Source organism: Marinomonas transparens (genome assembly GCF_016463975.1).
GTDB classification, from domain to species: domain Bacteria; phylum Pseudomonadota; class Gammaproteobacteria; order Pseudomonadales; family Marinomonadaceae; genus Marinomonas; species Marinomonas transparens.
The window spans coordinates 401,196-458,866 of the sequence record NZ_JAEMNX010000001.1 but is presented as its reverse complement, the minus strand read 5'-3'; the positions used below and the strand labels follow the sequence as shown (position 1 = coordinate 458,866).

The window sequence follows — 57,671 nt, the reverse complement described above, 5'->3', positions numbered from 1 at the left end:
CAGGCCTTATACAATAAAAAAAGTAATAACCCCGGCATGATCAATAAATCAAAAATATTAAGGGCAATACTCGTAAAGACGTGCTTGGATACCATAGACACTTTATGAGTGACGTGTTTGCGCGATATTGACTTTAAGTAATGCAAACTGCTTTCAGCATGGTCTTTAAAGCTGCTGCTTTTTTTGGTAGAGGTTAATTCATCGTGTGTCTGTTGTAGCGACGAGGAGATACTGTGTCTTTTTTCTTGCGTTAGTGCTTGGCTAACCAAGGAGGAAAGGTGAATACTGTAGGGTAAAGCAATATGACCCAACAAAAACAACACCACCATTACCTTACCAACATAATGGGCTTTTGATGAAATACTCTTGGGCATCAAAAGCAGATGCGTTAGGTAATATAAAATGCTAGTCAGTATGGTCAGTTTAAACAAAAAAGGGCTGACCCAGTAGGCAAGCGTATCGAGTAAGGCCAATATCTCTATCGCCGCTAACGATACGATCTGAACGCCAACACCTTTTTCCAACAGCATGGCAAAACTGTGCAACATATTGCCAATATCAACATTAAAAGAAGCAAAAAAAGAAACACCAACTGTCGAGCTACGTGCGATTTCTGTGGCCGCAAGTAATTCTGTAAAATTAAGAATATCGGTTGTCGCCAGTACACGGACGTTACTAAGATAGCTTTGGTTATGATGGTACAATGACGCCATATTCAACCACTCAGCGACAAAGGCCAATTGATTAAAATGTAGCAATAAAACAAACGCTACCAATAAAACCAGTTTTATAAGAATGGTTTTATTGCTATCAAGATAGTGCTGTATGTGTTTAAAAAATCCATGTTCAGCCAATGTCTTCGCCTCGTAAATGCTTATTTTTTGTGCAGCGGATAGCTGTTAACCCATCTTCACCGGTCATAATCACATCAAGATCGACTGGCCCCGATATACCATTAACACGGCCTTTTTCACTGTATTGCCATAAGGTTAATTTTTTAACTTTTGCTGGCGCATCCATTTTTTGGGCATAATCAGCCAGCCAAAATACATGTTGATCAAAATTTGGACCAATATCGAGATCCCAAAAACTTCTATAGGAATAAATAATCGGTAAACAGCCAGTAGCGGCCTGCACTTTATCTGAAAATATTTTTAATCTTTTTCTAATTTCTACTGGGTCTTGATCTTTTGTGACTTCAACATCAACCATTGGAGATAAGTGAGGCGAATAAGCAGATACTTGCTGAATAAAGTTTTCTGCTTGTTTTTCTGGGTCATCTTCGGCTTCAAAAAAGTGGTATGCGCCATATAAAAGTGTTGTTTGCTTACTTAGAATTGCCATGTGCTGATGAAATGTTGGATCCGTATAGGTCATGCCATCGGTGGCTTTTAAATAAACAAAACCCACATCCGTCTGCATGATTTTTGCCCAATCAATCTCACCTTGATCATAAGAAACGTCGATACCATGTATTGGTTTCGTGTTTGCGCCAACATGCTGAGCGTATTGCTCGGCTAGAGATTTATGTGTCTCAGGCAATGTAGAACCATTAAATGTCGGGCGAAATAATATAAATACGATTAAAATCGCCAAAGGTAGGTATTTTTTATACTTATTAAATTGCTCTTTCATAACACCTTTTAAGCCTCAAAAGAATGTATCAACTGGTTCCAATCACAACGCGGTATCTGGCTCATTTTATGTTCCAATACCAAACCGTACTACTGGCGTGCCTTCCAACATTCCTGCGGCAAACTTAGAGACACTCGTCGCGTTTATTTTTCCTGCTAACGTATTCAAGTTATTTATGGTTCTATTCGAGGTAATTTCAGCCGTAATGATGGATTGATTTGCTTTACCTGAATTTAAGATTTTTTCATACTTGCCATTTTCATACAAAAAACCGCTGTGTACTTTTGAATGATGAAGATGGAATTTCAGTTCATCAAATTTTTGGTCGTACACTGCCATGGTGATATCAATGGATAAGTTCTTGCGATAGAGCAAAGCAGTCTCCGGCAATTTCAACTCTTCTTTTGTTGTGGTTTTTTTCTTATCCTTCATTTGTGTAATCTCGCCTATTAAATACGCATCTACGTCATAATTAGGCCAACCACTGACTGCAAAGGAGTTGAGTAAAAAACCCTGATAATGCGTTGAGTTAGCTAATAAAACTTCATTTAGATAAACGGTGAGATCCGCTTTTACCGTATACCCTATGGAAAAAGCACCACATAAAAAGGCATTGACCCAGTTAATATCGATATAGAAGTAGCGCAGACTTTCGGTTGGTAATAGGTGTGAGTCAGGCACAAAATATTGATAAGGAATGTCGCTTAACTTAGACCAAGCAACAAACTGATCTTTGACCGACTCTGGCATCGCCTGTGGTTGCGGTTGTGTGTTTTGAACAATATGATTGGTCGATTTCCCAACTCCGATTTTTTGAGTCCTTAACGCCGCTGCAGTTTGCACTTTCCAGTTCACAAAGTCTTTTGCAAAAACAGTATTGTTAATCGCCATTAAACGACCTAATTCAAAGGCGGCGGCATAACTCGTGTCGGTTCCCCCCGCTCCTTTAAACATTAAATCGGTGCCTTGGGTGGGAATCGTCCAAGTAAACGCTGTGGCGGCTGTCACATTCGCCACCTTGCTTGGGAATTTAATATTGCTTCCCATATCAATGGTCGATGCCACTAATGGGCTTCTGTAATAAGCATTGGTCAAATTAGGCGAATAGTCCCCTTCGCTGTTTTTTGTCAATTGCTGAAAAGGTAATTTTACGCTGCCTACCGAAGTAATATCGGTAGCGGTAGGTGCCAAGGTAAGCGCCTGAAAACCGCCGATGAGATTAGACATAAGTCCATGAAAGGTACTGCCCGGTAACATGGCCGCCTGCTGCACAATCGCCAAAGGGCTTTGGCCTCCTGAAGGTGGTTTTTTTGTGCTGATGGTAGCGATGATCGTATTTGCTAAAAAATCACCCGTCGTGGTAAATAACTGACCATAAACACCACTAAGATCTGGTAATACGATAGAAGGATTCGCCTTGGTTATTTTACTGACCAGATCCGCTGTAATGGCGTACAACTGCTCACTAACGGAATGAAAACTCCACTTATCATAATAAGGGAAAAACATATCAGTGCTGTTTCCCTTAGGTGGAGTGATAGAAACACCTACAAACGCACCAGAGCTATCATAATTATTTTCAACAGAAATCAGATAGGCCGTACTGTTGGATCCCGCTTTCGGTAAACGGTTGCAAATCAACACGCCCTGCTCTTCTTCACCCTCTTTTATTCTGGCGTAGCTCAAGTATTTTAGTTCGTCCAAGCTAGCGGGCAACAAGCTTGTTGCTAGCGCTTTATCCACCGCTAAAGCATTAAATTTATGCGGGTGAAACGTCAAATCGCCACCTACATTGACGGTTCCTAGGCTTGTACCGGCTTGCTGTATCTCTGCCGCAGTGGATTCACCACCAAGCGTCACATTGTTTTGCTCTTGTATGGACGCCATTTCTGACTCATCAATCAGCAAAAGAAATAGCCAAGCCGAACTGGTTGAAGTACCGGTTAACGACGGAGAGCGTTCCCACGGTAATGTACTTCTGCTTAGTACCAACTTAGGCAAATCAGCACGGTAATCTCCCTTACCGCCTTTAGGCGGAAAAACCGAATGCACAAGTGAAGACGAAAGATTAAAACGAGGACCAGCCACATGAAATTCGAGCGACTGGGTAAGCGATGCTTCCTGTACAAAGTTTTCACTTTCTAATGTTGTGACTTTATGGCCCACAGTTCCCGTTGTGACATCTTCTTCCTTACCAATACTCACTTGCTGGCTAAATTCAGCCGTATAAGTACCCTCTTCCAAAATAGGTCGATGAGCATCGTAAAAACTTACAGTTATTTTTGACATAACGAATTCTTTCTCATGCGATCATTGAAAAATTGGAGGCTTCATAGGTAAATGCCGATATCACGTCTGCATTCGGCATGCTAATCACTTCTTCTTCAGGTTCGGTAATAGTAAAAGGCGTTTCTGGGGCTTGCGGTTTTGGTGTTATTTCAATGCCACAAGCAAGATCGGGGATAAGATCTTTACCTTGGGTATTAGGCAAACTCCCTTCTTTGTCAGCCGCTTGCCACATGGCCGAAGGTAAATTCTGAGTGAGCACTTTGTAGGTAAAATCGGTTTCAACAGAAGTGCTATTTTTAGTGACTGTAACCGTTAAAGTGGACTTAACATCGTCACTTGTTTTTGCCATAGGGGCGATACCAAAATCCGTCGCCGAGGTGCCGCCAATAGCGACATTAGTACTGGTTGCTACTGATTTTAAAGGGAACGCCGTATGGCAAACTAGACTCACTTCTTTTGGGTTAACAACATCAATCTTGGTCGTCTTACCACTAACCGTTTGCTCCACGGTTGAAAGCAAACCACTGCCTACCGCCGCTGTTAACATTTTATCCGTCTCCGGTAAAAAGCTATTGCTGAATTCAGACCAATCAATGGGGATTGGCGCTGGATTAACATCGCCAAAACTGACATCCACTGAAAACGTCACAACGGCATGTACGGTCAAGTAGCCTTTACCAGCAAAAGGAGGCCCCCACACTTGCAAATCCGCACCTAAATCCATGTTGAAATCAAGATGTATAGAAACCAACCATAGGTCAACATTAATAGCGGCTCTCACATCTATCTCAAGAGAGACACCGGCCTTGTAATGGTAAGGCTTCCAATAAATGATAAAGTCGGCACCCAGTATAAAAGAAGCGCTAATGTCGAAAGGCCCGCCAATGTGATACAGGTTCGCAAAACTACCTCCGGCCATCATAGCCTCTGGTACTATGGCAAAATACCCCTCACCCTTAATAGAATGAACTTGATTAATCTGCCAATTCAACGCGATTCGTTGCGGTTGTGGATAATAAGATTTAATTGGATAACCGCTAGGATAGCCACCAATACTGCAAATAAACGCCCCTTCTTTTGCGCCCTTATAGGTACCAGACGTTTGGTCTGAGAAAATACTCAACATACCAAAACCACCCGATAAATGGGCATTGGGGTTGAAAATATAGGTGCCCGGTTGAAAAGCCCCATCTATAGTTAATATACCTTGCTCGGGCCGCATTCTGGCTTCAATGCCGATGATGATTTTGGCTAACGGATGAGTGGCGTCACCTTCCGCTGGCGTCGGGAAAGTCATATTAGAAATGCCGAGAAGGTCTACTTCTAACGTATCACCAAACTGCACATCAAGCAGGACAAAACTTTCCACCATTTTAAAACTTTCAACCCGTATCCCTATCGCGCCCCAAAAAGCGCCCTCTTTAGGTAAAAAATCTTTATTCATAGCAGCAAAATTATCGGATAAGCTACCTGCTGGCGGCGAACCAATAACCGGTTGAATAAGAGGAAAACTACTTATCTCGGTAGGTGCGGGCATGTTAAAGGTACGATTGTAACCAAACCCTGCCGCCACGCCGGTGACAAAAAAGGCCGGTATCCCACCTAACGGTGCACCTAAAAAGGCATACAAAAACATGGTGGGCGAACCATCAGGCAATTGCGCATAAGACCCTAACGCCGCCAGATTGTATTGTTTGTAGTCGACCGTCAGTGCACCGCTGTAAGCTTTGATTTTCTCAGTAACAACTTTACCAGTGCTGTAGTCCATTGCGGGGATATCAATATCCCCTTCCATCATCAATCCTTGTAGACTTAACGCGCCTTTTTTGATGTCTAAACCAAGGCCTTCAATGGTAATGTCTGGGTCAAAATGGCTAATCGGGGTAGTGATTTCAAAACCAATAAGATCAAATTCTACTGGCCCTATGGTTAACCCTCCGGTGAACTTAAGACCAATACCACCATCTCGCATGCCCAAACCCACACTATCGATCGTCACAGGGCCAAACTTTTTACCAACAGGAGAGGCGGTCGATGGGCTAGTACTCGTGCTGGGCGAAGGCGGCGTATCCGAGCCCGACCCCTTAGAAGGAGCCTTGTCCTTATTAGTCGTTGCAAAAGACGTGTGCAAAGGAATCGTCATGGCGTTATCGCCCAGTATTAACGACCCTTGTAAACTGTAACCAGATGGAAAATTGGTTTTATCTCCATTCTTGTTATTGGCACTGCTTTGCGCCGTAACCAATGGCGCCACATTGATTTCTTGTAGAAAGGTATTGACCGTCTTTAGTTCATCGGCGCTAATGCCTGGCGGCGTGTTTTCGGGGGACTTGGGTTTAAGGTAAGTAAAACGCAAAGCATTAAAAGCAAATTTGGCTTCTGTTAAAAAGCTACCCACCACAGGAAGTGTGCTTAAATTAAAGTCTGCATCGATGGTTAAATCAGAACCAAATATTGAAAAAGTAGCTGCCGTTTTACTAACTTCAGTGACTGACACTTTGGCAATAAATACATCTTTTAAATCTAAGTTGATGGGGAAACTATCTCCCATATCTAAAGTACCACCACTGGGCGAATGAATATTGCCGCCGAATAGTTTCGTCTTGGTTGTACCCTGTGTTAGTTCATTAAACGCCCCTGAAAATTCAAATTGGTGGCCACTATCTGTAAACGTCGTGGAAAAGCTAAAATCAGTGGACGTAGAAGCCTTATCACCATCCTTTGAATTCTCTAACGCGAGACTAAAGTCAATGTCGTCTAAGGTTGGATTCAGCGTTGTAGGAAGGTCACCTTGTAAATCCAATAGCTCTTCTAATTGTAAACCCGCATTTATTTTGATGGTCAATACCGTTTTTGTGTCTTGCTCTGTTTTGGTACGGGTAACGTGAAAAGTCGTAAAGGAATGCGGTGAGCTCTTATCGGTACTAATGTCATTACCCGTAATACCAGAAAAAGCAGCAGGTTTATCAAGAGTAAAACCAAAGTCAAATTCAGCACTCACTGTGTTGTAACTAAAAGAGAGTGCGCTGATGCTTAAATCAAGACCTGTGATACTGGCAGGAATGCTATCGGAAATACCAAAGGTATTAATCACCGAATTCATCACACTAACCAATGAGATGGGGGCGGCAAACTGGCTATTACCGTTCAGTGTCCAAGCTAATTTTTTGTCACTGTCTTCACTGCGTGCAGCAGAAAGCTTAAAAGCCAATGGGGTAGCGCTCAGCGTGGCACTGACAACTAAATCCACCGTTGCTTGCATCTGCAATGCCTTTGTCGGCTGATCGTAGCTAAAACTAATACCTTTCATGCTGAATAGCGGAATGACAGACGTGAGTTGTGCTAACTCTGTAGACGGTATATCACCACCGGGCCAAGATTGTATCCACTGACTAAAACTAAAATCAGATGCCATATAACCGGTGCCTTTCAGCGCCCAACCCTGATCATTATGCGAGGCATTAACAGAGAAATAAATGCCTTCTATCTCACCACTGCCGGATAAGGCAAGGTTTTGCAAAGCACCGCTACTGTAATCCATAGAGAAACCAAGGTTACTGATAGCAAGCGATAAGCCGTCGTAGTGAATGCTCCAGTTAGTGGTAGAAGCCACCTGAACAGACAAGCTTTTATCGGTGAAATTACCCTGTACCGACATGGTCAGTAAGTCGATGCCTTCTATGACTTGAAAGAAGGGACTGGCACCAAAAACAGCCTGAAAACATTGCAAACTAAATGAGCTGCCCACCGCCAAACCAACCGAAAAATCAAGCGCAGGCAGAGTGACCGAGGTATCAAAGTAGGATGTTTTGGCTGGGGTATTGCCTATGGCTGGTACATCAATAGACCATACTCCATCGATGTCCGCCGTAAGGGTGGTCGTAACAGGTGAGGCCGTCGTGTTGTGGCTGGCCTTTACTTTGATATTAGGTAAAATACTTACCTTATTTTCAAGCAATTCGAGTGCCGTAGTGGTGGTTAAGGTAAACCAAGCTTGCAGCCAGTTTTTACCTTGTAAATCAATTAATACCCCTAATTTTTGCAGCTCCAGCTTTTCAACATCACTCACCACGGTTTTAAAGTCAGAAGGCCAGTGTGTACTCAAACTCTCTATTGCGGGTATATCTAACGCCGTCGCCAAGTCTCCAAAGGATGGCAAATGCTTAAAATTAAGATAGAGCTGATGATTGTCCAGATCGAGGCCAGCGCGATAACTGGCGCTCGTTGCCCCCATTTTGATGGTGCCATCTATGCCAATTTGTGGGGTGTATAGTTCTTTCAAGGTTAGGTCCCAACTGAGGGACAATGTACTGAGGGTAAGCGCCAAACCATCGTATGTCGGCGTGGTGAGGTTAAGGTCAAATACCGTTTCAAACGTTGGGCGAAAGCCCATAGTCAAATAGCCAGTCATATCGAGCGCTACGCTGGTATAACCCAGTAAACCCAAAGCCGTGTCCAGCACACCTACTGGCGTCGCTGATATGTCAAAATTGAAGCCGGCTTTTATATCTTTTGCCGCTATCGTGCTGGCGCTCAGAAAATCCTGTAATTCGGTCGTATAAGCCGAGACATCGGTTAAGGTAGAATAGAGCAAGGTTTGGCTTTTGAGACTAACATCAATAGGTGACGCAATGGCCGTGCTACCCGTTGGCAAAGCGATTGTATAAGCATCCAGAACAGTCGCTGGGCTTAAGTTAGCAAAGGTTAAACTAATGAAAACATCTTGTTTTTGCGTGGCATTACTTGTGTCCAACACATACACCTTGGCCTGAGCGCTTTCGCCAAAAGCAAAAAAAGTCGCCTCAAAAGCAAGCAAGTTGTCGCTGAACGTTGCATTTTGAACACCACTAAATTGTAAAGAATTGCCCTTTAATAAAGACTGAATGTTGCTTAATTGACTGGCACTCATCAACTCACTCAACGTCAGTTCAGTGGCTTGGGGGAATCCTTGGTATATAGTTTGGAGTGAGGTCATGGTTTTGTTTTACACTCTTATTTTAGTTTATTTGCTTTAAGATCATGCATTAGTAAATACGGGCTATTAATGATCAGAACCTGAAGTTGTAGTAGAGCCAGTAGTAGTTGCGACACTAGAAAAGAAGAAGGTTTTTTCAAACAATTTTATTTCATCTTGGTTAAATTGTAGGAGCTGATAGAAAAGCGAAGGTTTTGTTGCCAACATTACTTCTGCATATTTTATTCGGCTCATAATTTGATCACAGAATGACATTTGACAACTAAAACTATCTTTAAATAATAATCCTTTCTTTGCATCAAATATCTGGACATCGGTTTTTTCGATATACATTGATTTCTTTTTTTCACGATTGATTTTAAACGTGCAGATATATCCTGTATTATTAACATTAACGTTTAACTTAGTATCCTTCATTTTATTTAGTTTCTGCAAAGGAAGTTCATACGCATGATAATATATATTCGACCATTTCGACCCTGAACCACCTTTGTCCGCTCCACCTAAATCAAGAGACACAAAGTGAAAAAATTGCTGATTGGATATTGTGTTTATACCCAGCACTTCTTTGAAATCTTTTTTTAGTTGTTTTGTAATTTTTTTTGAATAATCACCATCTTCATTGGAACCCCTTACAATAATAGTTTCCGTTGGCAACATCACTGTAGTTGTATCCTCCTCTAAAGAATAGTTTCTTGCTCGCTCTACTCCGTGCCCCAATACACTCAAGTCATAGTTTTGGGGTGAAATTTTTCCACTTTTTATCGAATACATTCGAGCTTTACTTTCTCCTATCTGTGGTATAGTGAAGACGCCCTCTCCTGCTTCATAAGCCAATTCAGTTCTATTCAGAGTTACTAAGTCTTCTTCTAATTGAATACTATAATCACAAAATTTATTTGCCAGAACTGTATAATCCTTTTTTGTTTTTTCGTATTCAAACTCAATTTTAACATTATCTGAACCACCGGTTAAAAAAGATTTGAATTTCTTGCATTCTTTAAATTCATTTTTTAGATAAATTGTTTGTTCACCTATGTAAGCATCACATAAGTTTGCAGGATCCTGTTCCGGAAAATTCCATATAGATTGGTCGTAAAGAAAAAAGTCAGGAGGGCTAAACATGTAATTAGGGTTAACCGCTAACAATAAAATCACTCCTTTCTGAAAGAAATCGCCCGTTTGAGCCTCCACAAATTTTAATGCTAACTTGAAAGCGGTGGCGTAATGACTTGAGGCAACCTCTTTTGCTGTTGCAAGAAAAGCAGTTTGACTTTCCTCATCTTTATACATGTCAGATAAGCCTCTAACTTCAATAACCTGCCGATAATATTCAGTCAGTAATCCATTAAGAGTGTCGTCATTGGTGAATTTGATTGGGTCTGGCATGATCTATTTCCTTTTTACTCTACTCGTCTTTTCAATAGGCGCTTTTTAGCAAAATTGTCGCTACTGTTTACTATTCATTTTGCTGTTTCAACCAACGTCATATCACGATAACGAACGCAAAGCATTCCGTATTTATTTCCCTTTCAAAGCTTCTAATTCTCCCCTCAAACTTTTCATTTCTGTTTGCAATTGTTCTTTTAAGCTTTGGTTTTCATTCTTGAGAGCTTGCACTTCTTGGTGTAAGGCTTGGATTGCACTGATGCCCAGCATAGACACTTGCTGGTAATCGACCGTGTGGAAATCGTCCACTTGCTGACCAAATACAAAGATTTTTTCAGCTTTTTCGTTCCAGTTTTTGACGATAAACGTCTTTTCGTCAATGATCTCTATAACGTCTTTTTGTAGTTCAGTATTAGTTTCTGTGATCAGCTTAACTAAATCACCGATAATTAGCCCATGCGCTTTATCAAGTGTGCAGGTGAGTTGTTTTTTGGCTTCATTGACTTCTATGCTATTGGCGGCGGCATAGATGTTGGGGATAAAGTCTGTTTTATGGGAAATAGCTTGAGGAAATAGTCTTTCAACTTCTTGAGCAATGAGACCTTTGCTCATTTTGTTGCCATACTTTACTTTATCTAGGTATTGGTAATCGGTAATACGGAGTTGTAAGAGTGTTTTCAGATCGTTGGTAGAATGACTTGCTAGCGGATTACTTTTAATTCTCTGGTCGGAAGCAGCAACAAAACGTAAAGCTTGTATAGAATGTTCAGCAATAATAGAATTTTCACATGTCGCGCCATAACCATGCAAATTAGCCTGAGTGCTATCAAAATATACCCCCCCAGTGGTAACTGTTGGGGCTACACCTCCCATAACATGTAAAGGAGCTAGAGGGCTACTGGTTCCAATACCGACATAGCCACCTTTAGGATTTAAAGATAAAGACACGGGGACTTGGGCATTATTTACATAGGCACTTTCTATCCATCCAGCTCCAATATTTATAGCTGCTCCACCAATTCCATTAGACACCACCAATCCCTCTGTCATATTACCAGTTGGAGTCGGAGCTGTTGCACCATTACTAATATGTAGTTGAGAAAATGGAGTTGTTATGCCGATTCCCAACCTTCCAGTTGCATTTAAGTCTCCATTTACTGTAACAATTCCATTTACTGTAGCGCCTTGAGTTAATGTAGTTATTCCGCTTACTGTGGTATTTCCAATCAGGGAAGTTGTTCCCTTAACCGTTACGTTTCCACTAAAGTCTGCTGCATCAGTTACATTTAATGCTCCATTTACCGTAGTGTTCTTCAATGACGTGGCACCGCCAGTAACCGTTACGCCGTTATTTAATGTGGTTGTGCCACCAACGGTAGCGTTTCCACCGGCGTTAACGTCTTGGCCATGTAGGCTACCTATATCATCAATTCCTCCTATAATTTTTTTATCTTTTGCGATAACCAGAGGCCAAGAACCAGCACTCGTAGGCACATCAACAACAACCCCTCCCCATATAATGTTAGAAAAATCAGTCTCATTTCCAACATATAGACCTGTAGCGTTGGAACTTCCATTAAAAGGGATTTGTAATGCAGTCCCTTTTGTACTACTTGTTATCGCAACTTGTCCTCCAATACCAACATGTCCAGAAATCCCCAAGTGCCCATCGAGAAAGGTATCTCCGGTTACATTGAGTTTTTCATTGGGGTTGATCTTATGTTTGGGATTTTTAGGTTCGGGATAATAGCTGCCGCTATTGATGGCCAATCGACCTTCTGGAATCAGAAGGTCGGCTTCCCTGATCCGTACGGGTAAACCAGGCGTTGGTTTATCAGAAGCATGAACCCCCTGCGCAACGGGAGTAGCCACCGTGGGTGGAATACCATATAAGTTAAGCCCCTTACTGGCTTCTATGGTCAGGTTGTACTGCTGTTTTTTGTCCAGCCCTTCTGACATGAAGTCTATGCGAGAGCCATTAGTCGCTGATCGTCCAATATTATTCGAAGTAGGTAACTCTAATTGTTGCCCAATACTGTTTTCTGTTTTCTTGATCGGTATTTGAAAAATGCTGTCCCAATAACCAGGCAGGTTTTGCACAGCTACTTCGATAACCGCCAGGCCATTCTTCCCTGATAATTGGATTTCGCTGAATTTAAAAATATCTAAATTTAGTTCTAGTGGTGCTGATGGAGTACCACCCTTGTATTGTATTTGAATCACACCCGTAGCTTGATTGGGAAGTACTGAAAAATGAGCACTCGCGTCGGGCGTTAAGGTATAAGCCTTTACCGATGATGAATCAGAAAAAGCCACTAGCTCTGCATTACTTTCTGTGTAGGGAAAGGTAAAGGTAATAAGAGTATTGGCATTGAACACCAGCTTTTGATTCTGAAAGGTTTGAAAATACAGGGTTAAATTTTGTGTGCTTCCATTATTTAACAACTCCCCATCACCCACTACACCAAATTGAAGTGGCGCATAACTCTGCCCCTGATGGTTGAGAATATCCAATGAAACCGAGCGCTTAAAAGAAAACTTTTCTGCATTTGTTCCAATACTTATTGCGCCAAATAAAAATTCTATTTGTGTGTTTCTGGCACCTGATTCAGGTGCTGCTGAAACGCCATCTAATTCAAAACTTAAAACGGGCGTTGTATTTTCAACACTTAAACAAACTAGGCTATTGTTCGCACAATTGACGCCATATTGTTTCGTGCCTACGGTTTGTTGATAGGCAATTGCTTCGGGCAAAGCCGCTATTTTATGCCATGTACCCAGAACACCACTACGCTCATATATTGAAGCATCTTTACCAACGCCAAAGATTGAATTATTGGCACCCATAAAAAGGCTTTTTAATGGTGTGGTTTTATCAATAATTTGCCAAGTAGTAGCACCAATGGGCATATGCAGTAAATAGCCCGATGTATTAATAGCAAGTAGGGAGTTGTCTGCCATTCCTGCAAGGAAAGTGGTATCGCCACAACCTGGCATTAACGTATATTGAGAGTTAATGGCGGCACCACCATCGTAAAGGTTATGATCGGTTCCAATTAGCCATATATTCCCATTGGATGTCGCAATACCACTCAAAGCTTGCCAATTTGATGATGTAGTTACTTTTGTCCAAACCGCTCCTATATTGAGATCACAGGTATAAAAGTTATGATCCGTACCAATACCAAATAGTTTTCCATCCTTTATTTTGCTGATGTTTACCATAGGTATATTACTGGGCACCGTCTTCCATGTGGATACTTTGGCAGCAACAATATTTTGTGAAAATGCACAGTACCAGGTGAGTGTATTGTTGCTACTGGAAATAAACGGGCCTTGTACCGCAGCGTCAGTTCCATCTGGTAAGCTTTTTTGTAATGCGCTGTATAAAATATTGCTGAATGACAAGAGTACCTGCTCTTCAAGCACCCCTTTTTTGATCACTAGGCCTAGGTTGTATTGGCTTGAATCGGGCTTAAAAGTACTATTGGCAGGCGCCAACGTTGGTGTATTAATACTGTTTGCCGGTACATAGCTACCTATTGTGGCGGGAGCCTTGAAATCAAAACCGTTAAAGGTGTATTCCCCGAGTGCTTGCTGTAGAACGGAGATGTTTAATTTCTGAAAAGCAGACATTTCGTTTATTTTATTGGTGATGTAAAGCAACGAGACATCATCATTACCAAAAGAATGATTTTTGAGCGTTACATCATAAGGATAAACAGAGCTGAATGTAGGCATAGTATTATTCGCTATTTTTAATGGTTTAAATTATTTTCAAGCAGGATCCAACCTTCTTTTATTTCTGAAGGCGCTTGTGTATTTGTGACGTATTTTTCGATGCGGCTGGTGCCATTGTAGGGATCCCACCATTGCCACTGCATGTCAGGTATATTGGGCAAATTTAGTTGTATTGTTTTATCTTGTCCCTGCGCTTGAATAAGAGGCTTTGATGCAAACCAGACTTTTAATTTTTGCAACGCGGGCAGGTAGTGTTTTTCCGGAATGCTCAGTGCTTTTGTCGGTAATATTCCTGTGGTGGCATGAATTAACCCATGCGGGTCCATCAGCATGGTCATCATTAACGGCTCGGCATTAAGTACTAGGGGCTGATCCTGAAAGCCACCTTTTGTGTATGCCTCAATATGAGCTCCATCGGTGTTTGTTGTTTGTGGCGCGATGAATGTATTTGACAACAAGCCCTCTGGACTTTCTGTCCAATAACCAATCAGTCCATCATTTAGTTGCCTATGTTCACCTAATCGACAAGGAAACTGCACCGATGTCCAGTTGTCTTTATACCTTTGTCCGTAGCCCCAACCACTTTTTTGATTACAATTGTCCAGATCTTGCATTAAGGCTGGCCAGCTTTGGTCGATGGCAGGCAGGCCTTTAAGCTGCAAGCCGACAGCCGCCCTGACAACCGCAATCGGTTTGCCTACTAATCGGCTTTTTAAGCTGTGTTGTTGGGCATTCTGCGGAGCAATATTGTGTTGGGCATTTTGGGTAGCCTGCATAAAGTTCCCCATAAACTCAGCAGAGGCCATGATTTTTTGGGCTACGTTATACAAGTGAGTATTTTGAATGTCAGCATTGATATTTGAGGCACCTGTATTCCACGGTACGGCATTCCAACTGGCTTTATCATCTATGTAGCCTAATGCATGGCCAGCCGCATCGTAGATAGCGATATTGTTATCCAAGTAATTGTTCATCAACCAGCCACAGATAGGCGAAGTTGCCGTATCATCATTGGTCGGTGTTTCGACGCTATCCCACGATGTACTGGCCTTCATCCAGTTAAAATTGAGTTGTGCTGGTTGTGCCAATCTTGGTTTTAAGTAGGGTGTGGCGTTGTCTTCGTTGACGGTGAGTGTGTCTGAAAAAGGAATGTGCCCAGCGACATTAACCGCGACACTTTGCCCAAAATTATCAATTAAATTGAGCCGCTCTAAATCCACAAGTCCGCAGGGGATAGGGTTAAACTCAAAGGCGATTTCAGGGGCGACGCCTCGCTGACGGCCTACTGTTTCTTTGACCTGCTCCGTAAAGTTTTGATCAGATGTGAATCCAATTGGCTCTCGAATAGGCAATTGCGCTACCTTATCCAGCTGCCGACAAGCTTCATAAAATCCATCTAAGGTTTGTGATAAAAATTGTTGGCCTTGTAGGGTTTGATACGCCTGCCATAAAACATAATAGACATTGGGGGGCGTGTCGGTATTTGCGCCTTCTACAATAAAGTCATTTTTTTCAAAACAAACGGATGCGTCTGACCACTTTGAGGCGTTGAAGAAGTCTTCTAAAGTATTATTTTCAGGTGGCGTTGCCTTGTTTTTTGCAAAACTGAGCTTTTCTTTACTGATTAAATTCTTGAAGAACCCCTTAATGGCTGTCTCTTGTGTATTTTTGGTGTGGGTGCTTAATACAACGGTACCTGAAAAAACAGCGGGAGTATCAGTGTAAGCTATCTGGTTACTGGTCTTAAAATCTGGGCCACTCTCTTCCAAATTAAAACTATTTAGCAAGGACTCACTGTCCATTCCTTTGCCTTGTTTAAGCTGTGCAGGGTTAAGACTGAACTGCCAATCAAGTAAAAAAGGGGTCCAAATTTGCGTGGATAATTTCTGTGTATTCATCCCTTTTAACGCCTGCAATATATTGGGCAGGCTAACGCTTATACTGCCGTTTAATACAGCGTCTGATAGCGAAATAAGATTGTTAGGTGCCGCTTGCTCTTCTGGTAAACCGGACAACAATACCGTTGGGGACTTAGCCTCCCAGAAACGAGGCCCTTCTATTCGATTGAGAATTAATAAGGGTTCTTTTGCTGTCGTCCTTGCGGTATTTTCATTTTGTATGAAGGTGTCTAACGCTTGCCACTTGGCTATGACTTGATGCGCCAAATCTATTGGGTTTTTACTGTTAGTTGTCGGTTTCCATGAATGACTCTGGTCATAACTTAGGTCACCTGTTGCCTGCATTTTTTGTTGAATGGGGCCGATGCTGTAGTTGGTAATAAAATATTGTATGTGATCGGCATCGGGGAAATCATCAAGACCAATATTGGCAGGGTAGCGTGCCTGCATATATTTGTTCCAATCTGCATACAATTGCTTTTGCAGTGTCGCTATTTCTTGCGTGGCGTTATGAAATTTTAGCTGCACGTCATTTAGGTCGTGAAGGTAACGGCCTATACCTTGGGGAAGTGAAGGTAATACTCTTGAATCACTATCAGTAGGCAAACTATCCGTTGCTTTAGTTTGTATTGTCCACTTATGCACACCGTTAGAGGGTCGAAAGCCTTTGCTGTGTCTTGCTTCGTTAAATTTTGCACCCACGTCAATGTTATTGTCATCAAGCTGTGAAAACATGAGTACGGATTCCAATTGGTCTTCGATGATGCTTTTTGCTTGCTCTTGGTCTTTATTTATCTTTTGCGAGAGCTGATAGCCAATTAGACTCGATAACGCCTCGGTACCCGTTTGGCCTACCGCCACCTTAACTTTAGAAACCTCTGGCGAGTTTTGTTTGGCATCCGCTATAAATTCCCCATAAAAAACGCTAGGGATTGCTTGTGAAATAGCCGCAGAATCACTGCCTTCAAGCTCTAAGCCGAATGTATTTTTAAGTTTTTGTGCAAGTGCTTCTTCAGAAAGTGTTGCGTCTTTTTGCTCCGCTGTTGATGTGAGCCATGCTGTTATCGTTTGGTACAGCAAGTCATCTTCATTGTTGCCATGCCATCCGATTACAGAATAGGTAGTAGAAGCATCAAGGTTGCCATCAGGATCATGAAAACCAAAGACGCTATTGCAGTTAGGGTAATATGATGAAAAATTTACGTCTCCATATCCCAAAATCGTTAAGGGTTTACCGTTATTTTGACCTTTGAAATAAAGGTTTTTATCACTCTCTGTTGGAAGTGTTCCATTGGTGACCAATGGGGAACATTTGCCCATGTATCGGTAAGGCTTGCCATTCGGATACGGAATGGTTGTGGCGTCGCTCTCTGGTGAGTATTCTTCTGGATAAATATAGTCACTTTCCAGATACCACTGCTTTGATGTTGATGCATTCTCACTTGTTTTTCTAGATATAATCCATCGATTAGGCGCTGCGGGCATGTGCCCTGAATTGGCTAATGCTAGTGATTTCGGAACTTTTCTTCCTAGATAGTGGGGCACAATAAAATGCAGATGCACGCCTTTTTCGAGCATTGTATTAGGTGTTTGAAATGCTCGACGAAGGCAGGTCTTGCTGGAAAAAGGATGATTGAAATTCACATCTTGATTTTTGTCATTACTGTACCAAGGCAATTGCGAAAAGTCGGCCATTGGCGACTCAGCTTGCTCTGAAGATTGCAGGTATTTACCTTCAATTCGAATGGGTACTGAGACAAAGGATTTAGACATCGCTAAACAACACTTTAAACATTGATGACTCCATTATTTTCAACTTAGGCCTCACCCCTTAGGGTGGCACACCTAAACACATCGAATTAAATGCGATTTTAATTGCATTTAAGAATGGGTCAGTATTGTGGGTGGGTCTATAGGCCAAAAGTCTGCATACTACCTAGACTTTAGTCTGTATGGGGTGCTCTACTTGAGCGTATCGATGTTGCATAACAAGAGTGAAAAATAAGTAATGAACAGTGATTCAGCCGATACACACGACAAAACAGCTAAACGGGAGGAAAAAATTCGTGCCGAGCAAGCTAGGTTGTTTTTTCGCCAGCTGCCTCTTTCCACCATAGTTGGCTATATTGCCGCTATTATTTATACGATTAGTTTCAGGCAAGAAACTGATAACCTTGTCCTTTTATCTCTCCTCGTATTTCTTTCCATCACCACGGCCGTGTCTTTATGGCTATATCGATGTTTCAAACAACATGAGCTCGACAATAAAAAAACAGTGCAATTGTGCCAATATAATGTGGTTGTTTTATTTTTTTCTGCATTAGTATGGTCTATTTTATTGTGTTGGGTTTATGACCCTAACGTCCCTCAGAATGCCTACTTTATTATGTTTTCTTGCATCGGTTTTCTGGTGGGTGCTGCGCCATTATTATCCAATTTCTCTCCTTCCTATCTGGTTTATGCGCCGACCTTTTCAACCCCCCTTATTCTCACTTGGGTAACAGGTGATAATACTCAGTACCAAATGATAGGAGTCTTGGTATTTGCGGTGCTAATCCTCATGCTTTTCTTCTCCTATTGGCTCAACCGCACTTGGAGAAATTCCATCAATTTGCAATTTGACAACCTCGATCTCGTTGAATCGTTACAAATTCAAAAAAATGCAGCCGACCAAGCAAATATGGCGAAGTCTAAATTTCTCGCGGCGGCCAGCCACGACCTACGCCAACCCTTGCATGCGCTATCATTATTCACTGCCGTTTTAGATGAAGCGGTTGAACAACCGAAGATACGCCACGTTGTTGGGCAAATTACTATGTCGGTAAAGGCATTAGAAAGCCTTTTTAATGCCTTACTTGATATTTCGAAACTGGATGCTGGCGTCTTAAAACCTGAAAAAAAGCCCTTTGAACTACAAGCTATGTTTACAAAATTAGCGAATGATTATGGGGCGCAAGCCCGTGAAAAAGGCATCGATTTAGTCTGGCCCCGTTGCTCACATACGTTATTTACAGATGCAAACTTATTAGAACAAATACTACGTAACTATATTTCAAATGCGATTCGTTATACGAATTCTGGGCGTGTAGAAATTAGCTGCGACTCAGACGACTCAACATCGATCAAAATTAATGTCACAGATACTGGTATGGGAATTTCTAAGCAGGAACAGCAGGCCATTTTTGATGAGTTTTATCAGCTAGGTAACCCTGAACGCGAACGGAGTAAAGGGTTAGGGCTTGGCCTTGCAATAGTGCAACGCACTGCCAATTTACTAGGACACCCCATTAGCGTGCAGTCAACATTCGGGAAAGGTTCAACATTTTCCATTCGTGTTAGTCGGTCAACAGCCAAGGCAACAGCAGATATACCTCCGCTCGACTCCCATATAAATATTAACCCCGTCGGCACAATTAAGCCTGTTATCTTGGTGATTGACGATGAAATGTCTGTACGTCAGGGCACACAAGCATTACTGGAATTATGGGGATGCGAAGTATTAACGGCCTCTGACAAGGCCGAAGCTTTAACTAAGCTTAAGCAGGAAAATCAAATACCAGACGGTATTATTGCCGACTACCGTTTACGCGAGCAACAAACCGGTGTCGATGCTATTTATGCGATCCATAAAGAATGCAATCAAGAGATGCCAGCACTTATCATAACGGGCGATATCGACAGTAATCGTTTATTGGAGATTAATAAAAGCGGCTTTCAAGTGCTACATAAACCCGTTGCCACACTTAAGCTGCGCACTTTCATTGACCACATACGCATACAGCAAAACGCTTTTCAGGCATAACCTTGGCTTTTTGCCACCATGGCGGCTTGCGTTCGGTTACTCACTCCTAGGCTTTTAAAAATAGAGGTAATGTGCATTTTTACTGTGCCTTCTGCTAGTTCCATACGTGATGCAATCACCTTATTTGAGAGCCCTTCGATTAACAGTTTCAGCACCTCGACTTGTCGCGGCGTAAGTGGTGTCTTATCGTTGATGAGGTTTGGGGGGGTGTAAATGCCTCCTGACAAGATCAAACGCAACGCATTTAGCATCACCACACTCTCAGTATATTTAGGAATATACCCCCTAGCACCAGAGTCCAGCGCTCGCTTAATATCATTATAATGATCAGACGATGAAATAACGACGATTGGCATAGCCGGGTAGTTTTGTTTAATGGTATCCAAAGCCGCAAAACCATCCTTGCCGGGAAGGCATAAGTCTAGCGAAATAAAGTCTATGTCAGAATTTTCAGCGATATGTTGTAACGCCATCCCATAATCAGACGCTTCTAATATACAAACCTTTTCCTCAAGCTTAAGAAGGATATAAGACAATGCCTCACGAAACAGAGGGTGATCATCAAGAATTAGGATTTTCATCAATCTTTCCTACTTATACTGAGAGTTAGCTAGGTGTGCTACCACAATGTGGCGTCATTAGTGCTCTTGATTCCCGACAGAGTGTATAGGCAAAAATCAGCTACATTTTATTACATAATGCACTGTAGAGGGTCGCAACCGTTTTGGTCAAGTAGCCTCTAATCTTTCTCCCTCTCAAGACAACCCTCTTAGAAACGTTTCTAGATTGAAGCTACCCATTAAAATCATCCAAGGAATTAAACCGACTTATTTAGAGCAAGTAGAGCAAGACGAAAAAAAACCGACCTAATTAAAAAGATCGGTTTTTATGATATTAAAGCGAATACTCAGAACCTAAATAGGGCTTACAAGAAGGGGCTTAGTCTCTAAAATCACTCAGACTTAGATAAAAATCATTCCAAGGAATACGCACTGTGTCGCCATGTTGATTATAAGTAATCACCTCCTGATTACTTTCATCAACGGTAACCGCCCATATGTAACGTCCACCATCATATCTTTTCTGACTAACCATGTTATTACTGGCATCATAACCAACCACATTTACAGCAAAGTCATTGTTATTAAAGCTAAAAAACCAGAAAGTTAATTCTCCATATTGGATGACTGGGCAAGATGTAGCTCTGTCATCTGGAGTTGGCGAGTTAGGGCCAATCATACAAGCCAGCTTACTACCAGATGGTGGAGTAGGCGCTGAAGCAATATCAACAATCTTGATAATAGGAACAGGCTTTTCGTCACAAAGACAATCAAATGGCTCGACCGCGACTTCCATTTGATTAAAACCTACCGTACAAGCAGAACTCAAATCGGGTCTCAAATTATAACCAGCCCTTCCTCCTCCCTCAGTCTCGTTAACATCCCCCCTACAAACATAAAACGGGTTTCCGTTTGGCGCAAAAATTCCACTAATAACAGGGGTACTATTTTGTGCGCCACATGTCATATCACATGACTGGGCATCCTCGGATGCGATCCACTCTGATGCATTCGATAGGTTAGATAGAAAAAGACACATTACCGCGGTAAGAAAGGTTGGTAGCACATAGCTTTTGTTCATGAGAATCTCCTTATAAATACATTTTTGTATCGATAAACGACCAAATATCGTATTCATCAGTTAATACTTCATCCGACAAGCGTTCATACGCTGACGTCATTCACAAACGTTCGCACTTTAACTTACTGCAACAAATACAATAGGCACTCTGTGTATAGAAAATTATATTTCTGTACATAACAGCTATAGGTGATGAAAGCGATATTCGTCAAGTAAACCCTTGTAAGTATTAAGAAATTCACTAATCTCATTTAATAAATGCGTTGAAAAGGATATGACTAAAGGGGTAAGGCAAGCCCACATTAAAGAGGTTAGCTATGCATTAGCTTTTTCTAATAACTGATCTGTATCTGGCGAAGAAATGAAAAAACATTGGCTCTGTGTCAAAGTTAAACGCATCAATTTTCTATATAATGTCGCGGCAAGCATGTTCTTACCGCCCTCTATACAATCGGCAACCCAGTTATGGAAAGACTAAAACGTTTAACTCAACACGACGCTGTCTATTTGCTTTTATTTATCTTTTTAATTGCGTTAAACATGCGTGGTCCGGTAACTGGGTTTCCACCCTTGTTAGATCGCATCGGCCAAGATTTACAATTAAGTAGCGTACAATCCGGCTTGCTCACCAGCCTGCCCTTGTTGGCGTTTGCCTTCTTCGCGCCAGTCGCTTCTTGGCTCACTAAGCATTTTCAAATGGAGAAGATTCTCACCTTAGGTGTTGGTTTAATCGCTCTGGGCATGATCACACGTTCGTTGGGATTCGTTAGTACTTTATATCTTGGTGCGATTCTCATCGGGGCCGGAATCGCCATTGGTAATGTGCTGTTACCGAGTTTATTAAAGCGAGAATTTCCGAATCATATTGTTCAACTGACATCGATCTATGTGTTGATGATGAGTCTCGGTGGGTTTGTGATGGCCAGTTCTGCAGTGCCATTAAGCCTTGTGCCGGAGCAAGCATGGTTTCCATTCTCCATCAGCGGTTGGTCGTTCGCCCTAGCCACCCAAACCTTGATGATTCTTTTGCCATTAATGATCTGGCTTACCTGCAAAATCACCCAGCATGATGCTCAAGCGGCCAATAGCAAGGAAGCTTCCTACAAGCTTTGGCGCTCTACAACGGCCTGGCAAGTAACGGGGTTTCTGTGCGTAAACTCCTTGTTAAACTACACAATCGTCGCATGGATGCCGGCTATCTTGATCAACTATGGTTACACGGATTCTATGGCAGGACTCTATCAAGGTTATTTGCAGATCGCAGGGGCATTACCCGCTTTAATTTTAGCGCCTTTTCTGAATCGCTTAGGCAGCTATCGACGCATCAGTTTAATCTCAACAGGGTTAGCTTGGCTTAGTCTATTAGGCTTGCTTTTCATTCCAAGCTGGTCCGCACTTTGGGCTTTCCTGTTCGGTTTTGGTGTTTGTATGGCGTTCATTCTCGGTTTGTCGTTCATCAGTTTACGAACCCAGAGTCCAAAGCAAGCTGCTGCGCTTTCCGGCATGGCGCAATTCGTTAGCTATACATTGGCAGCATTAGGCCCTGTTCTCTTTGGTGCCCTGTACGATTGGCAAGAATCATGGCAGATACCACTGTATGTGTTGCTGGTGATTTGCTCATTTTGGGTCGTTATTGGTTGGTTCGCTAGCCCAAAATCAGACGCTTAAATAACGCTTTCGCACTCCAGCTGTCTCGTTCTATTGCTATGCCTTCTTTGCTTAAGCAATGGGCAAATACACGTCTGTTATCAGTTCATATTCGGCCACGTCCGGAAAATGGTTTATATACTGGAAGAAGCAGGGCGCGTCTCTCAACTCTTCCCCACTGTCAGGTAGCCATTCACCATAAAGAAAATAGATACAGCGGCTGATGTTGTCATAGGCACCAAGGTGGCGAACGACGGCGTAGCGTCCACCAGCCAGCGTGTCATTAACAACACCATAGCCGTTGTCGCCTATCTCATTCATGACTTCTACAGAGAGGTCACAACGGAAGTCTTCTGGTGCAACAACGGCAGGGTCTTCATAGATAATGTTGAATGTCCGAGTTTTATTTCTTGGTGATAGGCCATAATCCTTACGCCATTCTCTAAGCTGCATCACGGTTTTTATAATATGGTCTGGCGAACCTCTATGCTTTAACAGCGCTATTTTTGTCTCTTCAAAGTTAACAATGTCTACTTTCATATCTAACGCCAGTTGATTATCAAATGCTTGATACTTGTGACCCAGTTGCAGCCAGTCTGGGTGGCTACGAAAGTCGCTTGGCGATTGTGAAAATGTTTTTTTAAAAGCACGAGAAAAAGACTCTGGAAACTCAAAGTGCGCATCCATGGCGATGTCGGTAATGCGTTTATCTGGGTTAAAAACCAGCTCGTAGGCCGCACGCTTCAAGCGTAGCTGTTGAATGAATTTAAAGACATTTAAGCCCATATAGAGAGAAAATTGCCGATGAAAGTGGTATTTAGAAAAGTTCGCAACTCGGCTGAGGTCCTCGACCGTTAGGTCTTCATCCAGATGCGCATAAATATAATCGCATACCGTCTGCATTCTATTTTTATACTGTCTTTTAGAGCCCACTTGCTTCGCCTTTTCTACTTCATATTCAACGCTTAAAGACCTTTTTCACGAAGTCCCAGTATTACATTGCTATGAATAAAGACCTGACCAAGATTGCTGGAATCCAGCCACCTCCTTTACAAAACAGACAGATATCACAGAATCATGGCCAGCACCCAATGCCTAGATAATGGGGTGGAAATAGGAAGCGACTAGGGAAATGAATAGACACTATTTAAGGGCGCTCTTTCACCCAGTTTATCACCTCTTCTAAGGACATAGGCCGAGCAAATAAAAAGCCTTGTCCATTTTTACAGCCCATTTCGGCAAGCTGCTCTTTTTGCTTTTGGGTTTCAATGCCCTCTGCAACGACGTTTAACCCCATGACTTCCCCTAGTTCAATGATCATTTTGAGGATTTGTCTATCTTTATCGGATTCGTCCATTCGCCATACAAAACTGTGGTCAATTTTTAATGTGGAAACAGGCAAGGAGGCTAGGTAGGCCAATGAAGAATACCCCGTCCCAAAGTCATCAATATGCACCAATACACCTATTTCTCTTAATGCCGCAAGCCGCTGATTTAAATGTGCTTTTTCTTCAATAAGTTGAGATTCAGTGATTTCCAGTTCAATCATGTAACTGGGTATACTGGCCTCTTCTAATTGACTTTTTAAACTTTGAAAATAGTCTGGGCGGGTAATTTCATTCCCCGTTACATTGATGGAAATGGGCACTTCAACGCCAATGTCCCTTAGTACTTTTATGGCCTTACAGGACTGTTTTAAGATTTGTTGATCAAGTTTATCAATCAAACCACAACTCTCCGCTAAAGCGATAAATTGATCTGGTGGAATAAATTCACCACCTTTATGCTGCCATCTAGCCAGAGCCTCAAACCCCACAAGAGAGTCATCTTGCAAGCTAATTTTAGGCTGTAGATACGCTGTGATTTCGTTCAGTGAAATCGCCTCACGAAGGTCTTTCAGTAATTCATAACGGCCAAACATGGCAGCAGCCAGATCTTTAGAAAAAGCCAAATAAGACTGGCCATCATGCTTAGCCCGCTCTAGTGTGCTTTTGCCAACGCTAATCAACTGCTCTGCTTCGTAACTTGGGAAGTCAGCGATATTCACTTCACTAATCGTAATATCAAGAGAGTGGATCGAGTTTTCAAGTTCTAAATTAGGGTGGGTAATGCGCTCCAGCGACCTCTCATCGAAGTGATAACCTTCGTGAATCAATATAACTAGGGTGTCACGTTCAATCAGCGCGATATCAACTGTTTTAACAAAGAAGTCTCTTAAGTACCCATACAAGGATAAGGTCAATTGATCGCAATATTTTGCCCCAAGCATAGACTCTGTATAGGCAAGGTCTTCCACATACAGTGTTAATAGTGTCGCTCTGGATCGCTCCCATGGGGAAATATTGCGGATTTCTTTTACCAGCCAATTTTTGTTATGCATACCAGAAATTGGGTCGAAATAAGCCAGTGCTGTTAGTTTGCTATGCAACACCACGTTACGAAATCCAGCGCGAATATTTTCACAAAATACTTGCAGAAGGTTAATTTCATTCACTTCTAACTTTCGATCCAATTGAACAAGTACAATGTATTCTCGGCTATCTAGCTCGGTATTCGAAAAGAACAAAACAACAAAGTCGTCTAAAAACACATGTTGCTTCTGTCGACTCGCTAAAGTAATTGCATCGATGATTTCTTGGTTCTCTATGACAGCATAAACATAGTTATGCGTGTATGAGGCGTATTCGCCACTGGCTGTAATAATTAAGGCTTTACCAACGCTTTCTTCGTCCGTATTTAAAAAGCACACTATGCCGCCTTTGTGCAGACATAATATTCGCCCTATTTCTTCTAAAATAACGCGGGTATAGTCTAATATTTCCCGTTTTTCTCCCAAACGCTGGCTAGACTCGAGCAGCAATTGCAGACCATGTCGAGACTCCCCTATATTGGTCAAGTACTCCCAAGTCCGTAAATGACTCAACATAATGGTTTGCAAATGTTCCTGCGTGAGGTCAGCTTTGTTCCAATACTCATCAATTTCGTATTTGCTCACCAGGTTGTCTACCGGTGCCGTTTCGGCCTGCCCCGTTAACAACACAATACGAATAGCGTTATTCGCCATTTCTTGACGAATATAGCCAATTAACTCTAAATCGGAAGTCTCTACCTCCATGGCTACATTGAGAAGAATAATCGCTATATCAGGGTTATCTTGCAGGACATTCATTGCCTCAACAGAAGATGAGACAGTAAGAATTTCAATGTCTTTATCTTCATAGCGCAAGGCACTTAAACCATTCATAAGCGCTCTTTGATAATCCAGGTCACCTTCAATCAATAACACCTTACAATGCCGCTTTGGCGTTGTAATTAACCGCTCCTCTTTTTGGTAGTCATTGGACAATTCCATCGATTCCTTTCCCTACCATAAAAACAATTAAAATTTAAATATTGAGACTTAAAGTTTAGTCTCTGCCTGTGAGCTTTGCGCCATGAGAAATGTAAAAAGTTATTACCCTGTCTGGATTACAACAAAAAAACCATAAATCCTGTAAAAATGGTGCTATCAATAATGCCTTCTTCAGGTGATCGTCTCTCGTTTGTGGTATAGTGGAGGATGTTTTGAACGAATTACCTAAACCATTCTAAACAGACTCTTATTTGGCGGATTAAAAAGAACCTCATGGATCAGCATAAAGGCAATTTATTTATTCTATCGGCGCCCTCTGGTGCAGGTAAATCGTCCTTATATAAAGCGCTACTTAAGCAAGATGAACGAGTACGTATTTCGATTTCACACACCACAAGAAGCGCTCGATCTGGTGAAGAACATGGACGGGAATATTACTTCTCTGACGTGGAAACCTTCTTGGATATGATTGCGGAAGATGCTTTTTTCGAACACGCACAAGTATTTGACAACTATTATGGCACCTCAAAAGAATCCATTTTCGGCATGCTCGAAGAGGGTTTGGATGTCATTTTAGAAATTGATTGGCAAGGGGCTCGACAAGTCCGACAACTCTACTCAGAAGCCATTGGTATTTTCATTCTACCTCCTTCTTTGCAATCACTAGAAGAGCGTTTGAAGGGTAGAGGAACCGATACAGAAGAGGTCATTCAGCGTCGTATGGCAAAGGCTATTGACGAGATGTCTCATTACAACGAATACGATTTTTTAATCATTAATGATGATTTTGATACCGCCCTACAGCAAATGGCGTCTATTTTTGTTGCAATGCGTACGAAAACACCCGTAATGCAACAAAAACATGACATTCTGCTCAATGATCTCTTGTCATTGTAAGAAGCCGTTAAGTAGAATTACCCTTGGATAAAATAGATAACTGAACACAGAGGTCAAAATGGCTCGAGTTACCGTAGAAGATTGCTTAGAAAATGTTGATAACCGCTTTGAATTAGTCATGGTGGCATCAAAACGTGCACGTCAACTTGCCACTGGTGGCGAGGAAGCAAAGCTTCCTGTAGAAGACGATAAAGTGACGGTTGTTGCACTACGTGAAATTGCAGACGACTTAATTAACGCACAAAATGTTGATCAGCAAAAACAGCCAATTCACGAGTTTTAATCCTTATGGTATCGCTCATTACACTGCCGTCGTACTCTTTATTTCCTGTTGTGAGATGAGCGATGTATACCATTGAAGATCTTTCCCTGACACTGAGTCAGTATTTACCTTTCGAGCAAGTCTGTCAGGTAAAACGCGCCTACTATTACGCCGAGCAAGCCCATGATGGGCAACGACGTAAAAGTGGCGAACCCTATGTCACCCATCCTCTCGCTGTCGCCGAAATTCTTGCAGAACTTCGGATGGATTGTGATGGTCTGACAGCGGCCCTTCTGCACGATGTTATTGAAGATACTGGCATTGGCCGCGAAGCCTTAACAGCCCAATTTAGCGAAAGTGTTGCTGGTCTGGTTGATGGCGTCAGTAAGCTGACTCATTTAGAGTTCAATAGCCAAATCGAGAAGCAAGCTCATAACTTCCAGAAAATGGCCATGGCCATGGCGGATGACATACGCGTCATCTTGGTGAAATTAGCAGATCGCTTGCATAACATGCGCACGCTTGATGCCATGCCGGCTCATAAAAAACGCCGTATTGCCCGTGAAACGCTGGACATTTATGCGCCTATTGCCAATCGTCTAGGTATGTACAAGGTTCGAGTCGATCTTGAGTCTCTCGCCTTTCAAGCTTACTACCCGATGCGAGCCCGCATGTTGCAAAAGGCGATTCACAAAAAGTATGGCCAGCAACGCATAAAAGACACGGAAAAACTTGAAGATATTATTCGCGAAGAATTAGCAGCTGATTACATTGAAGCCAGTATCAGTGTCCGTGAAAAACACATCTATAGCATTTATCAGAAAATGGATAAAAAACGCCGCTCTTTAGATGAGATCATGGATGTGATGGGGGTGCGAATCGTAACCGACCGTCACGATAGTTGCTACCGCATTTTAGGGGTTATTCACTCCCTGTTTAAGCCTATTGAAGGCCGCTTTAAAGATTATATTGCTGTACCAAAATCCAATGGTTACCAATCTCTGCATACTACGGTATTAGGGACGAACGGGATTCCCATGGAGGTCCAGATTCGTACGGAAGAAATGGATCTTGTCGCGAATAATGGCATCGCAGCGCACTGGGCTTACAAGCTCAGTGGCAATTCCAATATGCCGAACAATCACGACCGTGCAACGAAATGGGTAAACAGCCTATTAGAAATACAGCAGAAAGCAGGCAACGCCATCGAATTTGTCGATAATGTTAAAAGCGACCTGTTTCCCGACGAAGTCTATGTATTTACACCCAACGGCCAGATCATTGAATTACCTTCAGGTGCAACACCCGTAGACTTTGCTTATGGCGTGCATACAGAAATCGGTAATACATGTATTTCTTGTCGCATTAACCGTCGCTTGGCACCATTGAGTTCTCAGCTAGAAAGTGGGCAAACCGTTGAAATCATTACGGCTAAAAATGCCCAGCCTAATGTGGCTTGGCTAAGCTTCGCAATTACTGGCAAAGCACGTACCAATATTCGTCATTACTTAAAAGACAAGCAACGAGAAAACGCCATATCCATTGGCCAACGCCTGCTTACTCGTTCATTGAATGCCTTCAAGAGCAATATTGATGATCTCACTAGCGAGCAGGTCAATCTCGTGCTGCAGCATCACCAACTTGCCACTTTGGATGATCTATTAGAATCCATCGGTAAAGGTCGTCATGTGGGTTACCTTGTGGCCCGTGAGCTATTCCCAAATTTTGATGAAGAAACCTTAGTTACACCAAAATCCTTCAAGGTCAATGGCTCTGAAGGCATGTTAATTTCCTATGCTAAATGTTGTGCGCCTATTCCTGGCGATCCAATTGTTGGCTATGTGCAAGTCGATAAGGGCATTGTCATTCATCATTTGAACTGCCCCAATATTCAAGACCACCTAACCAGCCCAGAGCGCTTTATTCGCATGTCATGGGGCAAGGAAATTGAGGAAGAGCTCGATATTAGTCTCATTGTGAGCTTTATCAACGAACGCGGTGCTGTGGCAAAGATTGCCAGCTCCATTAGCGATACCGATTTCCAAGTCTCAAATCTGGATATCATTGAGCGCGGACGAGTCAGTCGTCTGCGATTGAGCATTACCGTCCCTAGCCGTATTGGCCTAGCCGATGTGATGCGCCGTATTAAAGCCGTTCGCTGTGTTGAAAAAGTATCGCGAGAAACCATTGTAGGTCGCTAATAAATAGCGGCCTTTATTTACCACTTTATCCCCTTCTAGAAAAAAGGATGCTCATCATGTCAAAACATGTGATTCACACAGAAAACGCACCAGCTGCTATTGGTCCATATTCTCAAGCTGTTCGTGCAGGCAACACCGTTTACCTTTCTGGACAAATTCCTTTAGTGCCAGAAACCATGGAAGTCATCAGCGAAGACATCGTTGAACAAACGACTCAGGTATTTAAAAACCTACAGGCAGTCTGCGAAGCGGCTGGTGGTTCTTTGGAAAACGTAGTGAAATTTAATATCTTCATGACAGACTTAGGTAACTTCGCCACGGTTAATGAAGTAATGACTCAATTTGTTAAACAACCTTACCCTGCCCGTGCAGCCATGGGCGTTCGTGCTTTACCAAAAGGCGTGCAAGTTGAAATCGAAGGCATCATGGTGCTAGAAGACTAATAAAGCATCGGCTATCAAAAAAGAAGCTTCGGCTTCTTTTTTTATGTCTAGTATTTGTGTTGTTACGTCGCTAAATACGCTTTTATTAGAGTTTGATAGCCTGTCGTATAGCTTGAGTAATTAGGCTTCCAACCCTTTAGAAATAGGTATTTAGCTTCTAGTCTTTTGCCTGTTTTCGGGAAAAAATCCGTTATATTATTTACTGTAGGTGACACACCAAGAGCTGTCGCGAGCCAAAGCTTTACTTCCCACATAGAAACGGGCGTTTGATCCGTCACTATTACCTGATCTGGCATGGTATTTTCTTCGAGCGCACATTGCGCTAAGGCCATTAATGCCGATACCACATCATCACGGTGTACACGATTCGTCCAGCTGTTTGGCCCCCAATCCTCCCCGCTCACTATCTTATCCAATAGTCGATAACGACCCGGCCCATAAATTCCTGAACAACGAACCGATACACTAGGCAAAGCCGCCGCTAACGCCTGCTCTGTTTCCACTAGAACCTTGGCCGTTGCAGATGAAGGTTCCGCAATTGTGCTTTCATCAACCCATTCGCCCTGATTTTGTCCATAGACACTGGTGCTGGAAACAAAAAGGACTCTAGGAGGTTTGGCCATAGACTGGTATCGACGAATAATGACCTGTGCGGTATCAAAATACGCGGTACGATAAGATTCTTCGGTTCGCCCTTGGGGCGTCATAATTAAGACGACTAAATCGGCATCAGGCAACACCTCGTCTTTCATCGTCACAAGGTCCCCCGTTATTCCCTGCACGCCATCAGGAAAACGGCACCCTGTACGACGCACACCTGTTACCTTATGACCCTTTTTGATTAGCTCTATTGCTAACCCCGACCCTAGATCGCCGCAACCAGCAATCAGTATATCCGACATGTCATATCTCCAAGACGGTTAAAGCCAACCCAATGCGCTATAAAGCGGCAAATAGAGAAATACCGAGTAATAACACCAAACGAGTATACTTTATCAAATTCTGTATTATCATAGTTATTAACAATGGACCTCCCTATTAAAAAGATGAAGGTGCGCTATGACATTAACGGAATTAAAATACATTGTAATGTTGGCTGAAGAAAAGCATTTTGGGCGTGCTGCAGACCGCTGCTATGTTTCCCAACCAACATTGAGTGTGGCTGTCAAAAAACTTGAAGAAGAGCTTGGCACAGCCATTTTTGAGCGCAGTAAAAGTTCTGTTTATGTTACCCCTTTAGGTGAGCAAATCATTACCCAAGCTAAGCGTGTTCTTGATCAAGCAGGCATCATTAAAGAGCTCGCTTCATCGGGAAAGAACCAACTTAAAGGCCCATTAAAAGTAGGCGCTATTTTTACCATAGCCCCTTACCTCTTTCCTTTCATGATTCCGTCCTTAAGTAACATTACTTCAGGCATGCCATTGGTCATAGAAGAAGACTTAACAGAAAACCTACGCCCAAAATTACGCAATGGGGAACTAGACGCCATTATCGTGGCCTTGCCATTTCGTGAGCCCGATGTCGTTACGCAGCCTATTTATGAAGAAGATTTTGTGGTTTTAATGCCTAAAAATCACTCTTGGGCCAAGTTAGACACCATAGAAACGGATCAACTCTCGACGGATAACTTATTATTGCTCGGTAAGGGCCATTGCTTTAGCGAGCAAGTTCTAGAAGCCTGCCCCTTGATCAAAGAAGGTGATCTTGATGATGGCCGTACTATTGTCAACGGCAGTTCATTAGAAACCATTCGTTATATGGTGGCTTCCGGCCTTGGCGTCACAGTACTCCCCAAATCCGCCGTTACCAATATCAACCATGATATGTTGGAAGTCCGTCCCTTTTCAGATCCGGTGCCAAAGCGCACGGTTGCATTAGCTTGGCGAGCTAGCTTCCCTCGGCCTAAAGCAATTGAAGCTGTCAGTCAGTCCATCCGTGATGCCTGTAAGCAACTCAAGCTGCAGAGCTAAATTATGATCGACGGATTAGACACTCAAGATGTAAGAGAGTTGAAAGGCGTCGGCAACGCTATGGCCGAAAAGCTCGCCAAGCTTCATCTACATACGGTTCAAGACTTACTCTTTCATCTACCTATCCGCTACCAAGATAGAACTCGAGTGGTGCCTATTAATCTGCTTCGTTTTGGCGATGAAGCGGTGATGGAAGGACAAGTGATAGGGTGTGAAATAAAAATGGGCAAGCGACGCAGCTTGTTGTGTCGCATCAAGGATCATACTGGCACCCTATGCTTGCGCTTTTTCCATTTCTCAGCGGCACAAAAAAATCAATTAGAGCAAGGCAAACGCATTCGATGTTTTGGGGAAATTCGCCGCGGCAGTTCAGGGTTCGAAATTTACCACCCTGAATATAAAATCATTGACGAGAATGGCATACACACTGAATCTGCCCAATTGACACCGATTTACCCGCTAACGGAAGGGCTCACACAAGCCAAGATACGCCAACTCTGTGAACAAGCATTAGAACGCCTGACACCTTATAATTTGCGTGAGTGGCTACCTGGCGATATACGTACGCAGTTTAGCCTTCCGCCACTCAGTGACGCCATTCAATTCTTACACCACCCCTCTAGGGAAGTAGACCTTGAGCAATTAAGATTAGGCAGCCACCCAGCCCAGTACCGCTTATCGTTCGAAGAACTGATGGCTCACCAACTATCGTTAATAGGCAAACGGGTTCAGGCAAAGCAAGATGTCGCTATTAAGGTCGCAGAAGCCGGAGAACTTAGCCGTCGTTTACTTGAGCAATTGCCCTTTTCACCCACCGGAGCACAGCAAAGAGTCTTCCAAGACGTTCTCACTGACCTTGCCACAGGCCACCCAATGCTACGACTGGTGCAAGGGGATGTAGGATCAGGAAAAACCCTTGTTGCCGCTCTAGCAGCGGCCTCTGTAGTTCAGGCTGGCTATCAGGTTGCTATCATGGCCCCTACTGAAATTCTCGCCGAGCAACATTACATCAACTTCAGTCAATGGTTTGAACCATTAGGACTCAAAGTGGCATGGATGACAGGTAAGCTGAAAGGCAAGACCCGTGAAAAAGAACTCAATAATATTGCTTCTGGCGCAGCACAGGTTATTGTCGGCACCCATGCCCTATTTCAGGATACAGTAGACTTTGATCGTCTAGCATTGGCGATCATAGATGAGCAGCATCGTTTTGGCGTTCATCAGCGTATGGCATTGCGAGAAAAAGGCATGAAACATGGTTTCCAGCCCCATCAACTAATTATGACAGCGACCCCTATTCCTCGAACTTTAGCCATGTCTGCCTATGCCAATCTAGATTGCTCCATCATTGACGAGCTTCCCCCCGGAAGAACACCAGTCAATACCATTGTGGTCTCCGATCAACGCAGACAAGAAGTTATCGATCGAGTAAAAAACGCCTGTGAAGAGGGCAAGCAAGCCTACTGGGTCTGTACACTTATTGAAGACTCCGAAGCACTACAATGCCAAGCCGCTGAAGACACGGCAATTCTATTACAAGAACAACTTAGCGACTTATCCATTGGCCTAGTACACGGCCGATTAAAGTCCCAAGAAAAAGCCGCCATCATGGCAAGATTCAAGGCGGGTGACATTCAACTTTTAGTAGCCACAACCGTCATCGAAGTCGGTGTCGATGTGCCTAACTCTAGCCTAATGGTCATAGAAAACCCTGAGCGCCTTGGCCTCGCGCAATTACACCAATTAAGAGGTCGCGTGGGACGAGGCAAAGCGGCTAGCCATTGTGTACTTTTATACAAATCGCCCTTAGGGCAGCAAGGCAAAGAGCGCCTTTCCACCATGCGCGAAACCAGTGATGGATTTAAAATTGCTGAGAAAGATTTAGAATTGCGCGGACCGGGAGAACTATTAGGCACAAGACAAACAGGACTGTGGGAATTTAAAGTCGCAGACCTACAACGTGACAAGGCGTTATTGGATGATGTTCAAAGGGCTGCGGCACAGCTATATAGGCATTTTCCTGAATGTATTTCTCCCTTGTTGAGCAGATGGCTGCCTAATCATGACCAATATCTAAATGTCTAACTCACGCTTCGCCCATGTGTTCATTCGTCACTCAACTAAGATTGTCTTTTATTTACTTGCACATGAGTAAAATATGATCAAAAATCCCCCTTACTAAAAAGCGCCTTGCACCCTCTTATTAATAAAGTGCAAAAACACAATTCGCAAAAGGAAAGAACATGGACACCCCGTTAAATCATACGCCCCAAGATACTAGCCTTACTATGCAAGGCTGCGGCTATCGAATAGAAAATGATCGCGTCATCATTTCCATTGGGCGTATTGCTAACGATCGGGTAAATGACAATATCAGTGGCACCTTACGTATACAGCTATGCGCGTTTTCACAAGATATTAATCGCTCAGAAAATGCGGTATTAGCCACAACGACAATTGGTGAAATAAAAGGTCAGCATTTTATCTCCGACGGTCACTATGATTTAGTTTTCCAACAGCCTCCTGTTGGTACATGGCAGTTTGTTTTGCAGCTTAGCGAGTGGGATGGAAGTCACTATGCCTTATGCGACACAGCCTATTTTGAAGTGCCTTACCAAGAGTTCTACACCTATAGCGAAGAAAATAATCTTCAGGCTGACAATACTTACCTTGAACCTACTTCACCAGAACCTTTGGTGGCTGAGCCGCCTCAGGTGGAAGAAAGCTTAACACCAAGTCTAAAAACACCAGCAACAAAAGATAAAGAAGTAAAAAAAAACTCAGCTGGCTCCGCAGATGGTTATCTCGCCATCAATAAATCAAAAGTGGAGAAGCTTCTAAAAGTAAAAGGTGTACCCAAAAAAGTACTTAATAAGGTAGTAACAGAACGCCCTTTTAGCTCAGATAAAGCGGTGCTCAATATTAAGGGAATGGGGCCAACCATGCTGAAAAGGATAGTAGAAAGCTTGCTTAGCTAGTCAGCGTTGTTCTTGAGAAAGGTATATTCCCTAAGTAAGACTAGGGAATATTAACAACCGTCGTATTCTTCACTTCTTCCATCGCCACATAGGTTCTAGACTCTCTCACATGGGGCAAGGTTAACAGTGTTTCTCCCAGCAATACGCGATAAGTATCCATATTCGAAACACGAGCCTTCAGGAGATATTCAAAATCACCTGCAATTAAGTGGCACTCTAATATTTCAGGAATCTCTGATACGGCACTTTTAAATTCGTTAAAGCCTTCTGGCGATGTAGTTTTTAAGCGTATTTCTACAAACACTAATAAACCCGCATCCACTTTTTTGGGATCAACCAAAGCACAGTAGCCGGTAATGTAACCATTGCGCTCTAAACGACGCACACGTTCTAAACAAGGAGTTGCACTTAAACCAACGCGGCTCGCCAGCTCAACATTAGACAAACGACCATTTATTTGTAGTTCACGCAGAATTTTTTTGTCTAGACGGTCAAGCGGTTTTGTAGAGTTATCCATTTGCTATGGATCTCCTTATAGGCTGCAAGGGATTTATAAGTCTACCATGCAGATTAGAGTTTATGACAAGGCTTGCCCTTAATTATTAAAATTTCAAAGCAACGCTTAACTCACAACATGCCATGCAAAAATCTAATTGCACCATAAGGAGGCAAAAACTCTTAGACTTCTCTAAACTTGGCCTAACGCAACTGAAGAAGTCCCAAATTGGGGCAAGAAAAACGTTCCGCCTTTTCTAAAGCCGTGATATTTAAGGCTTTAGCTTAAAATTCAATTGTTTATTTAATAATCAGACAAGCTATCCCAAAGTGTTAAGAGTGCAAAAAATAAGTATAGGTCTGCACCTTATAAGCATTTTTCCCTTGACTACATGCCTAAAGAGTATTTCTATTAGGTGATGTGATGATCTCTTAGCAGAATCCTCTACATAAGCACTTAATAAAAAGAATAACTAAATGTTGGCAACAATTTTGCAAAGATTTATAAGTCCGGATCATCAGATCTGAAATTAAAGTTCAGCAATATGACAACATACTATAAAAACGCCTGGGAGGCTCAATATAATGAAATCGAACGTTGTTAAATTACTTTCGACTGCAGCAATCGCTGCGACTATCAGCGCTGGCGCTGCAGCAACCACTCTTGAAGATGTGAAAAAGAAAGGCTTTATTCAATGTGGCGTTAGCCAAGGTGTACCTGGTTTCTCAAACGCCGATTCAAACGGTAATTGGACTGGTATCGATGTTGATGCTTGTCGCGCAACGGCTGCCGCTATCTTTGGTGATGCTCAAAAAGTAAAATTCACGCCTCTTTCTGCAAAAGAGCGCTTCACTGCATTGCAATCAGGCGAGATTGACATGCTTTCTCGTAACACCACTTGGACCTATACCCGTGATACTTCTTTGGGTCTAGACTTCACTGCGGTTAACTTCTACGACGGTCAAGGCTTCATGGCTCGTAAAGACCTAGGTGTTACTTCTGCATTGGATCTTGATGGTGCAACCGTTTGTACTGAACAGGGTACAACAACAGAATTGAACATGGCTGACTTCTTCCGTAAGCACAACCTATCTTACGTACCTGTTGTCGTACAAAAAGCAGATGAAGCTTTAGCTGCATACGCTTCTGGTCGTTGTGATGTATTCACAACAGATAAATCAGGTCTAGCGGCTCACCGTTCTAAACTGGCGAATCCAGGCCAGCACATCATTCTCGACGAAACGATTTCTAAAGAGCCTCTAGGTCCTGTGGTTCGCCATGGCGATAACCAGTGGAAAGATATCGTGACTTGGGCAATGTTCGTACAGGTTAATGCTGAAGAAATGGGTATTTCCTCTAAAAACGTCGCTAAAATCAAAAAAGAAAGTAATGATCCAGGCATCAAACGTCTACTAGGTGCTGAAGGTGATATGGGCGCTCAACTTGGCCTATCTTCTGATTGGGCTTATGACATCATCGCAGAAGTAGGTAACTACGGCGAAGTGTTTGAGCGTAATGTTGGACCATCTACTCCAGTAGGTCTTCCTCGTGGCATTAACAATCTATGGACTGAAGGCGGTGTAATGTACGCGCCACCAGTTCGTTAATACCTAAAGCAACCTGCTTGGGTATTTACCCAGCGGCTAGTTTAGTCGCTGGGTTTCTCCCCCCTTTCTTACACATCTGACGAGCATTTCAATTGCCTGAACCAAGATGAGCGATAAAACAACTTCAAGTAATAAAAGCCTTTTGAATGACGCCGGCACTCGCGCCTTAATCTTTCAAATTGTGCTTCTAGCAGTGGTTGTCTTCGTAAGTTATTACTTATTTAGTAATTTACAAGCCAATCTAGCTAACCAAGGTATTTCTACTGGTTTTGCATTTTTAAACCAGCCAGCAGGATTTCCCATTCTTATTCACCTAATTGAGTACACAGAGGCTGATACCTACGGACGAGCGTTTGTTGTTGCCCTAATTAATACCACTGTTATCTCCCTGATGGGGATAGTTTTAGCCACTATTATTGGCGTTATAATGGGCTTAGCCCGCCTTTCTAATAATTGGTTGGTAGCACGCTTAGCGACGGTATACGTTGAAACATTGCGTAATATTCCTCTATTACTGCAAATGTTTTTCTGGTATTTCGCCGTGCTGTCTGCATTACCCTCCCCTAAAAACAGCATAATATTTGCGGACTTTTTCTTAAATAAGCGCGGCATCTATTCGCCCAACCCTCTTTTTCAAGAAGGTTTTGGTATCGTAATAGCTGGATTTATTCTATCTATTATTGCGTCTATTGCTGTCATTGTTTGGGCGAAAAAACGTCAAACCAGAACAGGCCTTTGGTTTCCTGCCTATTGGGCTTCTCTAGGATTAATCATAGTCATTACCTTTTTAGCCTTGGCTGTATCAGGTTTTCCTATCGAGTTTGATCTTCCACAGAAGAGTCGCTTTAACGTTACCGGCGGAATGGTTCTTCCTCCAGAGTTTGTTGCCGTACTTGTCGCCCTTTCTACTTATACAGGGGCCTTTATTGCTGAGATCGTTCGTGCAGGCATCTTATCAGTGAATTGGGGACAAACAGAAGCGGCACGCTCTTTGGGATTAAAAGACAGCCTGACTCAGCGTTTGATCGTTTTGCCTCAAGCACTACGAGTTATTATTCCACCATTGACAAGTCAATTCCTAAACTTAGCGAAAAATTCATCATTAGGTGCGGCGATTGCCTACCCAGAATTAGTCGCGGTTGTCATGGGAACCACGCTGAACCAAACAGGTCAAGCCATTGAAACTATTGGTCTTTGTATGCTGGTTTACGGAACATTGAGTTTAACGATTTCGATGTTTATGAATTGGTACAATAAAAAAATGTCTCTAACAGAGCGCTAGGAGGAAGAACATGGCTATTGAATTTAAACCATCACCAAGCCTTCCACCACCAGTGAACTCTGTTGGTGCAGTGGCATGGGTACGTCATAATCTATTTTCGTCCCCTCTCAATATATTTTTAACCTTGTTCAGCTTCTATGTTTTGTATTTGCTTATTCCCCCGGTAGTAGAATGGGGAATTATCAATGCAACATTTGAAGGGGCATCTAAAGCGGCCTGTACAGGTGGCGGCGCATGTTGGGCTTTCATCGGTGTTTACTTCGACCAGTTTATGTATGGACTGTACCCATCTGAAGAAACCTGGCGTATTAATTTAGCCTTAATTCTATTAGTAATACTGATTGGTACTTTTGCAATAAAAGCGGTTAATAAGCTCTATTTATCCATTGGGATTATCGTTATTTACCCAATTATTGCCTATTTTCTATTCTCTGGTGGTGTCTTTGGGCTTGAAGTCGTTGAAACCTCTTTGTGGGGTGGTTTGTTCTTAACCACTCTTTTAGGCGTTATCGGTATTGTGGCTTCATTTCCTCTAGGAGTTTTGTTAGCACTAGGCCGTCAATCCAATATGCCAATAGCAAAGTCTGTGTGCATTGTTTTCATTGAGACGGTTCGTGCGGTTCCCTTGATCACCATCTTGTTTATGGCATCTGTAATGATCCCATTGTTCCTGCCCGAAGGCATGAACTTCAACAAGCTAATGCGTGTGCTTATTGGTATCACCTTGTTCTCTGCGGCTTACATGGCAGAGGTTATTCGTGGTGGTTTACAAGCCATACCGAAAGGCCAATATGAAGCCTCGGATGCAATGGGATTAACTTACTGGCAATCCATGATTTTGGTCATTCTGCCCCAAGCATTGAAGCTGGTCATTCCAGGAATCGTAAACACCTTTATTGGCTTGTTTAAAGACACGACCCTAGTTTATATCGTGGGTATGTTCGATTTACTCGGTAGGATCCAAGCCGCTACTCATGACTCAAGCTGGTTAGGAACAACCATTGAAGGCTATGCCTTCGCCGGATTTGTTTATTGGGCAGCCTGCTTCGGTATGTCACGCTACAGCATGAGAATCGAACGTAAGTTAGAAACTGGGCACAAGCGAAATTAGTTAAGAATTTGAGGTCTTTATAATGACAAATACAAATATGGCTCGTGCCCAACTTGCACCGGGCGAACAAACCATCATCGAGTTCAACGATGTAAACAAATGGTACGGTGATTTTCACGTATTGAAGAACATCAACTTCAGTATCAAGAAAGGTGAACGTATCGTGGTATGTGGTCCTTCTGGCTCTGGTAAGTCAACTATGACGCGTTGTATCAACCGTCTGGAAGAGCACCAAAAAGGCACCATTCTCGTTGACGGTGTTGAGATGAATAACAACCTGAAAAACATTGAAGCCATCCGTAAGGACGTAGGCATGGTGTTTCAGCACTTTAATTTGTTTCCGCACCTAACGATTCTAGAAAATCTAACTTTGGCTCCTATTTGGGTTCGTAAAACCCCAAAGAAAGAAGCCGAAGAAATGGCGATGCATTACTTAGAACGCGTTAAGATCGCAAACCAAGCGTTGAAGTTCCCAGGGCAATTGTCTGGTGGTCAACAGCAGCGTGTCGCGATTGCTCGTGGCCTGTGTATGCAACCTCGCATCATGCTATTTGATGAGCCAACCTCCGCACTTGATCCAGAAATGATCAAGGAAGTATTGGACGTAATGGTTCAACTGGCTGAAGAAGGCATGACCATGGTGTGTGTAACACATGAGATGGGCTTTGCTAAAACCGTTGCTGACCGCGTTGTGTTTATGGATGCCGGAGAAATTGTTGAAGCAAATGAACCCCATGAGTTCTTTGATAATCCACAACATGACCGTACACAGATGTTCTTAAGTCAGATTCTGAATCACTAATCAGCAACAGAACTTAAAAATCGGTTAGAATGAAAGGCCCCTTTTATAGGGGCTTTTTTCTGCCTGTAGATTCGTCACACTTCCGAAAATCTTTTAACAGAGTGCTGTTTTATGACTGCGAACATAGTGGATGACCCATTAATTAAAAAAATACGTGTAGTCCATTTGGCAGATCATACCGGGCGTTTACAAACTATTTTTCCAGAAAACCATATGCTGGATATTGCCACCGTATCACGACTGACTAAACGAAGATTTGAGCCCGTCGCGAATTTTAATTCGACCGGAGCCCCCCTTTTAAAAGTGAATAGCTGCACAACAATCATAGACACTGCCCTCATTAAAGAAGAGGCTATTTCTATTCGCACTAATACGCACAGTGAGTATCGAGAAGTTACTGGAGACGAACTAAAAGCATTCTTTTCTGGCCCTCTTAACCGTTTTGAAGCCATTTCTATCAATACCAGCCTTATTCCAAACCCAACCGAAAATCACTTGGATGACGAAGCTCAGATACTACAAGCGTTGGGACAATTCCAATCCATACGTATAAAACAGCGCTTAGAGGAGACATTAGAGATTCCTCCATTACCTGCTTCATCTCACCGAATTATTCGCCTTTGCTCAAATAACAAAGTAGGCACAGACGAACTCAGTCAAGTCATCAGTTTAGACCCGAGCCTCGCAGCACAGGTAATGAGCTGGGCCTCATCACCATATTATGGCGCTGGAGATATTGAATCCGTTGAAGATGCCATCATTAGAGTTCTAGGTTTTGACATGGTAATGAATTTGTCTCTTGGCCTCTCTGTGAGTAATGCCTTTCTTCCACCAGAAAATGGCCCTCGTCACTATGAGGATTTTTGGTTAAATTCCGTGTTTCATGCGGTTTTAATGGAAGCCCTAGTAAAAGCAATGCCTGCCCGTCTGCGCCCCAAAATAGGCCACGCTTACCTAGCGGGTCTACTGCATAATTTTGGTCATTTGGCCATCAGTACTATCTTCCCACCACATTTTTCAATCTTATCTCGCTATAAAGAAGCCAATACTCATCTCGCCTCTGAAATCGTTGAGATGAAGGTGTTAAGCTTTACCGAGGAGCAGCTAGGTTCTTGGCTATTACGACATTGGGGCCTACCCGACGACATTGCCACGGCTATTCGTTATAGCAAAAAACCTCATTATGATAACGAACACGCCATTCTTGCTAAATTAGTTTATGTAACCCATCAACTAAGCAAAGATTCTCCTATTGAACCAAGCGTATTAGAGGAAATAGGTCTATCTGAGGAAACTGCAAAAGCATGTGCAAGCCAAGTGAACCAGTCCTCAAACGAGCTTCACAAAATGGTCGCTTTAATAAATGGTAAAAAACCTAGCCTATTATGACGGTATTAAACCCATCGGCCATGCAAAAATTCGACTATAAATGGCAACCGATTCATCAAGTCAATAAAGTAAAAATTCCGAGTATTCTGTGGCCTTGGTTGGCGACTCAAGCCTCATTAACAAAAAAATTAAAAAACATCGGTCAACTTTCTGTTGACGTCATTGAAGACAGTTGGGGATCACCAACCCAAAGAGAAAAGCGTCGTTTAAAATTACGACCACGTGAAGCGGCACGGATTCGAGCTGTACTACTAAAAGTCGATGGAGTCAGCGTGATTTATGCCCGCTCAATCATTCCAGCAAGATCCTTTCGGGGTCATTGGCGACAAGTTAAACACTTGAAAAATAAACCTTTAGGTGGGTTTTTATTTCAGCACCGGAGACTAAAACGCAGTAAAATTGAAGTGACTCGATTGCCAAAATCATTATTTCCAAATCAAACAAACAGTCTCTGGGCAAGGCGTTCAGTGTTCCAACAATTTGGCCCGGGGATACTTGTAAACGAAGCGTTTTTCGAGAATATTTATGAACTAAAACAACCGTTTGGATTAACATGACAAAGCTTAAAGATTACGCAGAATTAACTCGCTTTAATCGTCCTATTGGTTCTTTTTTGCTTATGTGGCCGACATTATGGGCTTTGTGGCTGTCTGCTAGTGGCCAACCGGAATGGTACCTCGTCATCATTTTTGTCTTAGGCGTATTCAGCATGCGCTCTGCCGGTTGTGTGATTAACGACTATGCAGACCGTAAAGTCGATGGTGGTGTGGATCGTACAAAAAATAGGCCTTTACCTTCTGGTCGAGTATCCGAAAAAGAAGCTCTGTTACTGTTTTCAGCGCTCACCTTACTCAGTTTTGTTCTCGTTCTTTTTACTGACTTAAAAACTATTTTACTGTCCTTTATCGGCCTAGGGCTTGCCGCACTGTACCCTTTTATGAAGAGATACACCCACCTGCCTCAACTTTTCCTTGGCTTGGCTTTTTCTTGGGCGATTCCTATGGCCTACAGCGCCCAAGGCGGAGACCTGTCCGACCCACAACTCTGGATGTTATTTGTGGCTAACTGTTTTTGGACCATCGCCTACGATACTTATTACGCAATGACAGATCGCCCAGATGACATAAAATTAGGTATAAAATCTACCGCTATCTTATTTGGCCGCTATGATTTACTCGTCATACTCTGCCTACAAGGGCTAACACTGTCATTACTAGGCTGGATAGGTGTATTAGCAGGTTTGCATTGGCCCTATTTTGTTTCATTAATTCTCTGTATTGGTCTCTTTGCACTACAATTTAAGCAGGCCAAAAAGCGTGATAGACAAGCTTGCTTTCGCTCTTTCTTGGATAACAACCGAGTGGGTTATTGCGTTTTCATCGGATTGGTTATGAGCTATTTGATTTAATATATGGCAAAGTTGTGACAATGTAATCTAATTGTCACAATTGATCGATTTAATTAAACCGTTCCTGAGATGAGGATAAATCCTGTGACCGGTAAAAAAGTATTAATTATTGATGATGAGTCTTCTATTCGCGAAATGATCGCTGTCGCCCTTGAAATGGCGGGCTACGAATATTTGGAAGCGGAAAATAGCCAACAAGCCCATGAAATTATTGTTGATCATAGACCCGATCTTATTTTGGTCGATTGGATGATGCCTGGTGGTAGTGGTATTGAGCTCACTCGTCGCCTTAAAAAAGACAGCTCTACTGCCGAAATCCCAGTCATTATTTTGACCGCGAAAAGTGAAGAAGATAATAAGATTCAAGGCTTAGAGGTGGGTGCAGATGACTACATCACCAAACCTTTTTCCCCTCGTGAATTGGTTGCTCGTTTAAAAGCGGTATTGCGCAGAGCAACACCGCAAGGCGTCGATGAACCCATTGAAATAGAAGGCCTTATGCTAGACCCAATAAGCCAACGGGTAACCATTGGTAATCGTCCCTTGGACATGGGCCCAACAGAGTTTCGCTTGCTTAAGTTTTTAATGACTCACCAAGAACGCGCTTACTCAAGGGCACAACTTTTGGATCAGGTTTGGGGAGGCAATGTCTACGTCGAAGAGCGTACCGTTGATGTTCATATTCGTCGTTTACGCAAAGCCATTGGTAGTACTCACGATAGTCTGATACAAACTGTTCGAGGTACCGGCTACCGATTTTCAGCAAAAAGGTCAGCATGAAAGCTATTTGGCGTAAAACTCTTATAACTTGGTTCTTAGGCTTAGCTGCCTGTATTGTAATTGGATTTACCTTAGGACAATTGCAGGGCGTGTTGTTGCTTTACGTTCTCGGGTCTTTATATTGGCAACTCTACCAGCTGTATCAATTCCACAATTGGTTACGCCATTCTGGTCGGGCAGCGCCCCCAGAAACCAGCGGCATTTGGGGCGAAGTCTTCGACGCAGTATATCGATTACAAAAGAAACAACGTAAATCTAAGCGCCGTATGCGACAAGCTCTAACCCGGGTAGAAAGCTCCACCGCCGCCTTGAAAGAAGGCGTGATCATGGCAGACAACCAAGGAAACTTGGAGTGGTGGAATAACTCAGCGGCCCACTTTTTAGGCTTAATGCGCCCAATAGACAGGGGTCAAGCTATTACCAACATAGTCCGTAGCCCTGAATTTTTTCGCTACTTTAGTCAAAAGCGCTTTGGCGAACCCCTAATTATCAAGTCTCCTGCCAAAGACGGTGTCTATTTAGAAATCCAAACCACACTCTATGATAAAAACGACCACCTTATTTTTGTCCGCGATGTCACGCGCTTGCACCTGCTAGAACAGATGCGAAAAGATTTTGTTGCCAATGCTTCCCATGAGCTAAAAACCCCTCTAACGGTAATTAAAGGCTATTTAGAAACCCTAGATATGTTCAGCGACAACTTGCCCACAAGTATGCAGAAAGGCATTGTGAACATGTCTGAGCAATCTGAACGTATGGAGCAATTAATAGAAGACCTATTGTTGCTATCCCGGTTAGAAAGCAATGATAAGCGTGAAGAAGATCAATGGCACAAGGTTGCGGATCTAGTGCAAACGATCAACAAATCCACTGGTGCCATGCTGAAAGAAGAGCACAAGCTAACCTTTGATATTCCACAAGAGGCACGTCTATATGGCTCCTATAATGAACTCTACAGTGCTTTCTCCAATCTTGTCGTCAATGCTATCAAATACTCTCCTGATGGTGGTGATATTGAAGTAAAGTGGGAATCAGGTGAATTTAATGGTGTATTTTCAGTAAAAGATACCGGTCTAGGTATCGACCCAAGGTACATACCTCGATTAACGGAACGTTTCTTTAGAGTGGATAAAGGACGAGGTTCAAAAACAGGTGGCACAGGACTTGGTTTGGCCATAGTGAAACATGTACTGTTACATCATGATGCTAAACTACAGATTCGCAGCCAGCCCGGTTATGGCAGTACTTTCTCTTGTCATTTCCCTGCCAACCGTCTGCGTAATGACAACATTCCAGCGATTGCGTCCAATACCAGCATTAGCAATGGAAACAACGAATAAAAAGGGAGTCTTGTTTTATAAGATTCCCTTTTTATGTTTTATAAACTGTTGAACAACTGACTAATAAAGGCTTCCTTCTCACTGTCCTGATCGATAAGGCCTAGCCCTACGGTCAAAAAAGTGGAATCGTGTTTTTTCTCTGTCGTGGCAACTGATTGAACATAATAGTTCAAACGGTTTACCGTTCCCTTATGCTCTAAATCTAATACGGCTTGCCCTAATACTTGCGGGATCACATCGTCACTCTTAATCAACATGGTCGCTTCTTGCTTACCAAACTGAATCACCATGCAACGAAATTGCTTCCCTTCAAAGCGCACGACTGTTGGAACTTTTACATCCTTCACTGTCACTGCAGGTGCTTGAGGATGAGTAAATTTAGTCGCCTGCGTAGCTTTAGCTGGTTTTCCGCCAAGCAGTACATCCATGGCACCGCCTGATGCTGGAGAGCTAGCCGGCTTAGAAGACTTTCCAGCTCCCATCAACACATCTAAAGAAGCCGTCGCCACGCCACCCGGTCCAGCTGAGTCGCCACCGCCACGAGGCTTTTCAGCAGCAAGCTTGCCCTCCATTTTATGCCTCTTAGCAGCCGAAAGAACCTTACTCACCAACTGCTCACTGGAAAACGGTTTACCTAAGTAATCTGTTACGCCAGCCTGTACCGCTTCGACAACATGGCTTTTATCTCCACGACTGGTAATCATCAAAAAGGGTATGTCTTCTTTTTTGTACTTTGGCTGCTCACGACACCACTTAAGCAGTTCAACCCCTGTCATTTCAGGCATTTCCCAATCACACAGCACCATATCAAACTGATTTTTCGTCATCAGTTGCTGTGCTTTTCGACCATTAACCGCATCCTCAATCACACAAGCAGGAAACTGCTTACGTAATGCTCGTCGAATAAGGTCACGCGTAAAAGACGCGTCGTCTACCACTAAAATTTTCATCGACATCAAAAAGACCCATTAGTACGATCCAACAGGGAAGAAAAATCCCCATGTTGCGATCTAAAAACCGAGATCCACAATAAAGTGGCCGCCACAACAGCAATCGGCATGACAAATAAATTAAACAAAGGAATAGTCAAACAAACCATGACTATCCCTCCAAACGTCCAACATAACAAAGGCTTAGAGCGTAATGTCATTCTCATATCATGAAATTTGACCTTGTTGTTATCAAAGGCGTAATCCATATATTGCAGAGATAACATCCAAGCTGAAAATAACAATAACAAAACAGGTGCAATCACATTAACCAAGGGTATAAAAGACAATAGCAGCAACAATATGAAACGTGGTAAAAAATACAGTATTTTCTGACATTCTCGTTGTAAACTGCGGCCGATGATCGCGATAAGCACACTGGCCGTTAAGCCTTCATCAAAGGTTTTTCCAGTTTCTTTTTCTTCTACTTTTTCTGCGAGGAACGCCATAAAGGGCGCAGCAAGAATATTGACCCCCACAGAAAAACTATAGAACAAAACAGCACTAATAATAGCGCCAAAAATCAGATACAACAGCCAATTCAAAAAGGAAACCCAATCAGGTAAATACCCCATCACAAAGTCCATCAGACTCTGAAAATAACTAAATGCCACCAAATACAGCAGCCCAACCAGCAAAAAATTCGCTAATAAAGGCGCCAAAATAAACAATCTGAGCTCTGACGAAAAGACCAAAGGAAATGCTCTTAAAAAAGCCCCAGCGGCTTTAAAGGGTTGTGTTATCACGCTATCTCTTACCTTTTAAAATCTATTTCATACCAAGACCGACAGAATATCACGCACGCTATTTAGGCTCCACCAAGACAGCTCGATATTGCTAACACCTTGCGATAAATACGAGAAACTCCCCCGCTTTGAATCTTTCTACCTTTATTAGACGCATAACCTGATGCGGAATTTCGATTGTGACCTGTGTTCAATTGAGGAACTATGAAAGCTAAGGCGAATACAGACAGTGCAGACATGACGCCAAAACTAACAATATTGCACACCTCAGCTAATCAACAAGGGAACATTATGAAAATGACAAAAACACTTATTGCCAGTGCGATTCTGGCAACTTCTATTAGCACACTACAAGTACAAGCCGCTGATGTACCGGCCGGAGTAGAACTGGCAGCCAAACAAGAACTTGTGCGTGGTGGCGGTTCTGAGCCAGCCACCCTAGACCCACAAAAAATTGAAGGTACACCAGGCTCGATTCGTTCTCGTGATCTTTTTGAAGGCTTATATAACCAAGACGGCGACGGTAACCAGATTCCTGGAGTCGCCACCAGTTACGATGTCAATGCAGACAACACGGTTTATACATTTCATTTACGTCATGACGCTAAATGGTCTAACGGTGACCCAGTAACAGCAGGCGACTTTGTTTACAGCTTCACCCGCGCAGTAGACCCTGTTACGGCATCTCCTTATGCTTGGTTTATCGAAATCCCATCCATTGTTAATGCGACTAAAATTATTGCTGGTGAAGCAAAACCCTCATCACTAGGCGTAAAAGCCATCGACGACTACACCTTCCAAGTGACTCTTGAACGTCCGGTACCCTATTTTGTAAAAATGACCTCACACCAAACCATGTTCCCTGTGCCGAAAAAAGTAGTAGAGAAGTGGGGAGATGACTGGACTAAACCAGAACATATGGTCTCTAACGGCGCTTATAAAATGGATGAATGGGTCGTCAATGAAAAAATGGAGTTCTCGCGTAATAAATACTACTGGAACGATGCGGAAACCGTTATTAATAAAGTCACTTACTTACCGATAGAGTCTCCTAATGCTGAGCTCAAACGCTTTCAAGCAGGCCAAATGGACCTTAGCTATGAGCTACCAAATGACCACTTCAAACAACTAAAACGTGATATGCCAGACCAAGTGGTTATTACGCCTTACCTAGGCACCTATTATTATCAATTCAACACTACCAAAGCGCCCTACAATGACGTACGTGTTCGTAAGGCCTTGTCCTATGCTATTGATCGTGATGTCATCACGAAATACGTGACTGGCGTAGGCGAAATTCCTGCTTATTCTTTCACGCCAGAAGTGGTCAATGGCTTCAACCCTGCCACTCCAGCTTACGCGACTTGGACACAGAAAGAGCGTAACGAAAAAGCGCAAACCTTACTGAAAGAAGCGGGGTTCGATAAGAGCAACCCACTTAACTTCACTCTGCTTTACAACACCAATGAAAACCATAAGAAACTAGCCATTGCGATTTCTGCGATGTGGAAAAAAACCCTTGGTGTAAAAGTCACGCTAGAAAACCAAGAATGGAAAACCTACCTAGAAACGAAAAAGCATCAACAGTTTGATGTGGCTCGTGCAGGTTGGATTGGTGATTACAATGAAGCCTCTACCATGTTGGATTTGCTCACCACCACTCACGGCAACAACGACGGCAAATACAGCAACGCAGCGTACGACACACTATTGCACGATGCTCGTACCATGAAAGATCCTGCTGCGAACTACAACAAGGCTGAAGAAATTGCCATTGAGCAAGACATGGCTGTTGCGCCTATTTACCAGTACGTAAACAAACGTCTAGTAAAACCTTACGTAGGTGGTTACCAACCTAACCCTGAAGACAATGTTTATGCGCGTGATATGTACATCATCAAGCACTAAGCATTATCCAGTGTTACCCGCCCAGTACAGATTACTGTACTGGGCCTCTTTCCATTTTCAACCCTAGCATTAGCCTCTGTTTATTGTTTTCAGACCTAATCTGGTAATTTTTCTATGCTGACATTTATCTCAAAGCGTGTACTGGAAGCCATTCCAACGCTTCTTATATTAATCACGGTTTCCTTCTTCTTGATGCACTATGCACCGGGAAGTCCATTTTCCAGCGAACGTACCTTACCACCCGAAGTACTGGCAAATATTAACGCCAAGTACCATTTAGATGAGCCCGTCATTAACCAGTACTTCTATTACTTAGGAGGCTTATTGCAAGGGGACTTAGGCCCTTCTTTTCGCTATAAAGACTTCTCTATTAATGAGCTAATTGCACAAAGCTTTCCCGTTTCCGCTGAAATAGGGATTTGGTCTTTTCTCGTGGCGCTACTGATTGGCGTCAGCTGTGGCATTCTCGCCGCACTACGCCAAAATTCATGGCTTGATTACGGCATTATGTCATTTGCCAATCTTGGCATTGTGTTACCTAATTTTGTTCTGGCTCCATTGTGTATCTTATTTTTTTCTATTTATAACCAGTGGCTACCGCCAGGTGGCTGGAACGGTGGCGCTTGGCCCTACTTGATCATGCCTGTCATTGCCATGTCCACCAGCTACATCGCCCAAATCGCCCGTATCACCCGTGGCAGCATGATAGAAACCATGCACTCCAACTTTATCCGTACCGCTCGCGCAAAGGGCTTGCCTAAATATCGCATTGTCTTGCAACACGCACTACGCCCAGCCATGTTGCCAGTGGTCTCTTATCTTGGACCTGCGTTCGTTGGCATCGTCACAGGCTCGGTGATTGTCGATGTGTATTTTGGTACTGGAGGCATTGGTCAACACTTTATCAATGGTGCCCTAAACCGTGATTATTCTTTAGTGATGGGCGTGACCATTTTAATTGGGACATTGACGATTGTATTTAATGCCATCGTCGATATTTTATATGCCGTTATTGATCCAAAAATTCGTTACTAAGGCCTAGACATTATGATTACTACGAAAGACAAAGTTCAGGCCATTGAACAGTTCGCCCAACAGGTGGTGGACGTTGAAGGTCGCAGTTTATGGCAAGACGCTCGGCGTCGATTTTTCTCTAACCACGCTGCCGTTATCAGCTTGGTCATATTAGCTCTAGTAGGTGCTTTCGCACTTTTAGGTCCGTTTTTTAGTCAATGGCATTATGAAGATATAGACTGGGAAGCCCTATCGGATATTTCCGTTTTAGGTCGTCCCAATATTGAAAATGGCCACTACTTTGGCACTGATACCTTGGGGCGCGATATCTTTGTACGAACCATGCAAGGGGGACAAATCTCCTTACTGGTTGGTATTCTAGGCAGCTTCGTCGCCATTATAATAGGTACACTGTACGGTGCGACTTCCGGCTACCTTGGCGGCCGAGTAGACAGTGTCATGATGCGCTTCCTGGAGATTCTTAATTCTTTTCCTTTTATGTTTTTTGTCATCATCTTGATGACCATATTTGGCCGCCACATCTTCTTGATTTTCGTCGCTATTGGCGCCATTTCTTGGCTCGACATGGCAAGGATAGTGCGAGGGCAAACCCTCAGTTTAAAAAACAAGGAATACATAGAAGCCGCCTATGCCTGTGGTGTCTCCACACCAAAAATTATTTTGCGTCACATCATTCCCAATGTGCTGGGCATTGTTGTGGTCTACGCCACGCTTCTTGTTCCAAACATGATCCTCTTAGAGTCTTTTATCAGCTTTCTAGGGCTGGGCGTACAAGAGCCCATGACTAGCTGGGGCGCCTTGCTTTCAGAAGGCGCACAGAATATGGAAATTGCGGTCTGGCAATTGGCTTGGCCACTCGCTTTCTTAGTGGTGACGCTATTTTGTTTTAACTTCCTCGGCGATGGCTTACGCGATGCGCTTGACCCTAAAGACCGCTAAGGAGGCATGATGAGTTTATTAAGTACTGAGAACCTATTAGAAGTCGAAAATTTACGCGTTAGTTTCGGCACACCTGATGGCTTTGTCACGGCAGTCAATGACCTGAATTTTACCCTAGGGCAAGGTGAAACACTGGGCATAGTGGGCGAATCGGGCTCCGGCAAAAGCCAGACCGCTTTTGCTCTAATGGGTTTGCTGGCGAACAATGGCGTGATCAAAGGGGAGGCCCGTTTTGAAGGGCGAAATATCTTATCTTTGCACGAAAAAGAAATGAACCGCATTCGCTCTAAAGAAATCGCGATGATCTTCCAAGACCCTATGACTTCCTTAAACCCTTATATGAAAGTCGGCAAGCAGCTGATGGAAGTGTTAATGCTGCACAAGGGCATGAATAAAGCGGAAGCCTTTGAAGCATCGGTAAAAATGCTCGATGCGGTGAAAATGCCTGAAGCTCGAAAACGCATGAATATGTACCCGCACGAGTTTTCTGGCGGTATGAGGCAGCGCGTAATGATTGCCATGGCCCTATTGTGCCAACCCAAACTACTGATTGCCGATGAACCCACCACCGCCTTAGACGTTACCGTACAAGCTCAAATCCTGACATTGTTGAACGAACTAAAAGACGACTTTAATACCTCTATCATCATGATCACTCATGACCTAGGCGTGGTCGCAGGTCTGTGTGATAAGGTTCTTGTCATGTACGCCGGACAAACCATGGAATACGGCAGCGCAGAGGACGTCTTTTATCGCCCGACTCATCCCTATACCCAAGGGTTATTACAGGCCATTCCTCGTCTGGATACCGATGCTGGTATTCTTTCAACCATTCCCGGCAACCCACCAAACTTATTGAATTTACCACCAGGTTGCCCCTTCCAAACGCGCTGTGAATACGCCAAAGATCGCTGCGTAGAAAACATTCCGCCATTAGAGGAATTCGCCTCAGGTCAGCTTCGTGCTTGTCATAAATCAGTTGATGGATGGGTTGCTTAATGACTATTTCCGACAAAATATTAATGGAAGTAAACAATTTAAAGGTTCACTTCAATATCAAATCTGATAATGCTTGGCCATGGCAAAAAGGCCATGCTCTAAAGGCTGTAGATGGCGTTAATCTCACCATTTATGAAGGCGAGACTCTAGGAGTCGTAGGCGAATCAGGTTGTGGGAAATCCACTCTGGCGCGTGCGCTACTACGCCTTGTTCCCATTACCGAGGGTAACGTGGTATGGCTTGGACAAGACTTAACAGACCTAGACAAAAAGCAAATGCGGGATAAGCGCCAAGAATTGCAAATGATCTTCCAAGACCCATTAGCTTCTCTAAACCCACGCATGACAGTGGGTGACATTATTGCCGAACCTTTACAAACCTTTCAGCCACACTTATCTAAGGCGGAGATAAAACAAGAAGTTCGCGCCATGATGGACAAGGTAGGCCTCTTGCCCAATGTGATTAACCGTTACCCTCACGAATTCTCTGGCGGTCAATGTCAACGTATCGGGATTGCTCGCGCTTTGATTCTAAAACCTAAATTAGTGGTTTGTGACGAGCCGGTTTCTGCATTAGATGTTTCGATCCAAGCGCAAGTCGTTAACTTATTGAAGGCATTGCAGGCCGAGATGAATCTGTCTCTGGTCTTTATCGCCCATGACTTAAGCGTGGTAAAACACATATCAGATCGTGTATTGGTCATGTATCTAGGCAATGCGGTAGAACTTGCGAGCAGACAAGCTCTGTATGAAACTCCTCAGCACCCCTATACCAAAGCACTATTATCTGCTGTCCCAGTGCCCGACCCAAAAATAGAGCGAGACAAAAAAATCCAGCTCTTAACAGGGGATCTTCCATCCCCAATAAGCCCTCCTTCAGGTTGTGTTTTCCGCACCCGTTGCCCCCATGCAAATGAAACCTGTGCACTACAAAAGCCGGTATTACAACCCCTATCTGATGAGCAACAAGCGGCCTGTATACGCTTAGCAGACATTGCTTAATATTTATAATATGAGTCGCTTCGAACTCGGTTTAAAGCGACTTTTTCATCATCAAGTAAGCCGCTAGATAAAGAACAAAAACCACTGTTATCCAATATTTTTGGTCTATGATAAGATCTCTGAGTCTCTTTGCCGGAAATAGATTGATGCGTTTATTCTTCTCTCTTATCTGCGTGTTGCTTATTAACACGCCCTCCTATGCTCTTGACCAGCCATCAGGACGAGTCATATTAACCATCTCCAACGCCTTGGACGATGCAAATGCAGAGCATGGTATCGAGTTCGATTTAGACATGCTAAACGCTTTACCTCAGCGCTCTGTAACCACACATAATCCTTGGACAAAAGGCTCCCATACATACCGCGGTTTCTCAGCTAAAGATCTTTTAGCAACCATAGAGAGTAAAGCTACCCTATTAAAGGTTATCGCCCTTAATCAATATATGACAGAAATCCCTATATCAGACTTCACAGAACGGGGAGCCATTTTTGCTACCCACCTAGATGGGCATCCAATGAGTGTGCGCAAACTCGGCCCAATTATGGTGATTTATCCATTTGATGATCAACCAGAACTAAAAAGCGAAACCTATTATGGCCGCTCTATCTGGCAAATCCATCGTATTGAAACCTACTTTATCGCGGAGTAAGTTGTTTTGCGTTCATTACAGCTAAGGACTTGGGCTACTCGGTTTCAACAATGGATAATCTATGGGCTCATTGCTCTAATTATTACCATCGCCATTGCCGTATTCGGCATCATTAGTTATACCAATGATGGTTCTAAGGCGAACTCAAAACGTATTTTTGAAAGTATTTTATGGAACTCTCTGCAATTACAATTGCAAACCTATCGATTTCTAAACTATCTCATTGAGCTGGATGACAGCGACTTTCCACTAAAAGGCAACGCCTTCTTTGAATATGATCTGCTAATGAGCCGCGTTGACCTTCTTAGAGCTGGCACTATAGGCTCTCTAATACGAAGCTTTTCCGGTGGTCGAACAATACGCGCTCTCAATATTATTAACGGTGAACTCGAACTCATTAGCCTCAACCTTGCTAAAATAGAAAGTGGTGACGTCTCTTACCTACCTGATCTGATTGATCGTATCGAAAAATTGAATAAGCAAATTAACGAATTCGTTATTCTGGTCAATCAGGGCAGTAATAACTACATCGCTCAGCAACATGATGACCTACAGACAAATTTAGATCGTATTCAACTATTAACCATGTTGTTCTTAACCAGCCTGCTATTTTTGTTCTTTTTCATTATCAAAGGATTAGCAAAAACACAGGCTATTGCCGGACGAAATCGTCTTCTTGATGCCAAGATACTGACCATAAATGAAGAAAAGTCTGATATGATTTCTTTTATAAACCAAGAAGTTAAAGCGCCTATTAATGCGATTCTAAGTGTTGCAAAAGCCTTAACAAAAGAAAGCCAGTCGCACCTAAGTAACGAGCTATCTAACAATATTGAAGAATCCGCTCAGCAACTGCTGAGTACAGTCGATATGTTTGCTGATTTAGCGTTAATCGATGCTAAAAAACTGACATTGATAACTACTACAGGCAATTTAAAAGACATGATAGAAGACTGCTTGCATACCTTAGAACCACAACTCACTCGCAAAGGTTTACAAGCTATTTCTTACATAGATCCGTCATTGCCCAAAGAAATAAATATTGACTTCCCTCGCCTCAGAGAAATTATTTCGGCCTTATTACAAAATGCCGTTGCCCATACTCTCAGCGGTAGTATCAGCCTTCAGGTTAGACCCTCATCGTTAACACCATCACAGAAAATGAACCCGACGGGAAATAAGCAGACAAGAGTGCTACAAATTGCCATCAGAGATACTGGCATAGGGATGGATAGTCACCTGCAACAAAGCTTAAGAACCCCTTCTAAAAAACAAGACATAACTGTATTGAATGAAATGGGCCTGCCTTTGACCTTGTGTCATCAATTAGTAAACGAAATGGAAGGCGAAATACACTTTTCTTGCGTGCCACAAAAAGGCTGCGAATTCTGGGTAAACCTGCCTTTTCACATGTCTGTACTAAATCAGTCCCACCCTCCTGCTGCCGTTAAAAACATGGCAACAAGACAGGCTTTAATCGTCGAAAGTGATACCCACCTTGCAAAAATATTAAGCTTGCAACTCGACGCTCTCAATATCGATGCGACCCTCTCAGAGGATGGTAACCCGAATGAAGAAAAGCATTACGATCTTATTATTTTAGGAACAAGCAATTTAGTGGATAATGAAACTGAACAAAGTTTCCTAAGGTACTATGAAAAAAGTATGCCTTTTATTTGTTATAACAAATCGACTCATATAACGAATAAAACTTTCCTATCTGGCGCGACGTTTTTATCAACACCATTGACTCAAAGCCAGCTAGAAAAAAGCATTTCACACCTATTTCCCCCTGCTAATAAAATTAGTAGCACACGGCCTAATGATGGGGCTAAAAATCATGATTGATAAAGCACATTTGGATAATCTAATCGAGCTGTTAGGTAAAGACACCATTAACAATATACGTCTAGATTACGTCACCGACAGCGCAGAAAAAATGACACTCTTGCTAACCGCTTGGCAAGCAAAAAACTATGACGACCTTGCACATATTAGCCACTCACTTAAATCCGCTAGTGCCAATATGTCCTTACCCTTATTAGCAGAACAATGCCGGATCATAGAAACCTCCGCTTCTCACGAAAAAGAAGAGGGTATACAAGCAGCCGTAGATCAACTGCCAGAGCTATATCAACAATCATTACAAGCTCTAGCAGATTACTTTGCAGACTAAGGCTTTATGCGTCTTAACAATAAGCCTAAATTGCCCACTTAAAATCCGTTGCAGCAACAAAGGTGGCGACTAAGCTTTCGATACCCGCTTGGTCCACCGCAGAAAAACGCCCTACTGACGGGCTATCTATATCAAACACGCCAATCAACTCATCACCATTAATAACAGGAACCACTAATTCCGATGCTGAAGCAGCATCACAGGCGATATGCCCTTCAAAAGCATGCACATCATCAATACGTTGTATTGCCTCAGTAACAGCCGCAGCGCCGCATACACCTCGACCAAATGGAATGCGAGTACAGGCAACCTTGCCAACATAAGGACCAAGTACTAACTCCTCGCCACGGGCGAAATAAAATCCAGCCCAATTTAGCCCTTCAATAGTTTGCATAATAAAGGCAGAAAATTGTGCCGCGTTACAAATAAGATCTCGCTCTCCGCTTAATAGTGACGAAAGTTGTAAATTCAGTTCTTGAAAATAGTGTTCAGGAGAAGAGTTTGAGTCTGTTTCAATAGAGAACATTGGAATGAACCGCTGCTAAAATGGAAACCCGATCATAAGCAAAGTCAGCATAAGAACCAATAGACCAATGACAGAAAGAATAGAGGCCTTTAAAACACAAAATCGACCTATTGCTACCTCCTATTTGGAGGACAACAGGCCGATTTGATAAACCTACTTAATGTAGATTATTTATCTTCTACTTCACTCGCAATATCATGTGCAGCCACATGACGAACATCCACACCCTTGACCATAAAGATCAAATGCTGACAAACATGGCGAGCATGATCACCAATACGTTCTAAAGAACGCAGTACCCAAATAACATTAATGACTCGGGAAATACTACGAGGGTCTTCCATCATGTAGGTGACTAAGGAGCGCAATGCCGTGTTGTACTCTTGATCTACCTTACGGTCTTGTTTCGCGACCTTAATTGCGGCTTCAATATCCAAACGAGCATAAGCATCTAATGAATCATGGATCATCCGAGACACCATTTGACCAATTCGGCTGATCTCAACATAACCACGTGGAGACTCGCCTTCATCAATCAAACTTAATGTCAAATTCGCAATCTTTTTCGCTTCATCCCCCATGCGTTCTAATTCACTAACGGCTTTGCTGATAGACAAAATCATTCGTAAATCAGAGGCCGCTGGCTGACGTTTCGCTAAAATACGCGTGCACTCTTCATCGATAATGCCATCCAGTTGATTCACAGTGGCATCTTTTTCTTTCACGTCTTCCGCTAAAGAGCCATTGCTATCTAACAAGGCCTGTACTGCGTCTTGAACCTGAGTTTCAACTACGCCACCCATTGTCAAAAAGTGTTGGCGAAGCGCTTCCAGCTCATTATTAAATTGCTGAGAGATATGGTCCGTAGTTAATTCTTGCATAATCCTTCCTCCGCCTAGCCGTAACGGCCTGTGATGTAGTCTTCTGTTTGTTGTTTGCTTGGATTAGTGAATAACGTATTAGTATCGCCAAATTCAACCAAGTCACCTATGTACATGAACGCCGTGTAATCAGACACACGTGCTGCTTGTTGCATATTGTGTGTCACTATCGCGATAGTGAAATCCTTTTTCAGCTCATGAATCAATTCTTCAATTTTTAATGTCGAAATAGGGTCCAAAGCAGAAGCGGGCTCATCCAACAACAAAACTTCAGGTTTTACAGCAACCGTACGAGCAATAACCAAACGTTGCTGCTGACCACCAGACATGCCAAGCGCACTTTCGTGTAGTCGGTCTTTCACTTCGTCCCACAATGCCGCAGAACGCAACGCCCACTCAACGGTTTCATCCAATACACGTTTCTTGTTAATACCCTGAATTCGCAGGCCATAAGCCACGTTCTCGTAAATGCTTTTAGGAAACGG

44 protein-coding genes (2 of these 44 cut by a window edge) are annotated in these 57,671 nt (G+C 42.9%); 26 read left to right on the top strand and 18 right to left on the bottom strand.

The genetic code is table 11. The annotated features are described in order from the left end of the window. From I8J31_RS02070 to I8J31_RS02040, 7 genes are all read right to left on the bottom strand, one after another. Positions 1-854: the 5' portion of a hypothetical protein gene (locus tag I8J31_RS02070; protein WP_199466523.1), read on the bottom strand. The gene continues 721 nt to the left of window position 1, outside the view; only the first 854 of its 1,575 coding nucleotides appear in the window; it begins with the start codon at positions 852-854; the stop codon falls past the left edge of the window. Further along, positions 847-1,635, bottom strand: coding sequence for a glycoside hydrolase family 25 protein (locus I8J31_RS02065; RefSeq protein ID WP_199466522.1), 789 nt, complete (start codon positions 1,633-1,635; stop codon positions 847-849). Before I8J31_RS02065 ends, I8J31_RS02070 begins: the two co-directional genes overlap by 8 nt. 66 nt (positions 1,636-1,701) lie before the next feature. Then, positions 1,702-3,924: a hypothetical protein gene (locus I8J31_RS02060; RefSeq protein ID WP_199466521.1), complete on the bottom strand. Its 2,223-nt coding sequence runs from the start codon at positions 3,922-3,924 to the stop codon at positions 1,702-1,704. A 13-nt stretch (positions 3,925-3,937) separates the two neighbouring features. Beyond that, positions 3,938-8,899: a DUF6603 domain-containing protein gene (locus I8J31_RS02055; RefSeq protein WP_199466520.1), complete on the bottom strand. Its 4,962-nt coding sequence runs from the start codon at positions 8,897-8,899 to the stop codon at positions 3,938-3,940. 66 nt (positions 8,900-8,965) lie between these two features. Continuing rightward, positions 8,966-10,288 (bottom strand): hypothetical protein, encoded by a 1,323-nt coding sequence (locus tag I8J31_RS02050; protein ID WP_199466519.1) that lies wholly within the window; start codon positions 10,286-10,288, stop codon positions 8,966-8,968. Between the two features lie 132 nt (positions 10,289-10,420). Beyond that, positions 10,421-14,029 carry a tail fiber domain-containing protein gene (locus I8J31_RS02045; protein WP_199466518.1) on the bottom strand — a complete coding sequence of 1,203 codons (3,609 nt, stop codon included), beginning with the start codon at positions 14,027-14,029 and terminating at the stop codon, positions 10,421-10,423. A 17-nt stretch (positions 14,030-14,046) separates the two neighbouring features. Continuing rightward, positions 14,047-17,700 (bottom strand): hypothetical protein, encoded by a 3,654-nt coding sequence (locus I8J31_RS02040; protein ID WP_199466517.1) that lies wholly within the window; start codon positions 17,698-17,700, stop codon positions 14,047-14,049. A 235-nt stretch (positions 17,701-17,935) separates the two neighbouring features. Between I8J31_RS02040 and I8J31_RS02035 the strand changes: the two genes are divergently transcribed. Next, a complete protein-coding gene (locus tag I8J31_RS02035; RefSeq protein WP_199466516.1) occupies positions 17,936-19,729 on the top strand; it encodes an ATP-binding response regulator in 1,794 nt (597 codons plus the stop codon). On the opposite strand, the gene I8J31_RS02030 is transcribed toward I8J31_RS02035, so the two are convergent. Both I8J31_RS02030 and I8J31_RS02025 read right to left on the bottom strand, forming a co-directional pair. After that, the gene (locus I8J31_RS02030) at positions 19,720-20,310 is read right to left on the bottom strand and encodes a response regulator (protein ID WP_199466515.1); all 591 of its coding nucleotides are present in this window, start codon (positions 20,308-20,310) and stop codon (positions 19,720-19,722) included. The two genes, I8J31_RS02035 and I8J31_RS02030, sit on opposite strands and share 10 nt — an antisense overlap. 358 nt (positions 20,311-20,668) lie before the next feature. Beyond that, positions 20,669-21,370 (bottom strand): hypothetical protein, encoded by a 702-nt coding sequence (locus tag I8J31_RS02025; RefSeq protein WP_199466514.1) that lies wholly within the window; start codon positions 21,368-21,370, stop codon positions 20,669-20,671. Positions 21,371-21,835: 465 nt separating this feature from the next. Between I8J31_RS02025 and I8J31_RS02020 the strand changes: the two genes are divergently transcribed. Next, on the top strand, positions 21,836-23,038 hold the full coding sequence (locus tag I8J31_RS02020; protein WP_199466513.1) for an MFS transporter: 1,203 nt from the start codon (positions 21,836-21,838) through the stop codon (positions 23,036-23,038). 51 nt (positions 23,039-23,089) lie between these two features. Here I8J31_RS02020 and I8J31_RS02015 read toward each other — a convergent pair whose 3' ends face one another. Together I8J31_RS02015 and I8J31_RS02010 are read right to left on the bottom strand one after the other, a co-directional pair. Further along, on the bottom strand, positions 23,090-23,950 hold the full coding sequence (locus I8J31_RS02015) for an AraC family transcriptional regulator (protein WP_199466512.1): 861 nt from the start codon (positions 23,948-23,950) through the stop codon (positions 23,090-23,092). A gap of 214 nt (positions 23,951-24,164) precedes the next feature. Beyond that, positions 24,165-26,369, bottom strand: a complete 2,205-nt coding sequence (locus I8J31_RS02010) for an EAL domain-containing protein (protein ID WP_199466511.1) — start codon at positions 26,367-26,369, stop codon at positions 24,165-24,167. Between the two features lie 273 nt (positions 26,370-26,642). On the opposite strand from I8J31_RS02010, the gene gmk reads away from it, so the two are divergent. The 4 genes from gmk to I8J31_RS01990 all read left to right on the top strand — a co-directional run bounded on the left by gmk (position 26,643) and on the right by I8J31_RS01990 (position 30,172). Next, a complete protein-coding gene (gene gmk / locus I8J31_RS02005; RefSeq protein WP_199466510.1) occupies positions 26,643-27,266 on the top strand; it encodes a guanylate kinase in 624 nt (207 codons plus the stop codon). Positions 27,267-27,324: 58 nt separating this feature from the next. Next, entirely contained in the window at positions 27,325-27,549 is a 225-nt protein-coding gene (rpoZ, locus tag I8J31_RS02000; RefSeq protein WP_199466509.1) for a DNA-directed RNA polymerase subunit omega, read from the top strand. 62 nt (positions 27,550-27,611) lie between these two features. Further along, positions 27,612-29,729, top strand: a complete 2,118-nt coding sequence (locus I8J31_RS01995) for a RelA/SpoT family protein (protein WP_199466508.1) — start codon at positions 27,612-27,614, stop codon at positions 29,727-29,729. A gap of 56 nt (positions 29,730-29,785) precedes the next feature. After that, positions 29,786-30,172, top strand: coding sequence for a RidA family protein (locus tag I8J31_RS01990; protein WP_199466507.1), 387 nt, complete (start codon positions 29,786-29,788; stop codon positions 30,170-30,172). Between the two features lie 62 nt (positions 30,173-30,234). Here the strand turns inward: I8J31_RS01990 and I8J31_RS01985 are convergent, their stop codons facing one another. Further along, positions 30,235-31,074, bottom strand: coding sequence for an SDR family oxidoreductase (locus tag I8J31_RS01985; RefSeq protein WP_199466506.1), 840 nt, complete (start codon positions 31,072-31,074; stop codon positions 30,235-30,237). 157 nt (positions 31,075-31,231) lie between these two features. On the opposite strand from I8J31_RS01985, the gene I8J31_RS01980 reads away from it, so the two are divergent. The 3 genes from I8J31_RS01980 to I8J31_RS01970 all read left to right on the top strand — a co-directional run bounded on the left by I8J31_RS01980 (position 31,232) and on the right by I8J31_RS01970 (position 35,121). Beyond that, on the top strand, positions 31,232-32,143 hold the full coding sequence (locus I8J31_RS01980; protein WP_199466505.1) for a hydrogen peroxide-inducible genes activator: 912 nt from the start codon (positions 31,232-31,234) through the stop codon (positions 32,141-32,143). A gap of 3 nt (positions 32,144-32,146) precedes the next feature. Continuing rightward, complete coding sequence (gene recG / locus I8J31_RS01975) at positions 32,147-34,228, top strand: ATP-dependent DNA helicase RecG (protein WP_199466504.1); 2,082 nt, start codon at positions 32,147-32,149, stop codon at positions 34,226-34,228. A 158-nt stretch (positions 34,229-34,386) separates the two neighbouring features. After that, positions 34,387-35,121 (top strand): helix-hairpin-helix domain-containing protein, encoded by a 735-nt coding sequence (locus I8J31_RS01970; RefSeq protein WP_199466503.1) that lies wholly within the window; start codon positions 34,387-34,389, stop codon positions 35,119-35,121. 40 nt (positions 35,122-35,161) lie between these two features. On the opposite strand, the gene lrp is transcribed toward I8J31_RS01970, so the two are convergent. After that, on the bottom strand, positions 35,162-35,638 hold the full coding sequence (lrp, locus tag I8J31_RS01965) for a leucine-responsive transcriptional regulator Lrp (RefSeq protein WP_199466502.1): 477 nt from the start codon (positions 35,636-35,638) through the stop codon (positions 35,162-35,164). Between the two features lie 563 nt (positions 35,639-36,201). On the opposite strand from lrp, the gene I8J31_RS01960 reads away from it, so the two are divergent. From I8J31_RS01960 to phoR, 9 genes are all read left to right on the top strand, one after another. Continuing rightward, a complete protein-coding gene (locus I8J31_RS01960; protein WP_199466501.1) occupies positions 36,202-37,224 on the top strand; it encodes an amino acid ABC transporter substrate-binding protein in 1,023 nt (340 codons plus the stop codon). A 106-nt stretch (positions 37,225-37,330) separates the two neighbouring features. Next, a complete protein-coding gene (locus I8J31_RS01955) occupies positions 37,331-38,506 on the top strand; it encodes an amino acid ABC transporter permease (RefSeq protein ID WP_199466500.1) in 1,176 nt (391 codons plus the stop codon). A gap of 10 nt (positions 38,507-38,516) precedes the next feature. Continuing rightward, a complete protein-coding gene (locus tag I8J31_RS01950) occupies positions 38,517-39,617 on the top strand; it encodes an amino acid ABC transporter permease (protein ID WP_199466499.1) in 1,101 nt (366 codons plus the stop codon). Positions 39,618-39,639: 22 nt separating this feature from the next. Continuing rightward, positions 39,640-40,419, top strand: a complete 780-nt coding sequence (locus I8J31_RS01945) for an amino acid ABC transporter ATP-binding protein (RefSeq protein WP_325101158.1) — start codon at positions 39,640-39,642, stop codon at positions 40,417-40,419. A 111-nt stretch (positions 40,420-40,530) separates the two neighbouring features. Continuing rightward, a complete protein-coding gene (locus I8J31_RS01940; RefSeq protein WP_199466498.1) occupies positions 40,531-41,808 on the top strand; it encodes an HDOD domain-containing protein in 1,278 nt (425 codons plus the stop codon). Then, positions 41,805-42,365: a chorismate--pyruvate lyase family protein gene (locus I8J31_RS01935; RefSeq protein WP_199466497.1), complete on the top strand. Its 561-nt coding sequence runs from the start codon at positions 41,805-41,807 to the stop codon at positions 42,363-42,365. Before I8J31_RS01940 ends, I8J31_RS01935 begins: the two co-directional genes overlap by 4 nt. Next, complete coding sequence (gene ubiA / locus I8J31_RS01930; RefSeq protein WP_199466496.1) at positions 42,362-43,216, top strand: 4-hydroxybenzoate octaprenyltransferase; 855 nt, start codon at positions 42,362-42,364, stop codon at positions 43,214-43,216. Before I8J31_RS01935 ends, ubiA begins: the two co-directional genes overlap by 4 nt. Positions 43,217-43,300: 84 nt before the next feature. After that, positions 43,301-43,996, top strand: coding sequence for a phosphate regulon transcriptional regulator PhoB (gene phoB / locus I8J31_RS01925; RefSeq protein WP_199466495.1), 696 nt, complete (start codon positions 43,301-43,303; stop codon positions 43,994-43,996). Continuing rightward, positions 43,993-45,336 carry a phosphate regulon sensor histidine kinase PhoR gene (gene phoR, locus I8J31_RS01920; protein WP_199466494.1) on the top strand — a complete coding sequence of 448 codons (1,344 nt, stop codon included), beginning with the start codon at positions 43,993-43,995 and terminating at the stop codon, positions 45,334-45,336. Before phoB ends, phoR begins: the two co-directional genes overlap by 4 nt. A 38-nt stretch (positions 45,337-45,374) precedes the next feature. Here the strand turns inward: phoR and I8J31_RS01915 are convergent, their stop codons facing one another. After that, positions 45,375-46,292 (bottom strand): response regulator, encoded by a 918-nt coding sequence (locus I8J31_RS01915; RefSeq protein ID WP_199466493.1) that lies wholly within the window; start codon positions 46,290-46,292, stop codon positions 45,375-45,377. Continuing rightward, the gene (gene cysZ, locus I8J31_RS01910) at positions 46,292-47,071 is read right to left on the bottom strand and encodes a sulfate transporter CysZ (protein WP_199466492.1); all 780 of its coding nucleotides are present in this window, start codon (positions 47,069-47,071) and stop codon (positions 46,292-46,294) included. The genes I8J31_RS01915 and cysZ overlap by 1 nt, the downstream gene beginning before the upstream one ends. Positions 47,072-47,275: 204 nt before the next feature. On the opposite strand from cysZ, the gene I8J31_RS01905 reads away from it, so the two are divergent. From I8J31_RS01905 to I8J31_RS01870, 8 genes are all read left to right on the top strand, one after another. Next, complete coding sequence (locus I8J31_RS01905; RefSeq protein WP_233402529.1) at positions 47,276-48,979, top strand: peptide ABC transporter substrate-binding protein; 1,704 nt, start codon at positions 47,276-47,278, stop codon at positions 48,977-48,979. A 114-nt stretch (positions 48,980-49,093) separates the two neighbouring features. After that, the gene (oppB, locus tag I8J31_RS01900; protein WP_199466491.1) at positions 49,094-50,014 is read left to right on the top strand and encodes an oligopeptide ABC transporter permease OppB; all 921 of its coding nucleotides are present in this window, start codon (positions 49,094-49,096) and stop codon (positions 50,012-50,014) included. A gap of 12 nt (positions 50,015-50,026) precedes the next feature. Then, positions 50,027-50,953, top strand: a complete 927-nt coding sequence (gene oppC, locus I8J31_RS01895) for an oligopeptide ABC transporter permease OppC (protein ID WP_199466490.1) — start codon at positions 50,027-50,029, stop codon at positions 50,951-50,953. 9 nt (positions 50,954-50,962) lie between these two features. Continuing rightward, the gene (gene oppD / locus I8J31_RS01890) at positions 50,963-51,952 is read left to right on the top strand and encodes an oligopeptide ABC transporter ATP-binding protein OppD (protein ID WP_199466489.1); all 990 of its coding nucleotides are present in this window, start codon (positions 50,963-50,965) and stop codon (positions 51,950-51,952) included. Next, positions 51,952-52,953: a murein tripeptide/oligopeptide ABC transporter ATP binding protein OppF gene (gene oppF / locus I8J31_RS01885; protein ID WP_199466488.1), complete on the top strand. Its 1,002-nt coding sequence runs from the start codon at positions 51,952-51,954 to the stop codon at positions 52,951-52,953. Before oppD ends, oppF begins: the two co-directional genes overlap by 1 nt. Positions 52,954-53,099: 146 nt before the next feature. Continuing rightward, positions 53,100-53,603, top strand: a complete 504-nt coding sequence (locus tag I8J31_RS01880; RefSeq protein ID WP_199466487.1) for a putative pterin-binding protein — start codon at positions 53,100-53,102, stop codon at positions 53,601-53,603. Positions 53,604-53,609: 6 nt separating this feature from the next. Beyond that, positions 53,610-55,451 (top strand): hybrid sensor histidine kinase/response regulator, encoded by a 1,842-nt coding sequence (locus I8J31_RS01875; protein ID WP_199466486.1) that lies wholly within the window; start codon positions 53,610-53,612, stop codon positions 55,449-55,451. Beyond that, on the top strand, positions 55,444-55,779 hold the full coding sequence (locus I8J31_RS01870) for an Hpt domain-containing protein (protein ID WP_199466485.1): 336 nt from the start codon (positions 55,444-55,446) through the stop codon (positions 55,777-55,779). Before I8J31_RS01875 ends, I8J31_RS01870 begins: the two co-directional genes overlap by 8 nt. A 25-nt stretch (positions 55,780-55,804) precedes the next feature. On the opposite strand, the gene I8J31_RS01865 is transcribed toward I8J31_RS01870, so the two are convergent. The 3 genes from I8J31_RS01865 to pstB all read right to left on the bottom strand — a co-directional run. Further along, positions 55,805-56,305 (bottom strand): free L-methionine (R)-S-oxide reductase MsrC, encoded by a 501-nt coding sequence (locus I8J31_RS01865; protein WP_199466484.1) that lies wholly within the window; start codon positions 56,303-56,305, stop codon positions 55,805-55,807. Positions 56,306-56,472: 167 nt separating this feature from the next. After that, positions 56,473-57,186 carry a phosphate signaling complex protein PhoU gene (gene phoU, locus I8J31_RS01860; RefSeq protein ID WP_199466483.1) on the bottom strand — a complete coding sequence of 238 codons (714 nt, stop codon included), beginning with the start codon at positions 57,184-57,186 and terminating at the stop codon, positions 56,473-56,475. Between the two features lie 14 nt (positions 57,187-57,200). After that, positions 57,201-57,671 carry the 3' portion of a phosphate ABC transporter ATP-binding protein PstB gene (pstB, locus tag I8J31_RS01855; RefSeq protein ID WP_199466482.1) on the bottom strand. 360 nt of this gene lie beyond the right edge of the window, so only the last 471 of its 831 coding nucleotides appear in the window; its start codon lies beyond the right edge, outside the window; it ends in the stop codon at positions 57,201-57,203.

Coding starts and splice junctions, on each gene's coding strand:
- I8J31_RS02065 (WP_199466522.1), bottom strand. CDS start 1,635: ATGAAAGAGCAATTTAATAAGTATAAAAAATACCTACCTTTGGCGATT.
- I8J31_RS02060 (WP_199466521.1), bottom strand. CDS start 3,924: ATGTCAAAAATAACTGTAAGTTTTTACGATGCTCATCGACCTATTTTG.
- I8J31_RS02055 (WP_199466520.1), bottom strand. CDS start 8,899: ATGACCTCACTCCAAACTATATACCAAGGATTCCCCCAAGCCACTGAA.
- I8J31_RS02050 (WP_199466519.1), bottom strand. CDS start 10,288: ATGCCAGACCCAATCAAATTCACCAATGACGACACTCTTAATGGATTA.
- I8J31_RS02045 (WP_199466518.1), bottom strand. CDS start 14,029: ATGCCTACATTCAGCTCTGTTTATCCTTATGATGTAACGCTCAAAAAT.
- I8J31_RS02040 (WP_199466517.1), bottom strand. CDS start 17,700: ATGTCTAAATCCTTTGTCTCAGTACCCATTCGAATTGAAGGTAAATAC.
- I8J31_RS02035 (WP_199466516.1), top strand. CDS start 17,936: ATGAACAGTGATTCAGCCGATACACACGACAAAACAGCTAAACGGGAG.
- I8J31_RS02030 (WP_199466515.1), bottom strand. CDS start 20,310: ATGAAAATCCTAATTCTTGATGATCACCCTCTGTTTCGTGAGGCATTG.
- I8J31_RS02025 (WP_199466514.1), bottom strand. CDS start 21,370: ATGAACAAAAGCTATGTGCTACCAACCTTTCTTACCGCGGTAATGTGT.
- I8J31_RS02020 (WP_199466513.1), top strand. CDS start 21,836: ATGGAAAGACTAAAACGTTTAACTCAACACGACGCTGTCTATTTGCTT.
- I8J31_RS02010 (WP_199466511.1), bottom strand. CDS start 26,369: ATGGAATTGTCCAATGACTACCAAAAAGAGGAGCGGTTAATTACAACG.
- gmk (WP_199466510.1), top strand. CDS start 26,643: ATGGATCAGCATAAAGGCAATTTATTTATTCTATCGGCGCCCTCTGGT.
- rpoZ (WP_199466509.1), top strand. CDS start 27,325: ATGGCTCGAGTTACCGTAGAAGATTGCTTAGAAAATGTTGATAACCGC.
- I8J31_RS01995 (WP_199466508.1), top strand. CDS start 27,612: ATGTATACCATTGAAGATCTTTCCCTGACACTGAGTCAGTATTTACCT.
- I8J31_RS01990 (WP_199466507.1), top strand. CDS start 29,786: ATGTCAAAACATGTGATTCACACAGAAAACGCACCAGCTGCTATTGGT.
- I8J31_RS01985 (WP_199466506.1), bottom strand. CDS start 31,074: ATGTCGGATATACTGATTGCTGGTTGCGGCGATCTAGGGTCGGGGTTA.
- I8J31_RS01980 (WP_199466505.1), top strand. CDS start 31,232: ATGACATTAACGGAATTAAAATACATTGTAATGTTGGCTGAAGAAAAG.
- recG (WP_199466504.1), top strand. CDS start 32,147: ATGATCGACGGATTAGACACTCAAGATGTAAGAGAGTTGAAAGGCGTC.
- I8J31_RS01970 (WP_199466503.1), top strand. CDS start 34,387: ATGGACACCCCGTTAAATCATACGCCCCAAGATACTAGCCTTACTATG.
- lrp (WP_199466502.1), bottom strand. CDS start 35,638: ATGGATAACTCTACAAAACCGCTTGACCGTCTAGACAAAAAAATTCTG.
- I8J31_RS01960 (WP_199466501.1), top strand. CDS start 36,202: ATGAAATCGAACGTTGTTAAATTACTTTCGACTGCAGCAATCGCTGCG.
- I8J31_RS01955 (WP_199466500.1), top strand. CDS start 37,331: ATGAGCGATAAAACAACTTCAAGTAATAAAAGCCTTTTGAATGACGCC.
- I8J31_RS01950 (WP_199466499.1), top strand. CDS start 38,517: ATGGCTATTGAATTTAAACCATCACCAAGCCTTCCACCACCAGTGAAC.
- I8J31_RS01945 (WP_325101158.1), top strand. CDS start 39,640: ATGACAAATACAAATATGGCTCGTGCCCAACTTGCACCGGGCGAACAA.
- I8J31_RS01940 (WP_199466498.1), top strand. CDS start 40,531: ATGACTGCGAACATAGTGGATGACCCATTAATTAAAAAAATACGTGTA.
- I8J31_RS01935 (WP_199466497.1), top strand. CDS start 41,805: ATGACGGTATTAAACCCATCGGCCATGCAAAAATTCGACTATAAATGG.
- ubiA (WP_199466496.1), top strand. CDS start 42,362: ATGACAAAGCTTAAAGATTACGCAGAATTAACTCGCTTTAATCGTCCT.
- phoR (WP_199466494.1), top strand. CDS start 43,993: ATGAAAGCTATTTGGCGTAAAACTCTTATAACTTGGTTCTTAGGCTTA.
- I8J31_RS01915 (WP_199466493.1), bottom strand. CDS start 46,292: ATGTCGATGAAAATTTTAGTGGTAGACGACGCGTCTTTTACGCGTGAC.
- I8J31_RS01905 (WP_233402529.1), top strand. CDS start 47,276: ATGAAAGCTAAGGCGAATACAGACAGTGCAGACATGACGCCAAAACTA.
- oppB (WP_199466491.1), top strand. CDS start 49,094: ATGCTGACATTTATCTCAAAGCGTGTACTGGAAGCCATTCCAACGCTT.
- oppC (WP_199466490.1), top strand. CDS start 50,027: ATGATTACTACGAAAGACAAAGTTCAGGCCATTGAACAGTTCGCCCAA.
- oppD (WP_199466489.1), top strand. CDS start 50,963: ATGAGTTTATTAAGTACTGAGAACCTATTAGAAGTCGAAAATTTACGC.
- oppF (WP_199466488.1), top strand. CDS start 51,952: ATGACTATTTCCGACAAAATATTAATGGAAGTAAACAATTTAAAGGTT.
- I8J31_RS01880 (WP_199466487.1), top strand. CDS start 53,100: ATGCGTTTATTCTTCTCTCTTATCTGCGTGTTGCTTATTAACACGCCC.
- I8J31_RS01870 (WP_199466485.1), top strand. CDS start 55,444: ATGATTGATAAAGCACATTTGGATAATCTAATCGAGCTGTTAGGTAAA.
- I8J31_RS01865 (WP_199466484.1), bottom strand. CDS start 56,305: ATGTTCTCTATTGAAACAGACTCAAACTCTTCTCCTGAACACTATTTT.
- phoU (WP_199466483.1), bottom strand. CDS start 57,186: ATGCAAGAATTAACTACGGACCATATCTCTCAGCAATTTAATAATGAG.